This window comes from Jiella endophytica (genome assembly GCF_004519335.1).
Classification (GTDB): domain Bacteria; phylum Pseudomonadota; class Alphaproteobacteria; order Rhizobiales; family Rhizobiaceae; genus Jiella; species Jiella endophytica.
The window spans coordinates 56264-113613 of sequence record NZ_SOZD01000006.1 but is presented as its reverse complement, the minus strand read 5'-3'; the positions used below and the strand labels follow the sequence as shown (position 1 = coordinate 113613).

At 67.4% G+C, this 57350-nt stretch carries 49 protein-coding genes and 1 other RNA gene (1 of these 50 cut by a window edge); 38 read left to right on the top strand and 12 right to left on the bottom strand.

All coding sequences use genetic code 11. The features are described 5' to 3' along the window. Positions 1-14: 14 nt before the first annotated feature. A complete protein-coding gene (phaC, locus tag E3C22_RS18855; RefSeq protein ID WP_134763430.1) occupies positions 15-1850 on the bottom strand; it encodes a class I poly(R)-hydroxyalkanoic acid synthase in 1836 nt (611 codons plus the stop codon). Between the two features lie 357 nt (positions 1851-2207). Here phaC and E3C22_RS18850 point away from each other — a divergent pair, with 357 nt between their 5' ends. The 5 genes from E3C22_RS18850 (at position 2208) to recJ (ending at position 8590) form a co-directional block, all read left to right on the top strand. After that, positions 2208-2648, top strand: coding sequence for a hypothetical protein (locus tag E3C22_RS18850; RefSeq protein WP_134763429.1), 441 nt, complete (start codon positions 2208-2210; stop codon positions 2646-2648). Positions 2649-2684: 36 nt separating this feature from the next. Then, positions 2685-3902, top strand: a complete 1218-nt coding sequence (locus E3C22_RS18845; RefSeq protein ID WP_134763428.1) for an LL-diaminopimelate aminotransferase — start codon at positions 2685-2687, stop codon at positions 3900-3902. A 137-nt stretch (positions 3903-4039) separates the two neighbouring features. Continuing rightward, positions 4040-5341 (top strand): homoserine dehydrogenase, encoded by a 1302-nt coding sequence (locus E3C22_RS18840; RefSeq protein ID WP_134763427.1) that lies wholly within the window; start codon positions 4040-4042, stop codon positions 5339-5341. Positions 5342-5667: 326 nt separating this feature from the next. Continuing rightward, entirely contained in the window at positions 5668-6639 is a 972-nt protein-coding gene (gene glpX, locus E3C22_RS18835; RefSeq protein ID WP_134763426.1) for a class II fructose-bisphosphatase, read from the top strand. Between the two features lie 148 nt (positions 6640-6787). Beyond that, positions 6788-8590 (top strand): single-stranded-DNA-specific exonuclease RecJ, encoded by a 1803-nt coding sequence (recJ, locus tag E3C22_RS18830; protein WP_134763425.1) that lies wholly within the window; start codon positions 6788-6790, stop codon positions 8588-8590. A gap of 133 nt (positions 8591-8723) precedes the next feature. Here recJ and E3C22_RS18825 read toward each other — a convergent pair whose 3' ends face one another. The 6 genes from E3C22_RS18825 to E3C22_RS18800 all read right to left on the bottom strand — a co-directional run bounded on the left by E3C22_RS18825 (position 8724) and on the right by E3C22_RS18800 (position 13757). Beyond that, positions 8724-9092, bottom strand: coding sequence for a helix-turn-helix domain-containing protein (locus E3C22_RS18825; RefSeq protein ID WP_134763424.1), 369 nt, complete (start codon positions 9090-9092; stop codon positions 8724-8726). 12 nt (positions 9093-9104) lie between these two features. Then, positions 9105-9416: a hypothetical protein gene (locus tag E3C22_RS18820; RefSeq protein WP_134763423.1), complete on the bottom strand. Its 312-nt coding sequence runs from the start codon at positions 9414-9416 to the stop codon at positions 9105-9107. Positions 9417-9418: 2 nt separating this feature from the next. After that, entirely contained in the window at positions 9419-10156 is a 738-nt protein-coding gene (locus tag E3C22_RS18815) for an acyl-homoserine-lactone synthase (protein ID WP_134763422.1), read from the bottom strand. Positions 10157-10505: 349 nt separating this feature from the next. Continuing rightward, positions 10506-11237 (bottom strand): LuxR family transcriptional regulator, encoded by a 732-nt coding sequence (locus tag E3C22_RS18810; RefSeq protein WP_134763421.1) that lies wholly within the window; start codon positions 11235-11237, stop codon positions 10506-10508. Between the two features lie 454 nt (positions 11238-11691). After that, on the bottom strand, positions 11692-12879 hold the full coding sequence (locus tag E3C22_RS18805) for a lytic murein transglycosylase (RefSeq protein WP_134763420.1): 1188 nt from the start codon (positions 12877-12879) through the stop codon (positions 11692-11694). A gap of 71 nt (positions 12880-12950) precedes the next feature. Beyond that, positions 12951-13757 (bottom strand): glycoside hydrolase family 25 protein, encoded by an 807-nt coding sequence (locus E3C22_RS18800; RefSeq protein WP_134763419.1) that lies wholly within the window; start codon positions 13755-13757, stop codon positions 12951-12953. Between the two features lie 347 nt (positions 13758-14104). Here E3C22_RS18800 and E3C22_RS18795 point away from each other — a divergent pair, with 347 nt between their 5' ends. The 20 genes from E3C22_RS18795 to E3C22_RS18705 all read left to right on the top strand — a co-directional run bounded on the left by E3C22_RS18795 (position 14105) and on the right by E3C22_RS18705 (position 35822). Then, positions 14105-14812 (top strand): J domain-containing protein, encoded by a 708-nt coding sequence (locus tag E3C22_RS18795; protein ID WP_134763418.1) that lies wholly within the window; start codon positions 14105-14107, stop codon positions 14810-14812. Continuing rightward, complete coding sequence (locus E3C22_RS18790; RefSeq protein WP_134763417.1) at positions 14809-15579, top strand: N-acetylmuramoyl-L-alanine amidase; 771 nt, start codon at positions 14809-14811, stop codon at positions 15577-15579. Before E3C22_RS18795 ends, E3C22_RS18790 begins: the two co-directional genes overlap by 4 nt. A 95-nt stretch (positions 15580-15674) precedes the next feature. Next, positions 15675-16117, top strand: an RNA gene (gene rnpB / locus E3C22_RS18785) — RNase P RNA component class A. A gap of 605 nt (positions 16118-16722) precedes the next feature. Then, positions 16723-17193, top strand: a complete 471-nt coding sequence (gene mraZ, locus E3C22_RS18780) for a division/cell wall cluster transcriptional repressor MraZ (protein WP_134763416.1) — start codon at positions 16723-16725, stop codon at positions 17191-17193. Next, positions 17193-18227 (top strand): 16S rRNA (cytosine(1402)-N(4))-methyltransferase RsmH, encoded by a 1035-nt coding sequence (gene rsmH, locus E3C22_RS18775; RefSeq protein WP_134763415.1) that lies wholly within the window; start codon positions 17193-17195, stop codon positions 18225-18227. The genes mraZ and rsmH overlap by 1 nt, the downstream gene beginning before the upstream one ends. A gap of 3 nt (positions 18228-18230) precedes the next feature. Then, positions 18231-18584 carry a cell division protein FtsL gene (gene ftsL, locus E3C22_RS18770; protein ID WP_134763414.1) on the top strand — a complete coding sequence of 118 codons (354 nt, stop codon included), beginning with the start codon at positions 18231-18233 and terminating at the stop codon, positions 18582-18584. Continuing rightward, on the top strand, positions 18581-20326 hold the full coding sequence (locus E3C22_RS18765) for a peptidoglycan D,D-transpeptidase FtsI family protein (RefSeq protein WP_134763413.1): 1746 nt from the start codon (positions 18581-18583) through the stop codon (positions 20324-20326). Before ftsL ends, E3C22_RS18765 begins: the two co-directional genes overlap by 4 nt. 139 nt (positions 20327-20465) lie before the next feature. Next, a complete protein-coding gene (locus tag E3C22_RS18760) occupies positions 20466-21914 on the top strand; it encodes a UDP-N-acetylmuramoyl-L-alanyl-D-glutamate--2,6-diaminopimelate ligase (protein WP_134763412.1) in 1449 nt (482 codons plus the stop codon). After that, complete coding sequence (locus tag E3C22_RS18755) at positions 21911-23404, top strand: UDP-N-acetylmuramoylalanyl-D-glutamyl-2,6-diaminopimelate--D-alanyl-D-alanine ligase (protein WP_134763411.1); 1494 nt, start codon at positions 21911-21913, stop codon at positions 23402-23404. The genes E3C22_RS18760 and E3C22_RS18755 overlap by 4 nt, the downstream gene beginning before the upstream one ends. Further along, the gene (gene mraY / locus E3C22_RS18750) at positions 23401-24483 is read left to right on the top strand and encodes a phospho-N-acetylmuramoyl-pentapeptide-transferase (protein WP_134763410.1); all 1083 of its coding nucleotides are present in this window, start codon (positions 23401-23403) and stop codon (positions 24481-24483) included. The genes E3C22_RS18755 and mraY overlap by 4 nt, the downstream gene beginning before the upstream one ends. A gap of 10 nt (positions 24484-24493) precedes the next feature. Then, positions 24494-25894 carry a UDP-N-acetylmuramoyl-L-alanine--D-glutamate ligase gene (gene murD / locus E3C22_RS18745; protein ID WP_134763409.1) on the top strand — a complete coding sequence of 467 codons (1401 nt, stop codon included), beginning with the start codon at positions 24494-24496 and terminating at the stop codon, positions 25892-25894. Then, positions 25891-27057: a putative lipid II flippase FtsW gene (gene ftsW, locus E3C22_RS18740; protein ID WP_134763408.1), complete on the top strand. Its 1167-nt coding sequence runs from the start codon at positions 25891-25893 to the stop codon at positions 27055-27057. Before murD ends, ftsW begins: the two co-directional genes overlap by 4 nt. Positions 27058-27063: 6 nt before the next feature. Further along, positions 27064-27357: a hypothetical protein gene (locus E3C22_RS18735; protein WP_134763407.1), complete on the top strand. Its 294-nt coding sequence runs from the start codon at positions 27064-27066 to the stop codon at positions 27355-27357. Next, positions 27354-27494, top strand: coding sequence for a hypothetical protein (locus E3C22_RS24550; RefSeq protein WP_167591821.1), 141 nt, complete (start codon positions 27354-27356; stop codon positions 27492-27494). Before E3C22_RS18735 ends, E3C22_RS24550 begins: the two co-directional genes overlap by 4 nt. A gap of 197 nt (positions 27495-27691) precedes the next feature. Then, positions 27692-28792, top strand: coding sequence for an undecaprenyldiphospho-muramoylpentapeptide beta-N-acetylglucosaminyltransferase (gene murG, locus E3C22_RS18730; RefSeq protein ID WP_134763406.1), 1101 nt, complete (start codon positions 27692-27694; stop codon positions 28790-28792). A gap of 28 nt (positions 28793-28820) precedes the next feature. Then, a complete protein-coding gene (murC, locus tag E3C22_RS18725; RefSeq protein WP_134763405.1) occupies positions 28821-30248 on the top strand; it encodes a UDP-N-acetylmuramate--L-alanine ligase in 1428 nt (475 codons plus the stop codon). Then, the gene (gene murB, locus E3C22_RS18720) at positions 30245-31186 is read left to right on the top strand and encodes a UDP-N-acetylmuramate dehydrogenase (protein WP_134763404.1); all 942 of its coding nucleotides are present in this window, start codon (positions 30245-30247) and stop codon (positions 31184-31186) included. Before murC ends, murB begins: the two co-directional genes overlap by 4 nt. A gap of 502 nt (positions 31187-31688) precedes the next feature. Further along, positions 31689-32993 carry an outer membrane protein transport protein gene (locus E3C22_RS18715; RefSeq protein ID WP_134763403.1) on the top strand — a complete coding sequence of 435 codons (1305 nt, stop codon included), beginning with the start codon at positions 31689-31691 and terminating at the stop codon, positions 32991-32993. A gap of 275 nt (positions 32994-33268) precedes the next feature. Then, the gene (ilvD, locus tag E3C22_RS18710) at positions 33269-34993 is read left to right on the top strand and encodes a dihydroxy-acid dehydratase (protein ID WP_134763402.1); all 1725 of its coding nucleotides are present in this window, start codon (positions 33269-33271) and stop codon (positions 34991-34993) included. Beyond that, positions 34980-35822 (top strand): tetratricopeptide repeat protein, encoded by an 843-nt coding sequence (locus E3C22_RS18705; protein ID WP_134763401.1) that lies wholly within the window; start codon positions 34980-34982, stop codon positions 35820-35822. The genes ilvD and E3C22_RS18705 overlap by 14 nt, the downstream gene beginning before the upstream one ends. Positions 35823-35885: 63 nt before the next feature. Here the strand turns inward: E3C22_RS18705 and xth are convergent, their stop codons facing one another. Further along, positions 35886-36668 (bottom strand): exodeoxyribonuclease III, encoded by a 783-nt coding sequence (xth, locus tag E3C22_RS18700; RefSeq protein WP_134763400.1) that lies wholly within the window; start codon positions 36666-36668, stop codon positions 35886-35888. A gap of 8 nt (positions 36669-36676) precedes the next feature. After that, positions 36677-37018, bottom strand: a complete 342-nt coding sequence (erpA, locus tag E3C22_RS18695; protein ID WP_134763399.1) for an iron-sulfur cluster insertion protein ErpA — start codon at positions 37016-37018, stop codon at positions 36677-36679. 143 nt (positions 37019-37161) lie between these two features. Between erpA and E3C22_RS18690 the strand changes: the two genes are divergently transcribed. From E3C22_RS18690 to E3C22_RS18635, 12 genes are all read left to right on the top strand, one after another. Next, positions 37162-38385, top strand: coding sequence for a deoxyguanosinetriphosphate triphosphohydrolase (locus E3C22_RS18690; RefSeq protein WP_134763630.1), 1224 nt, complete (start codon positions 37162-37164; stop codon positions 38383-38385). 105 nt (positions 38386-38490) lie between these two features. Further along, positions 38491-40236: an arginine--tRNA ligase gene (gene argS, locus E3C22_RS18685; RefSeq protein ID WP_134763398.1), complete on the top strand. Its 1746-nt coding sequence runs from the start codon at positions 38491-38493 to the stop codon at positions 40234-40236. A 91-nt stretch (positions 40237-40327) separates the two neighbouring features. Next, positions 40328-42739: an SPOR domain-containing protein gene (locus E3C22_RS18680; RefSeq protein ID WP_134763397.1), complete on the top strand. Its 2412-nt coding sequence runs from the start codon at positions 40328-40330 to the stop codon at positions 42737-42739. A gap of 146 nt (positions 42740-42885) precedes the next feature. Next, on the top strand, positions 42886-43908 hold the full coding sequence (gene nagZ / locus E3C22_RS18675; protein ID WP_245515068.1) for a beta-N-acetylhexosaminidase: 1023 nt from the start codon (positions 42886-42888) through the stop codon (positions 43906-43908). Positions 43909-44058: 150 nt separating this feature from the next. Further along, positions 44059-45183: an ABC transporter ATP-binding protein gene (locus tag E3C22_RS18670; RefSeq protein WP_134763395.1), complete on the top strand. Its 1125-nt coding sequence runs from the start codon at positions 44059-44061 to the stop codon at positions 45181-45183. A 40-nt stretch (positions 45184-45223) separates the two neighbouring features. Beyond that, the gene (locus tag E3C22_RS18665; RefSeq protein ID WP_134763394.1) at positions 45224-45457 is read left to right on the top strand and encodes a twin-arginine translocase TatA/TatE family subunit; all 234 of its coding nucleotides are present in this window, start codon (positions 45224-45226) and stop codon (positions 45455-45457) included. A gap of 95 nt (positions 45458-45552) precedes the next feature. After that, positions 45553-46050 carry a Sec-independent protein translocase protein TatB gene (tatB, locus tag E3C22_RS18660; protein ID WP_245515067.1) on the top strand — a complete coding sequence of 166 codons (498 nt, stop codon included), beginning with the start codon at positions 45553-45555 and terminating at the stop codon, positions 46048-46050. After that, complete coding sequence (tatC, locus tag E3C22_RS18655; RefSeq protein WP_134763393.1) at positions 46047-46862, top strand: twin-arginine translocase subunit TatC; 816 nt, start codon at positions 46047-46049, stop codon at positions 46860-46862. Before tatB ends, tatC begins: the two co-directional genes overlap by 4 nt. 48 nt (positions 46863-46910) lie before the next feature. Then, positions 46911-48191: a serine--tRNA ligase gene (gene serS / locus E3C22_RS18650; RefSeq protein WP_134763392.1), complete on the top strand. Its 1281-nt coding sequence runs from the start codon at positions 46911-46913 to the stop codon at positions 48189-48191. Positions 48192-48194: 3 nt separating this feature from the next. Continuing rightward, the gene (gene surE / locus E3C22_RS18645; RefSeq protein ID WP_134763391.1) at positions 48195-48950 is read left to right on the top strand and encodes a 5'/3'-nucleotidase SurE; all 756 of its coding nucleotides are present in this window, start codon (positions 48195-48197) and stop codon (positions 48948-48950) included. Continuing rightward, positions 48947-49597, top strand: coding sequence for a protein-L-isoaspartate(D-aspartate) O-methyltransferase (locus tag E3C22_RS18640; protein ID WP_134763390.1), 651 nt, complete (start codon positions 48947-48949; stop codon positions 49595-49597). The genes surE and E3C22_RS18640 overlap by 4 nt, the downstream gene beginning before the upstream one ends. A 156-nt stretch (positions 49598-49753) precedes the next feature. Beyond that, positions 49754-51019: a peptidoglycan DD-metalloendopeptidase family protein gene (locus E3C22_RS18635; RefSeq protein WP_134763389.1), complete on the top strand. Its 1266-nt coding sequence runs from the start codon at positions 49754-49756 to the stop codon at positions 51017-51019. 191 nt (positions 51020-51210) lie between these two features. Here E3C22_RS18635 and E3C22_RS18630 read toward each other — a convergent pair whose 3' ends face one another. Next, positions 51211-52998 carry a flagellar biosynthetic protein FliO gene (locus E3C22_RS18630; protein ID WP_134763388.1) on the bottom strand — a complete coding sequence of 596 codons (1788 nt, stop codon included), beginning with the start codon at positions 52996-52998 and terminating at the stop codon, positions 51211-51213. A gap of 439 nt (positions 52999-53437) precedes the next feature. Here E3C22_RS18630 and cckA point away from each other — a divergent pair, with 439 nt between their 5' ends. After that, positions 53438-55969 (top strand): cell cycle histidine kinase CckA, encoded by a 2532-nt coding sequence (gene cckA, locus E3C22_RS18625; RefSeq protein ID WP_134763387.1) that lies wholly within the window; start codon positions 53438-53440, stop codon positions 55967-55969. Positions 55970-56029: 60 nt separating this feature from the next. On the opposite strand, the gene E3C22_RS18620 is transcribed toward cckA, so the two are convergent. Beyond that, positions 56030-56944, bottom strand: coding sequence for a pseudouridine-5'-phosphate glycosidase (locus tag E3C22_RS18620; RefSeq protein ID WP_134763386.1), 915 nt, complete (start codon positions 56942-56944; stop codon positions 56030-56032). Position 56945: 1 nt separating this feature from the next. Continuing rightward, positions 56946-57350, bottom strand: partial view of a carbohydrate kinase family protein gene (locus E3C22_RS18615; protein ID WP_134763385.1) — the 3' end only. 555 nt of this gene lie beyond the right edge of the window; 405 of the gene's 960 nt are visible here — the last part of the coding sequence; its start codon lies off the right edge, out of view; it ends in the stop codon at positions 56946-56948.

The window sequence follows — 57350 nt, the reverse complement described above, 5'->3', positions numbered from 1 at the left end:
ATAGGACGATGGTCTCAGGATTTGATCCGGACGTAGCGGCCCGGCGCGTCCTCGATCGGCTTCAGCCTGCGCCCGCCGGGCTTGCGTGCCTTGACCTGATCACCCGAGAGCGGCTTCAGCCATTCCAGCCAATGACCCCACCACGAGCCCGGCGTCTCCTTGGCCGCCAGGAGCCAGTCCTCGAAGCTGCCGACGTCCTTCGGCGCCGGCCCGGTCCAGAACTGATACTTCTTCTTGGCGGGCGGATTGACGACGCCGGCGATGTGGCCGGAGCCGGTGAGGACGAATTGCGCCTTCGAGCCGAAGGCATGGCAGCCGAGGAAGGCCGAGCGCGCCGGCGCGATGTGGTCCTCCTTGGTGGCGAGATTGTAGATCGGCATCGTCACCTTCGAGAGGTCGAGCCTGACGCCGCCGATCTCCATCCTGCCGCGCGAGAGACGATTCTCGAGATAGCAGTTGCGCAGGTAGAACAGGTGGTTCGCCTTCGGCATGCGGGTGGAATCGGCATTCCAGTAGAGGAGGTCGAAGGGCAGCGGCTCCTTGCCGCGCAGGTAGTTGTTGACGAAATAGGGCCAGATCAGATCGCCGGACCGCAACAGGTTGAAGGCCGTCGCCATCTGCGAGCCTTCCAAATAGCCCTTCTGCTCCATCGCCTTTTCGAGCGTCTTCAACTGAGTCTCGTCGACGAAGACCTTCAGGTCGCCGGCATGGGTGAAATCGATCTGGGTGGTGAGGAAGGTGGTCGACTTGATCCGCTCGTCGCCCTTTGCCTTGAGATAGGCGAGCGAGGCGCCGAGCAGCGTGCCGCCGACGCAGTATCCGACGGCGTTCACTTCCGTCTCGCCGGTGGCCTTTTCCACCGTGTCGAGCCCGAAGCGGATACCTTCCTCGATATAGGACTGCCAGTCCTTCTCGGCGTGGCGCTCGTCGGGATTGACCCAAGAGACGACGAAGACCGTCAGCCCCTGTTCGACCGCCCAGCCGATGAAGGATTTTTCCGGGTTGAGGTCGAGGATGTAGAACTTGTTGATCCAGGGCGGCACGATCATCAGCGGCCGCTTGAACACCGTCTCGGTCTTTGGCGCATATTGGATGATCTGGCAGAGCTCGTTTTCGGCGACGACCTTGCCGGGCGTCACCGCCATGTCCCGGCCGACCTCGTATTTGGTGTAGTCGGACTGGCGAAGCCTGAGATTGCCGTGGCCTGCCGTCATGTCCTCGGCGAACATCCGCATGCCCTTGACGAGATTCTCGCCGTTCGAGGCGACGGTCTCGCGATAGAGTTCCGGATTGGTCATGACGAAGTTCGACGGCGCCAGGGCGTTGGAGATCTGCCGGACGTAGAAGGCCGCCTTCTGCCGGGTATGCGGATCAAGCCCGTCGGCGCGCTCGACCAGATCGTCGGCCCAGCGGGTGGTCAGGAGGTAGGTCTGCCGGATGAAGTCGAAGAACAGATGGTCGTTCCAGCCCTCGCCGGAAAAGCGCTTGTCGCCGCGCGGCGCCTCGATGGGCTGTTCGGGCGTCTCGCCGGCGAGCTTGCGGATCGAATTGTTCCAGACGGTGAGGTAGCCGGCGAAGAGATTGGTCTGCGCCTCCATCGCCCGGGCCGGATCGGTCATCCAGTATTCGGAGACGCGCGACAGGGTCTGGATCACCTCCGACATCTGCAGCGGGCTGCCGTCGACATAGTCGCCCTTCTCGCGCGGGGCCACCCAGGCGGCCGCGGCCTTGCCGATCTGCTCCAGCATGCGGGCCATGTTGCGGCCGAAGGCCTCGGGATCCTTGACCACGAACTCGTCCGTCTTGACGTCGAAAGGTTCGGATTCGGGCTTTCTGGCTTTGGTGGCCATGGTCGTCTTTCCTCCCTCTTGCGATCGGGCAGCGGGGCGACATTCTGAGGGCGCTCTCCTGCTGGCCGAACTCCGCTTCGGTTCCAAGCGCTTTTATTGCAACGGCGACATGAAACGAACGCGCTCTTCTTTGTAATTGCGTTATCTGTAGGATATGACACAGGCGTCACGGATGAGAAGCGTGTCCTGCGACCTCGTTCGGCCGAGGGCGGCAGGTTTCGCACCATCGGCGACGGCTATCGGGGTGGATGGCCGGCGACGAAGATGACGACGCCGGTGCCCGTGCTGGGGAGCATGGACCGGCAGACGGATGCAACCGCCGCTTGGGGAAGGGCAGTTACGATGACCGGAGGGATCATGCCGCGCGCCTTGGCCGCCGTCGTCGCAGCGGGGGTGCTCGCCGGCTGCCAGTCCTACCAGGATGCGGCGATGGCGCCTGAGGCCGTCAGCTACCGGCCGGTGCCGCCGGAGGGTCGCTCCGGCCAGCGGCTCGGCCCGGACGGCTATCCGCTGCTCGGCGCCTATCCGAACGCTGCGGCGCCGCAGGTCGACGATGCGACGGTGGCGGCACAAGAGCGGCGCGCGGCGTCGCTCGCCTATCGCCGACGGGGCGCCGCCTCGTCGCGCGGCTACGAGGCCGAGGTCGCCAGGATGCAGCGGCTGAAGCGCCAGCAGGCGAAGGACGTCGACGAGGCGCTGGCCAGCAGGCCGACGGGCAGTGGCGTGTCCGTCGGCACGAAGCAGACGCCGAGCCGCTCGCCAGACGACGTGCTGCGCCGGATCGAAGCCGGCCAGTAGCCCCTTTTCCCGGCATGGTGCCGGAGGACGAGAACCATGGAAGAATTTCATAAAGTCCGGCGCCTGCCGCCTTACGTCTTCGAGGAAGTCAACCGGCTGAAGGCGGCGGCCCGCGCCGGCGGCGCCGACATCATCGATCTCGGCATGGGCAATCCCGATCTGCCGACGCCGCAGTTCATCGTCGACAAGATGTGCGAGGTCATCCAGGACCAGCGCACCCACCGCTATTCCGCATCGAAGGGCATTGCCGGCCTCAGGCGCGCCCAGGCCGGCTACTACAAGCGCCGCTTCGGCGTCACCCTCGATCCGGCGACCCAGGTGGTCGCGACGCTCGGCTCGAAGGAAGGCTTCGCCAACATGGCCCAGGCGATCACCGCGCCGGGCGACGTTGTGCTGTGCCCGAACCCGACCTATCCGATCCACGCCTTCGGCTTCCTGATGGCCGGCGGCACGATCCGGGCGATCCCGGCACGGCCCGACCGCGACTTCTTCTCGGCGATCGACCGGGCGGTGCGCCACTCGATCCCGAAGCCGATCGCGATCATCCTGAACTATCCGTCAAATCCGACGGCCTATGTCGCCGACCTCGACTTCTATCGCGAGATCGTCGATTTCGCCCGCAAGAACGAGATCATCGTCCTTTCCGACCTCGCCTATGCAGAGATCTATTTCGACGACGTGCCGCCGCCCTCGATCCTCCAGGTCGAGGGAGCGATGGATGTCGCCGTCGAATTCACCTCGATGTCGAAGACCTTCTCGATGCCCGGCTGGCGCATCGGCTTTGCGGTCGGCAACGAGCGGCTGATCGCGGCGCTGGCAAGGGTGAAGTCCTATCTCGACTACGGCGCCTTCACGCCGATCCAGGTCGCGGCGACGGCGGCGCTGAACGGCGGCGATTCGGCCATCGAGGAGGTGCGGACCGTCTATCGCAAGCGCCGCGACGTCCTCGTCGAATCCTTCGGCCGGGCCGGCTGGGACGTGCCGCCGCCGGCCTCGACGATGTTCGCCTGGGCGCCGATCCCGCCGGCCTACCGCCATCTCGGCTCGCTGGAGTTCTCCAAGCTGCTGATCGAGGAGGCGCAGGTCGCCGTCGCGCCGGGCATCGGTTTCGGCGAGCATGGCGACGACCATGTGCGCATCGCCCTCGTCGAGAACGAGCACCGCATCCGCCAGGCCGCCCGCAACATCCGGCGCTTCCTTGCGTCGGGCGCCGAAGACGGGCAGAACGTCGTCTCGCTGCGCGCACGCTCGTAATCGAGCGCCGCGCCGGCGGCTGACGGGCAGGGCGCGTTCGTTCCGGACGCGACCCCTTTCGCCGGATTATTGTGCCGCATGATGTCGCCGGGCGGGCCTTGCGCCTCCCGGCCACCATGCCCTGAGACGGATTTGTCATGAAAACCGAATTGCGGCTGGGCATTGTCGGGCTCGGCACCGTGGGCGCCAATGTGGCGCAGCTGATCGAACGAAAGGCCGAGCTTCTCGCCGAGCGCGTCGGGCGCGGCATCCGGGTGACGGCGATCTCGGCCCGCGACCGGGACCGGCGTCGCGGCTTCGACACGGACGGCATGGCGTGGTTCGACGACGCGGTGGACCTTGCCCAGAACGGCGAGATCGACGCCTTCGTCGAACTGATCGGCGGCTCCGACGGGATTGCTCGGGACGCCGTCGAGGCGGCGCTCGACCGCGGCATTCCGGTGGTCACCGCCAACAAGGCGCTGCTCGCCCATCACGGCGTCGCGCTGGCGAAGCGGGCGGCGCAGAACGGCACCGAGATCCTCTTCGAGGCGGCCGTCGCGGGTGGTATCCCCGCCATCAAGACGATGCGCGAGGCGCTCTCGGCCAATGAGGTGAATCGCGTCTACGGCATCCTCAACGGCACCTGCAATTACATACTGACGCGTATGGAGAAGGAGGGCATCGGCTTCGACGCCTGCCTGAAGGACGCCCAGGCGCTGGGCTATGCCGAAGCCGATCCGACCTTCGACATCGGCGGCTTCGATGCGGCCCACAAGCTGGCGATCCTCACCTCGCTCGCCTTCGGATCGGAGATCTCGCTCGAGAGCATCTTCATCGAGGGCATCTCGAAGATCACCATCGACGACATCGCCGCGGCGACGGAGCTCGGTTACCGCATCAAGCTGCTCGCTGTCGCCCTGAAGACCGACAGCGGCATCGAGCAGCGGGTGCATCCGGCGATGATCCCGGCGCGTTCGGCTCTGGCGCAGGTCGACGGCGTCACCAATGCCGTGGCGGTGGACTCCGACCTGCTCGGCTCGATCCTGCTGGCAGGCCCCGGCGCCGGCGGCGCTGCCACCGCCTCGGCCGTGCTCTCCGACATCATGGACGTTGCCGGCGGCTTCGTGCCCCCCACCCTCGGCCTGCCGCCTTCGCGGCTGCAGCCCTATCTGCGGGCACGGATGCGCGCCCATGAGGGCGGCTACTATATCCGGCTCGCCGTCTACGACCGGGTCGGGGCCTTCGCCTCGATCGCCAACCGCATGGCGGAAAACGGCATTTCGCTGGAATCGATCGTCCAGCGAAAGGCTGACCACAAGGGCGAGGGCACCGCGCCGGTCATCCTCGTCACCCACGAGACCACCGAGGCGGCGATTCGCCTGGCCCTGGAGGCCTTGTCCAAGGACGGCCACCTCAGCGGCGATCCGCAGATGATCCGGATCGAGGACCTCGACTGACACATCTCCGGCTGCGGCGGTGGAAATCATCCGCCGGCGCAACGATGGCGGGCGCTTGCGAGTTCTGTCTGTGGCATGCGGTCGTCGAGATCGCCGGTGATCCGGCGAAATTCGCAGGCCGGGGCAGGGAGGCCCTTCCAGCATGGGCAGTCGCTTGACATCGCCGCGACATGGGACCGGCGCATATCGGCGCGGCCCGGCCGTGGCGGTCGGCGCTCACCTTGGTCTAATGTCGGGCCGGGGCGGAGGATCTTTGGCCTGTTCGACGCGGCGGCATTATGGCCCCGCGTGTGACGGGCGTTTCAGCATGGCGGAAGGCGATTCGGATGGTCGAGCTTGCCGATAACTTGAACCGGGTGCTCTCCCTCGAGCTTGCCCGCGTCACCGAACAGGCGGCGATCGCGGCGGCGCGCGTGCGGGGCCGCGGCGACGAGAAGGCGGCCGACCAGGCGGCGGTCGATGCCATGCGCCAGGCGCTGAACCAGATCGACGTCGAGGGAACGGTGGTGATCGGCGAGGGCGAGCGCGACGAGGCGCCGATGCTCTATATCGGCGAGAAGGTCGGCCGCGGCGGCGTCGCCGTCGACATCGCGCTCGATCCGCTCGAAGGCACGACGGTTTGCGCCAAGAACCTGCCCAACTCGCTCGCCGTCGTCGCCATGGCCGAGCGCGGCAGCCTGCTCAACGCGCCTGACGTCTATATGGAGAAGATCGCCATCGGCCCAGGCTATCCCCAGGGCGTCGTCGATCTCGCCCGGTCGCCGGAGGAAAACCTCGCCGCCCTCGCCGAGGCCAAGGGCGTCCGGGTCACCGACCTCACCGCCTGCATCCTCGACCGGCCGCGCCACGCCCAGCTGATCGCCGCGGTGCGCGAGGCGGGCGCCGCGATCCGCCTGATCGGTGATGGCGACGTCGCCGGGGTGATCCACACCTCCGATCCGGAGGAGACCGGTATCGACATCTATATGGGCATTGGCGGCGCGCCAGAGGGCGTCCTGGCGGCGGCGGCGCTGCGCTGCACCGGCGGCCAGATGCAGGGACGGCTGCAGCTCAACACCATCGAGAAGCGCGTCAGGGCCGAGCGGATGGGCGTCGGCGATCCGGAAAAGATCTACACCGCCGAGGAAATGGCCTCGGGCAACGTGATCTTCGCCGCGACCGGCGTTACCGATGGCAATCTCCTCGACGGCGTGCGCTTCTACCGCGACCGGGTGACCACCCATACGCTTCTGATGCGCTCCTTCTCGCGCACCATCCGCGAAGTGCGCGCCCATCATCACATCAGCGATCTTTCCTGACGCTGCCCGTCGAGCGGGCTGCGGCGAGGATGCCGCGCCGCCGGGCAGGCGAGCGAGAGGGCGCCCGTCGCCGGTTCTCCTGGCGCCGGCGATTTGGCATAGACTGCGGCCGGCAGCTTTCTGCCGAATCTCGATCGCAGAGCCACGCATGAAGACACCAGCCGCCAGCAGCAGCTTCCTCGGCGTCGACAGCTCCGTCACCGGGCGGCGCTGGATCAGCGCCCTCGACCTTCGCAGCGAAGCGCAGGCGCTCGCCATGGCGCAGAAGCTCGGCCTGCCGGACATCGTCGCCAGGGTACTCGCGGCGCGCGGCGTCGAGACCGAGCTCGCCGGCCGCTTCCTCGATCCGAAGCTGCGCAGCGAAATGCCCGATCCTTCCGTCATGACGGATATGGACGCAGCCGCCGAGCGGCTGGCAGACGCGGTTACGCGCGGCGAGAAGGTGGCGATCTTCGGCGATTACGATGTCGACGGAGCGGCCTCCTCGGCGCTGCTGTGGCGGTTCCTCGCCCATTACGGCCTCGATCCGATCGTCCACATTCCCGACCGCATCACCGAGGGCTACGGCCCGAACATCCAGGCGATCGACGAGCTGGCCGTCGCCGGCGCGCGGCTGCTCGTCACCGTCGACTGCGGCACCGGCAGCTTCGAGACCGCCGACCATGCCAGGACGCTCGGCCTCGACGTCGTCGTCCTCGACCACCACCAGACCGGCACCGAGCTCCCCGAAGTCGTGGCACTGGTCAATCCGAACCGCCAGGACGACCTATCCGGCCTCGGCCATCTCGCCGCGGCCGGCGTCGTCTTCATGACGCTGGTGGCGACCCAGCGGCTGCTGCGCCAGCGCGGCGCCATCGCCCGCCTGCCGCTCGACCTCATCGCGCTGCTCGATCTCGTGGCGCTGGCGACGGTGTGCGACGTCGTCCCGCTGAAAGGGCTGAACCGCGCATTCGTCGTCCAGGGGCTGACGGTGATGCGGCGCCAGGACAATGCCGGGCTGAAGGCGCTCTGCCGGGTGGCGCGGCTTTCGGGGCCGGTGCGCTCGGGCCATCTCGGCTTTCTGCTCGGCCCGCGGATCAATGCCGGCGGCCGGATCGGCGATGCCGCGCTCGGCAGCCGGCTGCTCTGCCTCGACGACGGCACCGCCGCCGAGGCGATCGCCGCCCAGCTCGACACGCTGAATGCCGAGCGCCAGGCGATGGAGGCGCGCATGCTGGCCGAGGCCGATGCCGAGGTCGGCGCGGAGATCGGCGCAAGCGAGGGGCCACCGGTGCTCATCGCCGCGTCCGATGACTGGCATCCGGGCATCGTCGGGCTGATCGCCGCGCGGCTGAAGGAGCGCTATCGCCGGCCGGCCTTCGCCATCGCCTTCGACGGAAGCGGCAAAGGTTCGGGCTCGGGGCGCTCGGTGGCAGGCATCGACCTTGGACGCATCGTCCGCGAGGCCGTCGAGCGCCGGGTGATCGAAAAGGGCGGCGGCCATGCGATGGCGGCGGGGCTGACCGTCCGGCGGGAGAAGCTCGGCGAGCTGCGGGCCTTTCTGGAGGCCGCCACGCGGGAGGACTTCGCGCGGGCGCGCGCCGCGGATGCCCTGAAGATCGACGGGGCGATCAGCGCCGCCGGGCTGACGCTGCCGCTCTACGAGCTTCTGGAAAAGGCGGGGCCTTACGGCTCCGGCCACGAGACGCCGATGCTGGCGGTCGCCCGGCACGTCGTCGCCGATGCGCGTGTGGTCGGCAACGGTCACATCGCGGTCAGGCTGAAGGGGGAGGATGGGGCGACGATGCGGGCCATCGCCTTCAAGGCGGCGGGGAGCGATCTGGGCGACCTCTTGCAGTCACGCACGCCGAGCCCGCTGCATGTGGCTGGAAGCGTCTCCGCCGATCATTTCCGCGGCGAGCAGGAGGTGAGCTTCCGGATCACCGATGCGGCGGTGGCGAAATTCGTCTGACGAATTCGCGGCCGCTTGTTCATCCGGGGGAAATGGCGAAGCCCGTCCAGCTTCGCATTGGCAGTCTTTGAGAGATGGGATCATCACCGTTGTCCTCCGGACGAATGTCCGGACGGCAACGGAGATTGGGATGTCACTCGGCGGTTTCGACGTCCGGGTTGAGCGACACGAGCAGGGCGTCGAGCGCCCGGCGGGTCTCGGGCGAGAGCGCCTTGAGGTTCTTCAGCATCCGCAGATCGGCCTTCGACAGGGTCGGATAGGCCTCGAAGGTCGGCATCTCCTCGAAGAACCACGTTACTTCGCGGCCGAGGGTATCGGCGATCTCACGCAGCCGGCCGGCCGAGATTCTGTTCAGGCCCTTTTCGTATTTCTGGACCTGCTGGAACGTGATTCCGAGAGCCTCGGCCAGTTTTTCCTGCGAGATACCCGTTTCGAGGCGTGCAAGCCTGATTCGGGCGGCGATCTGACGATCGATATCGGATGCAGCTTTTGAATTACGCATAGTTCGACTATCTTACTGGTTTTGCCGCTCCGGTTGTTCAACCAGAATACTTACTGCCAGACTAACCGCAGCGGCAGCTTCTGGACGGCCCTGCTCTAGCTCAGGAATTGCATAATTCAAAGCATGTAGTAGCGCATTTCGGTTAATGACAGGGGCCGGCAGCGCGCGCTCCGGTATCATCAACCGATCGTCACACTGATAGATGGCAAATTCAATCGCGCGGGCCGCCTCCTTGGACAGACCCCTTACCGCCGACAAGCTGGAGATGAGGAAGTGGGCGGCTTCTCTTGCGCTCGACAACCCCATCGTGTCCTCCGAAATCATCCTCATTTCCTCCCTGAGTTAATTCGTTTTTCACCGTGCGAAGTCGCGACTTTCGTCCCAACACTGCGCCGATTTGTCGCAACCTCTTCGAAGCTCGGACGGAGCGGATCGTCGCGGTGCAGCGGGTGCGGCAGGTCCCGATCGATCGACAGGACGGGTGAGTCCATGTGGAAGAGCGCGTGGCTGGTGCGCACCGTCTCTTCCGTCGCGACGGCGAAGATCACCGCCAGCGGCTTGCCGTCGTAGAGGCGCGGGACGTTCAGCGGCCGCACCTGCCAGCCTGTCTCGAGCAGCCGCGTCACCAGCTTGGGATGCGTCTGGACGATGATCCCCCGCAGGCCGAGAGCGACGAAGGCCTCGGCGACCCCGGCAAACACCAGATTGTTGACGCTGACGCCGGCGGCGTCCGTCACCCCGGGTTCGGCGACGCAGCGCGTCCATTCGACGATGTCCTCGCCGCGCGGCCAGGGCGCACCGTCCATCAGCTCGGGGTAGACGTCGGACAGGAGATGCGGCCCGTCGGTTCGCAGAAGCCTCGTATAGCCGACGACGCGCCCGTCGAGGACGAGCGGCAGATGAATGGCGTTGTCGTCGTCGAACTGGTCGATCTCGCGCTGGTCGGGCTTGCGAAGCGCATGCCATTCGAACCGGTCGACGAAGTGTCGATGCCGGAACGCCCAGACGTCTTCCATGGTTTTCTCGTGAAGAGCCATGTTCGCCTCGGTAATCATCTGCATCATGGTCGGGACCCTCTCGTTTAAGGCGCTTTTTGCGCTACGGAAGGCAGTTCCCAAATCCGGGGATTTCCCCGTATTGACCACGCTGCTGCAGATGGATAAGTGCAGCAAAATTGTATTGTGGCGTCAATCCGCTGGAAAATATATCTTCTTTGCCGCTCAGGGATTTATTATCCGGGACAGAAATTCATTTTTGGACAAACAGTCATGCATCTTGTCCTGGCATCTGCCGTATTCGCCAAATACAATGTGAGGTAGTGGGAGTTGCAACGAAAGTTCGGCGTGCAGATCGTCTTGCGACGACTGGTGGCAGTCTGAGGGCGATGCGATGAAGACTTGAGGTGATCGCCGGTCAGTTGATGCGGCGCTGGCGGAAGCTTTCGGCGACGAGCTGGGCGCGATTGATCGCGCCGACCTTGGCGCTGGCGTTGCGCAGGTAGGTTTCGACGGTTTTCTCGGCGAGGCCGGTGATGCGGCCGATCTCCCAATTGGTCTTGCCGGCGGCGCACCAGAGCACGCATTCCCGCTCGCGGTGCGAAAACGGTGCGGAATCCTCGAGCTTCTCGCTGCGCTGGCTGATCAGACGCCGGATCTGGCTGTGGGCATAGATGGCGATCAGGTGCAGGGCGCCGCGATCGCGAGCCGAAAGGTCGATCCGCTCGCCGCCGAAGGTGACGACCGCCGATAGTCCGTTCAGCGAGTAGATCGGCACGGTGAGGCCGTCATGCATGCCGAACTCGGTCGCCTCGTCCATGACGGCGCGCGCCTTCGGCCCCAGCTTGCGGCCTTCGCAGGCCTCCTTCCAGGTAAACGGGTCGTCCGTCCTCAGCGTGTTGGCGATGACGGGGTCGTGGTGGACGTAGTCGTTGCCGACATAGCGATCGAACCATTCGGGATGCCAGCCGGACAGAAGGAAGTAGGGTTCGATCGATTCCCCCGGCTGGGGCAGGCCCGAAATCCCGTAACTGGTGAAGCCGAAGGTGCGGACGGTGCGAAACAGCTCGTCGGCAATCGCGTCCTTGTCCTCCAGGTGCTGGATGCAGTCGACGAATCGAAACATGTCGTCGGTCGTGGTCTGGCCCATGGCAGCCTGCTGTGTCCCAAGTCTCCCCTTGAGGAGAACAACGATTTCATTGTTACGTCAACATCTCGTAAAGATTAACCGATCCGAAAGATGCCGGACCGCCAGAGGCCGACAGTATCGTTCGGAACCGATTCCCGTGGAACTTGTCCTGTCGGAGGAGCCAGACGACCGTCTCGTCCGGAAATTTCGGAAAATCCAGGACGGCGGCAGAGAGACCTTGCAGCCGGCGATGCGGCAACGCGTAAGGCGCCCCACCGCGAGGCGGCAGGCCTTGCGGGGCACGCTCGAGGCACTCTGCCTCGATAGCAGAACCTCGCCGGGTGTGAAGTCACCCATTGGTCGTAGGGCGATGCGTCCCGCGGGATGCCGCGCCCGTCGCCGGCGCCGGCCGCCGAAAAGGATGTAGCTCCGCCGGCGCCGAAGGGGGGGCCGGGAGACCCGGAACGCGGTGCCGCTACAGCGCCGAGAGAAGGTCCTGGGTCGGCCAGCCGTCGGCGGGCAGGCCCAGCCGCTGCTGCTCGGTGCGGACCGCCGCCCGGGTATTCTCGCCGATGATGCCGTCGATGCCGCCGACATCGTGGCCGCGCTGGGTCAGCTTCTCCTGCAGCACCTTAGTCTGGTCGACCGACAGGCCCGGCGTCGGATTGCCCATGTCGACGGGCTCGGCGCCGGCGAGCCGCGTCGCGAAATAGGCGGCGGTGAGCGAATAGACCAACGACTTGTTCCAGGCGAGATAGATCTCGAAATTCGGAAAGGCGAGAAACGCCGGGCCGTCCCGCCCCATCGGCAGGATCAGCGCGGAGGAAAGGCCGTCGTTTTCGAGCGGCGACCCGTCGGCCTTGGTGACGCCGAGCGCTGCAAAGCTCGACCGCGGCTCCTTGTTGACGAGAGCGGCGCGGTCCCACGGAAAGTCCGACGGCACCTTGACCGCCTCCAGCCAGGGCTCGCCGCGCCGCCAGCCGAGCGAGGCGATGTATTTGCCGGTGGTCATCAGGACGTCCGGCGTGTCCTTGCGCAGATCGACCCGGCCGTTGCCGTCGGCGTCCGTGCCGAAGGCGATGTATTCCTCCGGCAGAAGCTGGGTCTGGCCGATCTCGCCAGCCCAGGCACCGCGCATTTCCTGCGGCGTGAGATAGCCCTTGTCGACGATCTCGATCGCCGCCATCAGATGCGGCCGGAACAGTTGTGGCCGACGGCAGTCATGGGCGAGCGTCGCCAGCGCCGGCAGCGTCTCGAAGTCGCCGAGAACGGCGCCGAAATCGGTCTCGAGTCCCCAGAAGCTGGTGATGACGGGGGCGGGAACGCCAGTCTCGGCTTCGACGCGGTCGAAGGTGCTGGCATATTTCTGCATGTTCTGCCGGCCGAATTTCAGCCGGTAGCCGCTGACCATGCGGCTGGCGAACTGGCGCCAGTCCTGGGCGAAGACGCCCTGGGCGCGGTCGCGTGCCAGCACCTTGTTGTCGATCCGCATGTCGGCAACGGCGTGCTCGACGGCCGCCGGGGACAGGCCCTTGGCCAGCGCCTCCTGCCTGACGCCCTCCAGGAAGGCGCCGAAATCGCCACCGCATTGCTGGGCGGCGGCGGTGCCGGCCCCGGCGACGAGAAGGGCTGCGGTGACGGCAAGGCGCGGCAGAATTGTCATCGAACTCGCACTCCAGACGAAAAAGGGTAGCGGGGTGACCGGTTACCGCGTCTTGCCCGCCGTTTGAAGGGTCAGGCGGCGAGATTGCCCTTCAGCCACTTCACCCAGTCGTCCTTGTTGCCGGCAAAAGCGTTGCGGTCGACCTCGCCCTCGACCCCCGGCACCGTGCCCGTCGCGGTATATTGCCAGAAGCGGAATTTGCGGTTCTCGTAGACATTCTCCGGATGGTCAGCGACCGCCCGCAGCCAGAATTCGTGGTTCGGAAAGGCGCCGACCAGACGGTCGCGGTGAACGTCGATCGGAACATAGAGGATCGGTCGCTGGCCGTAGTGCTTCTCGAGGATCCGCGACATCTCGCCGACCTCGCGCACAAGCTCGTCGCGCGGCGGCCGGATCGTGCAGGTGGGCGAAAACGGCGTCCACTCGACGTCGATCACCGGCGGCAGCGCGCCCCGCTGCCTGGGGACGTTCTCGATGAACCAGGCGGCCTGCTCGTGCCCCGGCCGGCAGTGATACCAGAAATGATAGGCGCCGCGCGGGATCCGCGCCGTGGCGGCGCCGCGCCAGTTGGTGTCGAACCGGTCGTCGACCCGGTCGCCGCCCTCGGTGGCCTTCAGCCAGGCAAAGGCGACGCCGCCCTGCCGGGCGGCCGACCAGTCGACGTCGCCCTGATATTTCGCAACGTCGATGCCGTGCACGGGATAGTGATGGGCCGCCTCGGCGGCGAAATTGGATAGGCCGAGATCCTCGACGCTCATCGCCGTCGAACGGCAGCCGGCGAGGGCCGCGGATGCGGCGAGGCCAGCGAGAAAGGCCCGCCGCGTGGCCTGCGGCGCTTCGGCATCCTCTTGCCTGCGAATGTGAATGCGGTCAGTCATCGTCGATGATCCTCCCCGATCCGCCGAGCCGACGGAGATTCTCATGGGACGGCGCGCGCGGCGCAATTGCTCAAAAGCCACAAACGCCGGTCGGTTGCTTACCGTGGCGACGGCGTCGATCTGGAGGCGGAACCAAGCACGACCAACTTGACCGGGGCTTGCCGAGAGGCAATAGCGATTCCTCGTTTGCGTCGCGCTGCACCATCGTCGATAGTGCGGCTGCTGCCTTTCATCGCTTCACGAGAGCCTGACGGGCGACGAGTCATCGTTCGGGCGCGGCCCGCCGGCGGGCATTCTCCCTATGGCAGGCGATCGGGCACGGACTCGAATCGAACCGGTGAATGCCGATGGCGATCCTTTCGAACTTCACTGCGCTTCTCCAGGCGATCCCCGGCCGGGCGACGCTCGAAGCCGTGCTCGACGCCATCCGCTCGATGTTCTCCGGCGATCGCGACACGCGCCGCAAGGTCGCCTTTTCGGTGGCGCTGATCGCCCTGTCCGCCAAGATGGCGAAGGCGGACGGCGTCGTCTCGGCCGCCGAGGTCTCGGCCTTCCGGCAGATCCTCGAAATTCCGCCGGAGGAGATGCGCAACGTCTTCCGGCTCTACGACATCGCCAAGCAGGACATCGCCGGCTTCGAGATCTATGCCGGCCGGCTGCGCTCGCTCTGCGAGGACGAGAACGGCAACTGCCAGCTGCTCGGTGACGTGCTCGACGGCCTGTTCCACATCGCCAAGGCCGACGGCGTGGTGCACGAGCGCGAACTCGCCTTCCTCGAGGAGGTTGCAACGATCTTCGGTCTCGACGAGGCGGGTTTCGCGCGGCTGCGCGAGAGGCACGTCGCCGGGCCCGACAATCCTTATGCGGTGCTCGGCCTCGACACCGACGCCACCGCCGCCGAGGCACGCAGCCAGTATCTGACCCTGGTCAAGGAAAACCACCCGGACCGGCTGGCGGCGCGGGGCGTTCCCGACGAGTTCATGTTCATCGCCTCCGAGCGGATGAAGGCGATCAACGACGCCTATTCGAAGATTGCCAAGAGGCACGCGGCTTGAAACCCGACACAGGGCTGGCCTGCGAGATCCGGCCTTCGCCGAACTTCAACGTGCGCCGCATCGCTGGCGGGCCGACCATGCTGCTTCTCCACTATACCGGCATGGGCAGCGCCGAGTCCGCGCTGCGCTGGCTGGAGGATCCGGTGAGCGAGGTCTCCTGTCACTATGTCGTCGACGAGGACGGCCGCATCGTCCAGATGGTCCGCGAGGCCGATCGCGCCTGGCATGCCGGGCAGGGGAGCTGGCATGGCGTCGCCGACGTCAATTCCCATTCGATCGGCATCGAGATCGTCAATCCCGGCCATGCCGGCGGCTGCCCGGATTTCTGCGAACCGCAGATCGCCGCGGTGATCGCGCTGGCCTCTGACATCCTGCACCGGCATCCGATCCCGCCGGAGCGGGTGCTCGGCCACTCGGATATTGCGCCGGCGCGCAAGCAGGATCCGGGCGAGAAGTTCCCCTGGGCGAGGCTCCATGCCGCCGGCATCGGCCATTTCGTGCAACCGGCGGCGATCCGCGAGGGCGTCGCCCTGTCGGAAGGCGAGACGGGTCCGGCCGTCGTCTCCCTGCAGCGAAAGCTCGCCGCCTATGGCTATGCGGTCGAGCCGACGGGCGTTTTCGACGCGGCGACGCGCGATGTTGTCATCGCCTTCCAGCGGCATTTCCGGCCGGCTTTGGTCGACGGGATCGCCGACATCTCGACGGTCGAGACGCTGGACGATCTCCTCGCGGCGCTGAAAGAGCGGGAAGAGCCGGCGACGAGTTGACGTCTTGCCGGCCGGCCCAGACGCCGGCCCGCTTCTCGCCGGAAGCTCGGCCCCGGCGATTGACAAGGCGCTGCCATTGGTCGAGGGAAGCGCCGTCAGCCGGCCGGGCGGCCGCTCCCGTCACATGTCGAAAGACGGCGGGGGAGGAAAGTCCGGGCTCCACGGAGAGACGGTGCCGGATAACGTCCGGCGGGGGCGACCCCAGGGAAAGTGCCACAGAAAGCAGACCGCCCCGCCTATAGTGCGGCTCCATCCACCCGTGAGATGATGGCCGAGCCGCAGTATTGGCGGGGTAAGGGTGAAAGGGTGGGGTAAGAGCCCACCGCGGAACTGGCAACAGGGCCGGCATGGTAAACCCCACCGGGAGCAAGACCGAATAGGGACGACGCGGGGGTGGGATTTCGTCCCACCGCCAGCCATTCTCCGGGCCGGTCGTCCGGGTAGGTTGCTAGAGGCGGTCCGCAAGGGCCGTCCCAGAGGAATGGTCGCCGGGCGGCTCTGCCGCTCACAGAACCCGGCTTACAGGTCGGCTGACACTCGATCATTCCGTTTCCGCTCGCCCATCGCGTCGCAGCGGGTGGAAGCCGAGAACCGATCCTCGGCGCGTCGGCGAAACGGAATTTCTATCAGTCACTTATGAATTTCGGCTGGGGCTCACCTTCGGGCCGCGGGCATTTCGCTCGTCTGCGCCATCCCACCACTTTTCTCGCCGGAAGCGAAGGGAAGATTTTTTCGGGGGCGCCGACGAGGCTTGTCCGAGCCTTGTGCGGGACGGCACAGGCGAGGCGACCGGGAGTCATTACCAAATCGGAAACTCGTCATAATCGGATAGGGATTTCTTAATGTTAGTAAGCCGTTAAGGGCATTGTTTGTAGACTGTCCGAAAGCGCCTCGAAGGGCCCGATCCGGCCTCTTCCCATTGACGCCCACGGACGCCCATGATATCCCAATTGTCACATCGACAGGACCGGTTCCGGTCCGAAATCAAGCAGTGCATGGCGTGCTTCCGGATGACGGAAGGAGCGGTCGTAGCTTCGTCGCAAGCTTCGGCCGGGGTCTGGCTCTGTGCCTACGGTCGGTCGGTCGTGGGGGTGGGTGTGAACGGTGCGAAGGTGCGTAGAGGTGTGGGGCGAGTAGTCGGCGATGAACCGATTTCTTTCGAGCTTCGTCCACAACGTCGACGCCAAGGGGCGCGTCTCGGTCCCGTCCTCGTTCAGGCAGGTGATTGCCAGCCGCGGCATCCAGGAGCTGTTCGCCATGCGCTCGTTATCGCAGCCGGCGATCGACGTCGGCGGCGCGGAGCTGATGGAGCATTTCGAGGCGCAGATGGAGGCGATGGATCCGTTCAGCGACCTCTATCAGGAGATGGCGATCTACGCCTATGGCGACGGGGCCTATCTGAAGTTCGATACGGAGGGGCGCATCCTGATGACCGACTTCATTCGGGCTCATACCGGGATTTCGGATCGCGTCGCCTTCGTCGGTATGAAGAATTCGTTCCAGCTCTGGGAGCCGGAACGCTTCGAGGCTTTCCGCGGGGCGCTGCGGGAGAAGCTGAGGGACAGACTGACACGCGATCGCGGGGCTTCGGCTTCCGTCGAAACACCGGAATAATGGCGGGCGACAAAGGGACCGAGGATCCCGGCGTTGGCGGACCAGTCCGTCATGTTCCGGTGCTGCTGCAAGAGGTGGTCGGCGCCCTGGTGCCGACCACCGGCCAGATCGTCGTCGACGGCACCTTCGGGGCCGGCGGCTACACCAGGGCATTGCTCGCCGGTGGCGCAGAGGTTCTGGCGATCGACCGTGACCCGACGGCGATCGCTGCCGGCCAGCCGCTCATCGCGGCGGCGGCTGGGCGCCTGACCCTCGTCGAGGGCCGTTTTTCCGAACTGGACGCGATCGCTGCTGCCCATCATCCGGCGGGCGTCGACGGCGTCGTCCTCGACATCGGCGTTTCGTCCATGCAGATCGACGCCGCCGAACGCGGTTTTTCATTCCAGAAGGACGGCCCGCTCGACATGCGGATGGGCGGCGCCGGCGCCAGTGCCGCCGATGTCGTCAACAGCCTGAAGCCCGGCGATCTCGCGCGGGTGCTCGGCTTTTACGGCGAGGAGCGCCAGGCCGGGCGCATCGCCCGGGCGATCGTCGCGCGGCGCGAGGAGCGGCCGTTCGAGCGCACCCTCGACCTGGCCGAAGTGATCGGCCGCGTCGTCGGCCGTTCGCCGAAGGACAAGATCGATCCGGCCACCCGCAGCTTCCAGGCGCTGCGCATCTTCGTCAATGACGAGCTCGGCGAACTCGCCCGAGCGCTGGTCGCCGCCGAACGGATCCTCAAGCCCGGCGGGCAGCTCGTCGTCGTCACCTTCCATTCGCTCGAGGACCGGATCGTCAAGCGCTTCCTGAAGGATCGCTCGATGCAGCCCTCCGGCTCGCGGCACCTGCCGGACGCCGCCGTCCGGGCGCTGACCTTCCGCGCCGCCAACAAGGCGGTGGCGGCGAGCGCCGCCGAGGCCGAGGACAACCCGCGGGCCCGCTCGGCCAAGCTGCGGCTCGGCACCCGCACCGATGCGGCGCCGCGCGACGACGCCGACCCGATCGCCTTTGCCGATCTGCCCACCCTTGCCGACCTGCCTGAGACGGGAGCCTGAGCCGTGCTGAAGACCCTCAACATCCTGCTCATCACGGTGATGATCGGCGCGGCCGCCTACACCTACCAAATCAAGCACGAGGCGGAGCTGATCGAGGAGGCGGTCAGCAAGGTCAACCGCAAGATCGCGCTGGAGAAGGAGACGATCTCGCTGCTCCAGGCCGACTGGACGCTGCTCGATCAGCCGGGCCGCCTGCAGCGCCTGGTCGATATCTATGCCGGCGAACTGACCCTGCAGCCGATCCGCCCCGACCAGATCGTCGAGCCGGACGAGCTGCCGGCGCCCCGCGCCGTGCCGCTGCCGACATTCCCCAAGGAAGGGCGCTACGCCTACAATACCGGGACGTCCGAGAAATGAAGCGTTTCACCGAGTTCTTGACGCGCAGGCGCGCCGCGAAGGCGCCGGAGACGGCGCCCGGCGTCTCGCGCTACGACCGCTTCGGCCGCCGCAGGGGCGGCGCCGAGGCGCCGCGCAACACCGGCCGCTTCTCGCTCGCGCTCGGCCTGTTCGCCGCGGTCTATCTGGTCATCGGCGCCAGGCTCGTCGAATGGGGCGTCCAGCCGAACGACACGGCGACCTATTTCCACAACAACCAGATCATGACGGCGCGCCCGCAGATCCTCGACCGCAACGGCCGGGTGCTTGCGACCGACATCACCACCTTCTCGCTGTTTGCCGAGCCGCGGCGGATCATCGATGCCGACGAGGCGAGTGAGCTTCTCCTGACGGTGATGCCGGATCTCGATCCGAAGTGGCTCTACAAGCGCCTCTCTGGCGACCAGGGCTTCGTCTGGCTGCGCCGCGAACTAACGCCGAGCCAGAAGCAGGCGATCCTCGACCTCGGCATCCCCGGCATCGGCTTCCGCTCCGAGAAGAGCCGCTTCTATCCCGGCCGTTCGACGGCCGCCTACATCGTCGGCCACGTCAATGTCGACAATCAGGGCACGGCGGGGATGGAGAAGTGGATCGACGATCAGGGCTTCAAGGCGCTGCAGACGTCGGGCCTTGCCAGCGAGGCCGATCTGAAGCCGGTCAAGCTGTCGATGGACCTGCGCGTCCAGCACATCGTCCAGGACGAGGTGACCCAGGGCATGGAGCGCTATCAGGCGCTCGCCGCCGGCGGCATCGTGCTCGACGTCGAGACCGGCGAGGTGGTCGCCATGACCTCGGTGCCGGACTACGACCCGAACATTCCATCCCAGGCGCTCGACAAGAACCGCCTGAACCGCATGTCGGCCGGCCTCTACGAGATGGGTTCGACCTTCAAGACCTTCACCACGGCGATGGCGCTCGATTCCGGCAAGGTGAAGCTGACCGACTCCTTCGACGCCAGCAAGCCGATCCGCATCGGCGGCTTCTCGATCAGCGACTTCCACGGCAAGCGCCGGGTGCTGTCGGTGCCGGAGATCTTCATCTATTCGTCGAATATCGGCACGGCCCAAGAGGCCGAAAAGGTCGGCATCGAGGGGCACCAGGCCTTCCTCACCAAGATGGGCCTTCTCTCCAAGTGGAAGACCGAGCTTCCCGAGGTCGCGACGCCCACGCAGCCGAAGGTCTGGAAGCTGATCAACTCGATCACGATCTCCTTCGGCCACGGCGTCTCGACGACGCCGATGAACACCGCGGTCGGGGCCGCCGCGCTGATGAACGGCGGCAGGCTGATCCCGCCGACCTTCCTGCCGCGCACCAAGGAAGAGGCCGACAAGCTGGCGGTGCAGGTGGTCGACCCGAAGACCAGCGACGAGATGCGCTATCTCTTCCGGCTGAACGTCGCCGACCAGCGCGGCTCCGGCAACAATGCCGCGGTCTCCGGCTACATGGTCGGCGGCAAGACCGGCACCGCCAACAAGGTGGTCCATGGCCGCTATTCCAACACCAAGAAGTTCAACGCCTTCCTAGCGTCCTTCCCGATGGACCACCCGCGCTACATCGTCCTGACGATCATCGACGAGCCGCATCCGGAAAAGGGCAAGTACTATGCGACGGCCGGCATGAACGCCGCCGTCATGGCCGGCAACATCATCCGCCGCTCCGCCACCTTCCTCGGGGTCCATCCGGAGTTCGGCGAGGAAGGCAAGCAGTTGCTGGTTTCCTACTGAGAGGGGGCGCATCGACGCTGGCCGCGGGAATTGCCCCTGGAGATTGTCCGAGCGCCATTCAAATGTCGGTCGCGCTCCACTAGAAGATCAGTCGGGCGGTCGATCGTTGCGGCCGCCCTCCGGGCAAGGACCAGCATCGATGCAATTCTCCCTTCTGGCACAGGAGCTCGGCTCGCTCGAAGGCGATACCGACCCGCAGATCGCCTCGCTGACCGCCGATTCCCGCAAGGTGACGCCGGGCGCGCTGTTCGCGGCGCTGCCGGGCACCAGGGCCGACGGTTCGGCCTTCGTCGCCGATGCCGAGGCGAAGGGCGCCGCGGCGGTCCTCTGCGGTGAGGACGTTTCGCTTTCCACCAGCCTGCCGGTGCTGCGCAGCGCCGATCCGCGCCACGCCCTTGCCGTGATGGCGGCGCGCTTCTTCGGCGCCCAGCCGGAACATGTCGTCGCGGTGACGGGCACCGCTGGCAAGACCTCGATCGCCACCTTCACCCGCCAGATCTGGGAGCGGACCGGACGCGCCAGCGCCTCGATCGGCACCACCGGCGTCGTCTCGCCGAAGCGCGTCATCGACGGCACGCTGACGACGCCCGATCCGGTGGAGCTCGCCGCGCTGATGGCGGAGCTTGCCGGCGACGGCGTCACCCATGCGGCGATGGAGGCCTCCAGCCACGGCCTCGACCAGCGCCGCCTCGACGGCGTTCGGCTGTCGGCCGCAGGCTTCACCAATCTCGGCCACGACCACCTCGACTATCATCCCGATCCCGACAGCTATTTCACCGCCAAGATGCGGCTCTTCACGGCGCTGCTGCCGAAGGGCGCTCCGGCGGTGATCAATGCCGACGACGCCTGGTCTGGCCGGGCCGTCGAGGTCGCGACCGGCGTCTCGGCCAACGTCATGACGGTCGGTCGCGCCGGCAGCTTCCTGACGCTGAAGCGCCTCGAACACGAGCGCAGCCGGCAGATCGCCGAGATCGAGGCGGAGGGCCGCATCCACCGGATCGTCCTGCCGCTCGCCGGCAGCTTCCAGATGGCCAATGCCCTCGTCGCGGCGGGGCTGGCGATCGCCACCGGCGTGGGCGTGAGCGAGGCGCTCGGCGCGCTGGAGCATCTGAAGGGCGCCAGCGGCCGGCTGGAACTTGCCGGCACCACGCCGTCGGGCGTTCCGGTTTTCGTCGACTATGCCCACAAGCCCGAGGCGCTGGAAAACGTCATCGAATCGGTCCGGCCCTTCACCACCGGCCGCGTCGTCGTCGTCTTCGGCTGCGGCGGCGATCGCGACCGGGCCAAGCGCCCGATGATGGGCGAGATCGCGACCCGCCTCGCCGACATGGTGATCGTCACCGACGACAATCCGCGCACGGAAGAGCCGGCCTCGATCCGCGCCGCGATCATGGCGGCAGCGCCCGGCGCCACCGAGATCGGCGACCGCCATGAGGCGATCCGGACGGCGATTTCCGCCTCCACTGCGGGCGATACGGTCATCGTCGCCGGCAAGGGACACGAAACCGGCCAGAAGATCGGCGAGGTGACGCATCCCTTCAGCGACCACGAGGAAGTGCGGTCGGCGATCGCGGAGCTTCAGAAATGACCGAATGGCTTTGGGAGACCAGCGTCCTTCTCGACGCGATGCAGGCGCGCCCGATGGGCAGCCTGCCGCAGGGCGTGACCGGCATCTCCATCGACACCCGCACGCTCGAGCCGGGCGACGCGTTCTTCGCCATCAAGGGCGAACGCTTCGACGGGCACGAATTCCTTACCACGGCCCAGCGGGCCGGGGCGGGGCTGGTCGTCGTCGCCGAGCACAAGCTGCCGGCGCTCGGCCGCGTCCAGGCGCCGATGCTGGTCGTCGACGACGTGATGAACGCCCTGACGCGGCTTTCCGAGGCGGCGCGCGCCCGCTCGAAGGCGAAGATCGTCGCGGTGACCGGCAGCGTCGGCAAGACCACCACCAAAGAGGCGCTGCGCCACGGGCTGTCCGCCGTCGGCAGCGTCCATGCCAGCGCCGCCTCCTTCAACAACCACTGGGGCGTGCCGCTGTCGCTCGCACGACTCCCCGCCGAAACGGGCTTCGCCGTCTTCGAGATCGGCATGAACCATCCCGGCGAGATCCGGCCGCTGGTCAAGCTCGTCCGCCCGCATGTCGCCATCGTCACGCTGATCGCGCCGGCCCATCTCGGCCACTTCCGCGACCTCGACGAGATCGCCGAGGCGAAGGCGGAGATCTTCGAGGGCTTGGTGCCTGGGGGAACGGCGATCCTCAATGCCGACGACGACAGGTGCGGCCTCCTGGCCGACTATGCCCGCAAGGCCGGGGTCACCAGCATCGCCACCTTCGGCGAGGGCGCCGGCGCCGACTTCCGGCTGATCGCCTTCGAGGCGACCCGCGAGGGCGCCAAGATCGACGCGGAGATCGCCGGCGAGCCGCTGCGCGTGACCCTTGCGACACCCGGGCGCCACATGGCGCAGAACGTTCTTGCCGTGCTCGGCACGGCCGAAAAGGTCGGCGCCGACGTCGGCGCGGTGGCGGCGTCACTGGCCGGCTGGCGTGCGGTGAAGGGCCGGGGCGCCCGCCACAGGCTGGCGCTTGCGGGCGGCGGCGCGGTGACGCTGATCGACGACAGCTACAACGCCAATCCCGCCTCGATGCGCGCGGCGCTCGACGTTCTGGCGCGGGCCGAGCCGGGCGCGGGCGGCCGGCGCATCGCCGTGCTCGGCGACATGCTGGAACTCGGCACGTCGTCCGGCGAACTCCATGCCGGCCTGAAGGAATCGGTGCTTGAAGCCGGCGTCGATATCGTGTTCCTCGCCGGCAACGAGATGAAGGCGCTTGACGACGCTCTGGAGGGTGTCGGGGAATGCCATTGCCGGTGGCACGAGACCAACGACGAGCTCGTCGCCGATCTCGAAAAAACGATGCACGGGGGCGACGTCGTCCTCGTGAAGGCTTCGAAGAGTATTGGATTTTCTCCCTTGGTCGAAACTCTGCTGTCACGCCACGAAGATAGGACGCAGGCACCGTCGCCCGGCGGCGACGCCGGTGCCGCGGCAGCGGATGAGACCTCGGGAGGGGCCAAATGATCGCCTATCTGGCCGAATTCGCCGACACCGTCCCGCTCTTCAACGTCTTTCGCTACATCACCTTCCGCACCGGCGCGGCGATGATCACCGGCTTCATCGTCGTCTTCCTGTTCGGACCGGCGATCATCTCGGCCCTGCGCATCCGCCAGGGGCGGGGACAGCCGATCCGGGCCGACGGGCCGCAGACGCATTTCAAGAAGGCCGGCACGCCCACCATGGGCGGGCTGATGATCCTGTCCGGCGTCATCGTCTCGACGCTGATCTGGGCGGATCTGAAGAACGTCTATGTCTGGACCGTGCTTCTGGTGACCGTCGGCTTCGGCGCCATCGGCTTTTACGACGACTATCTGAAGGTGACGAAGCAGAGCCATCTCGGCTTTTCCGGCCGGGCGCGGCTCGGGCTCGAATTCGTGATCGCGGCGCTGGCCATCGGCGCGATCGTCTATGCCGGGACAGGCAGTTTCGCGACCTCGCTGGCATTCCCCTTCATCAAGGAATTCCTCCTCGATCTAGGCTGGTTCTACATCGTCTTCGCCGCGGTGGTGATCGTCGGCGCGGCGAATGCGGTGAACCTCACCGACGGGCTCGACGGCCTCGCCATCGTGCCGATCATGATCGCTGCCGCCGCCTTCGGGCTGATCGCCTACATCTCCGGCAATGTGAACTTCTCCAACTACCTGCAGATCCACTATGTCGCCGGCACCGGCGAGTTGTCGCCGCTCTGCGGCGCGGTGATCGGGGCCGGGCTCGGCTTTCTCTGGTTCAACGCGCCGCCGGCGGCGATCTTCATGGGCGACACGGGGTCCCTGGCACTCGGCGGCATGACCGGGGCGATCGCCGTCGCCACCAAGCACGAGATCGTCCTGGCGATCATTGGCGGGTTGTTCGTCATCGAGGCGATGTCGGTGATCATCCAGGTCGCCTCCTTCAAGCTGACCGGCAAGCGGGTCTTCCTGATGGCGCCGATCCACCACCATTTCGAAAAACTCGGCTGGACGGAAAGCCAGGTGGTGGTACGCTTCTGGATCATTGCCTTCATGCTGGCCTTCATCGGTCTGTCGACTTTGAAACTCAGATGAGCAGGTCGCGATGATCCCTGTCAGGAGCTTCGCCGGTGCGAGCGTCGCCCTGTTCGGCCTCGGCGGTTCGGGCCTTGCGACCGCGCGGGCGCTGGTCGCCGGCGGCGCGAAGGTCACCGCTTACGACGACAATCCGGCGAGCGTCGACAAGGCCGGCGCCGAGGGGATCGCGACGGCGGATCTTCGATCGGCGGACTGGACGCGCTATGCCGCGCTGGTGCTCTCGCCCGGCGTGCCGCTGACCCATCCGAAACCCCACTGGACGGTGGATCTCGCGCGCCTCCACCAGGTGCCGGTGATCGGCGACATCGAACTTTTCTCGCGCGAGCGCCGCGCCGAGGCCCCCGGCGCGCCGTTCGTCGCGATCACCGGGACCAACGGCAAGTCGACGACGACGGCGCTGATCGCCCACTGCCTGAAGGTTGCCGGCAAGGACACCCAGCTCGGCGGCAATATCGGCGTCGCCGTCCTGACGCTCGATCCGCCGGCGCCAGAGCGCCACTACGTCGTCGAGTGCTCCTCCTACCAGATCGACCTCGCGCCGACGATCGAGCCCACCGTCGGCATCCTCCTCAACCTGTCGCCGGACCATCTCGACCGGCATGGCACCATGGGCAACTACGCCGCCATCAAGGCGCGGCTCGTCGCCAATGCGCAAGCTGCGGTGATCGGCGTCGACACCGCGCCATGCCGCGAGATCGCCAATGGTCTCGAATCGGACGGTGCGGCCGTGACGCGGATCTCGCAGGCCGACATTCTCGATCGCGGCGTCGGCTTCGACGGAAAATCGCTGCAGCGGCGCATGCCCGGCTATGGCGAGGCGAGCTTCGACCTGACGGCGATCGGCTCGCTGCGTGGACGCCACAATGCCCAGAATGCCGCCGCCGCGGTCGCCTCGCTGACGCTTCTCGGGGTCGACGACGCGACGATCGCCCGCGGCCTTGCGACGTTTCCGGGCCTGGCGCATCGGATGGAGGAGGTCGGCCGCGCCGGCCGCGTCCTCTTCGTAAACGATTCCAAGGCGACCAACGCCGATGCCGCAGCGCCGGCGCTCGCCGCCTTCCAGCGCATCTACTGGATCGCCGGCGGTCTGCCGAAGGAGGGCGGCATCGCCTCGCTGCGGCCGTTTTTTCCCCGCCTCGCCAAGGCCTACCTGATCGGCGAGGCGGCTCCGGCCTTTGCTGCGACTCTTGGTGAACGAATTCCTTACGAAATCTCTGGCACACTGGATATCGCCGTCGAACATGCGGCGGCCGATGCGAAAGCGGCCGGAGAGGATGCGGTGGTTCTGCTATCCCCGGCCTGCGCAAGCTTCGACCAGTTTCGTAATTTCGAGGTCCGGGGCGATGCCTTCCGCGCGGCGGTGGCCGCCCTTCCGGACGTCGAGGCAACCCGCGGGGATTCGCGATGACGAGCGCATGGACGAGGCAGGCGACGGCAACGCTGATCGCCGACTGGTGGCGGAGCGTCGACCGCTGGCTGCTCGCGGCCTTCATGATCCTGCTCGTCGCCGGCTTCATGCTCTCCTTCGCGGCGAGCCCGCCGGTCGCCGAACGCATCGGTCTCGAGCCCTTCCACTTCGTCAAGCGCCATGCGCTGTTCCTCATCCCGTCGGTGATGGTGATGCTCGGTGCGTCGCTGCTGACGCCGCGGGGCGTCAGGCGGGCCTCCTTCGTCATCCTGATCGGTGCGATCCTCCTGATGGTCGCGGCGCTGTTCTTCGGCACCGAGATCAAGGGCGCCCGCCGCTGGATCGACTTCGGCCCGCTGAACATCCAGCCGTCGGAATTCATGAAGCCCTGCTTCATCGTCGTCTGCGCCTGGCTGCTCGCCGAGAAGGTCAAGCGCGCCGACGTGCCGGGCAATCTCTACGCGCTGATCCTCCTGTTGATCGTCACCGCGCTGCTCGTCGCCCAGCCCGATCTCGGCCAGACCATGCTGGTCGCCAGCGCCTGGGGCGGCCTCGTCTTCATGGCCGGCCTCTCCTGGCTGTGGATCGTGCTCCTCGGCGGCGTCGGCGTCGTCGGTGCGGCCGGCGCCTATCTGATGTTCGATCACGTGGCGAGTCGCATCAACCGCTTCTGGACCGGCGAGGGCGACACCTTCCAGACCGATCGGGCGCGCGAGGCGATCCTCAATGGCGGCTGGCTCGGCCAGGGACCGGGCGAGGGCACGGTGAAGCGTCTTCTGCCGGACAGCCACACCGACTTCGCCTTCTCGGTGCTCGCCGAAGAATTCGGCATCATCGCCTGCATGGTGCTGGCGACGCTCTTCGCCTTCGTCGTCCTGCGCGGTCTTTCCACCGCACTGAAGCAGCGCGATCCCTTCGTCCGGCTGTCGATCTGCGGTCTCGTCTTCATCTTCGGCCTGCAGTCGATCATCAACATGGCCGTCAATCTCCAGCTGATGCCGGCGAAAGGCATGACGCTGCCGTTCATCTCCTACGGTGGCTCGTCGATGCTGGCGATCGCCATGTCCGCCGGCTTCATCCTCGCGCTCACCCGCAGGCGCGCCGAGAACCGCTCCTATACCGACCAGCTGGTGCAGAGGACGATGGTGCTGCACGGCGCGTGAACCGGCATGGAGGGCGAGGAGAGACCGGCAGAAACAGCGACATCGCCCGTCCCGCCGGCCGCCGGCGCTGCCGGCGGCAACAAGACCGAAGGTGAACGCGAGCAGGTGAAGCTCGAAGCCAACTACATGAACGGCATCGCCATCGGCGTCTTCATCGTCGGTGGCTTCACCATTCCGACGTCGATCGTCCTTAATTCCGGCGACTACGTCTTTGCCGTGATTTTTGCGCCGTTTTGCTTTGTGGCCAGTTTTATCCTACATAAAGCAGCGAAGCGCTCACTTAAGGAGCTGGATCGATGAGCCTGATGGAGACCATTCTGCTCGCATCCCTGATGCCGGTCAGCGCGCTTGTCATTGCCGCTCTCGTCCTGCGGGACGCCCGCCGCATTACCGAGCAGGCGCATGCCCGCGCCCGCCGTCAGGCCGACAGGCCATAACCGCCAGTTTCTGCCGCTTTCGCCGCCGCTCCGCTCGCCCTTCGGGAGGTGTCTCGCACGAGATGCACGCCGGGCGGCATCGAGAAACGACCGCGCTCTCACTCGACTTAGGCAGGCGAAGGCGGTGTCGCTGCTGATCGACTTGCGATATCGACGGCTGACGAAGCCAGTTTCCGGTCCGCTTTCCACGAGTCCTCATGACCACCATCCTTCTTGCTGCCGGGGGTACCGGCGGCCATCTCTTTCCGGCCGAGGCGCTCGCCCATGAGCTGATCGCCAGGGGCTATGGCGTCGAACTCGTCACCGACGAGCGGGCAGGGCGGTTTGCCGACCGCTTTCCCGTCAGGGAGGTGCACCGCGTCCGCTCGGCGACCTTCGCGTCGAAGAACCCGCTGGCCGTGGCAAACTCGCTCTGGACGCTCTGGCGGGGTTTTCGCGAGGCCGGCGCGCTCGTCCGCAGGCTGCGCCCGGCGGTCGTCATCGGCTTCGGCGGTTATCCGACCGTGCCGCCGCTGATGGCCGCGACGCGGGCCGGGCGGCCGACGATCATCCACGAGCAGAACGCCGTCATGGGCAGGGCCAACCGCTTCCTCGCGCGCCGCGTCGACAGGATCGCCGCGGGCATCCCGCAGGACAAGGCCGACGCCTCCATCGCCGGCAAGATCACCGTCACCGGCAATCCGGTGCGGCCCGCGGTGATCGAGGCGGCAAAGATGCCCTATCGCCCGGCCGGCGAGGGCGAGCCGTTCAATCTCGTCGTCTTCGGCGGCAGCCAGGGCGCGGCTTTCTTTTCCGACGCGGTCCCGCAGGCGGTCGAGCTTCTGCCTGAGGGGATCCGCAACCGGCTGAGGGTCACCCAGCAGGCGCGCGCAGAGGACGAGGTGCGTGTACGAGCCTTCTACGAGGAGCGCGGCATCGTCGCGGATGTCTCGCCCTTCTTCACCGACATGGCGGCGCGGATCGGTGCCGCGCATCTCGTCGTCAGCCGCTCCGGCGCCTCGACCGTTTCGGAAATCGCGGTGATCGGCAGGCCGGCGATCCTGGTGCCGTTCCCCTACGCGCTCGACCATGACCAGGCGGCGAATGCCGCGCGGATCGAAGCCGAGGGTGGCGCGGTCGTTGCTCCGCAGGCCGAGCTCTCGCCGCAGCGTCTCGCCGAGCTGATCGGCGGCATCGCCGGCGATCCGGACCGCGCCGCGGCCATGGCGTCGGCGGCCAGGGGAACCGGCGTGCCGAACGCTGCCGCCTTGCTCGCCGATCTCGTTGCCTCTATGCCCGGGGCCGCTATAGATCAATGAAATTTCGCAAGGTCCAAGGGGAATCGCCATGAAGATGCCGCCGAATATCGGACCGGTCCATTTTATCGGGATCGGCGGCATCGGCATGAGCGGCATTGCCGAGGTTCTGGTCAATCTCGGCTATACGGTGCAGGGCTCCGACCAGAGCGAGAACGCCAACGTCCAGCGGCTGCGCGAAAAGGGCGTCACCGTCCATGTCGGCCATTCGGCCGAAAACCTCGGCAAGGCCGAGGTTGTGGTGGTCTCGACGGCGATCCGCCGCAGCAACCCCGAACTCTCCGCCGCCCGCGAGCGGCTGCTGCCGATCGTCCGGCGCGCCGAGATGCTGGCAGAGCTGATGCGCTTTCGCCAGGCGATCGCCATCGGCGGCACCCATGGCAAGACGACGACCACCTCGATGGTCGCGACGCTGCTCGATGCCGGCGGCATGGACCCGACCGTCGTCAATGGCGGCATCATCAACGCCTATGGCACCAACGCCCGGATGGGCGACGGCGACTGGATGGTGGTCGAGGCAGACGAGAGCGACGGCACCTTCCTGAAGCTTCCCGCCGACGTCGCGGTGGTCACCAATATCGATCCCGAGCATCTCGACCACTACGGCACCTTCGATGCGGTGCGCGCCGCCTTCCGGGCCTTCGTCGAGAACGTGCCGTTCTACGGCTTCGCGGTGATGTGCCTCGACCATCCCGAGGTGCAGACGCTGGTCGGCGAGATCGAGGACCGCCGGGTCATCACCTATGGCGAGAACCTCCAGGCGGACGTCCGCTTCGAGAATCTGCGTTTCGAGCCGGGCAAGTCGCTGTTCGACGTGACGATGCGCGACCGTGTCACCGGCGAGACGGAGACGATCCCGAACCTTGCTCTGCCGATGCCCGGCCGCCACAACGTTTCCAACGCCACCGCGGCGATCGCCGTTGCCCACCGCCTCGGCATCCCGGCGGAGGCGATCCGCACCGGGCTCGCCGGCTTCGGCGGCGTCAAGCGCCGCTTCACGCTGACGGGGACCGTCGGCGGCGTCGCCGTCTATGACGACTACGGCCACCATCCAGTGGAGATCCGTGCCGTCCTCGCCGCCGCCCGCTCATCGGCGACCGGCCGGGTGATCGCCGTCGTCCAGCCGCATCGCTACACCCGTCTGCAGTCGCTGTTTTCCGACTTCGCCTCCTGCTTCAACGATGCCGACACGGTGATCATCGCGCCGGTCTACGCGGCGGGCGAGGAGCCGATCGAATTCGTCAGCTCGGAAATGCTGGTGGAGCGGCTGAAACTCGGCGGCCACCGCGACGCCCGGCTGATCGACGGGCCGAAGGAAATCGCGCCGCTGGTCAAGCAGATCGCCAATTCCGGCGACATGGTCATCTGCCTCGGCGCCGGTTCGATCACCCAGTGGGCCTATGCGCTGCCGAAGGAACTGGAGAAGCTCGGCATGGGCGACGCCGGAGCCTCGGCGTGACGCTGCTCGACCGGCTCGGCGAGCGTCTTTCCGGGATCCGCGGGCGGCTGACGCCCGATGCGGCGATGGCCAAGCTCACCTGGTTTCAGGTGGGCGGCCCGGCCGATCTGTTCTTCCAGCCGGCCGACGAAGAGGATCTCGCGCTGTTCCTCGAACGGCTGCCCGAGGAAATCCCGGTCCTGACGGTCGGCGTCGGCTCCAACCTCCTCGTCCGCGACGGCGGCATCGAGGGGGTGGTGATCCGCCTGTCGGCGAAGGGTTTCGGCAGCACCGAGCAGCTGTCCGACAATCGCCTCCGGGCCGGCGCAGCGCTTCCGGACAAGCGGCTGGCGGCAGCGGCCCTCGACGCCGGGATCGGCGGTTTTCATTTCTATCACGGCATTCCGGGAGCGATCGGCGGCGCGCTCAGGATGAATGCCGGGGCGAACGGCACCGAGACCGTCGAGCGGGTGGTGGAGGTCCACGCGCTCGACCGCAAGGGCGGACGCCATGTGCTCTCCAACGCCGAGATGGGCTATTCCTACCGCCACTCCGAGGCGCCTGCCGAGCTGATCTTCACCGGCGCCGTCTTCGAGGGCTATCCGGCCGAGCGCGAGGCGATCCGCGCGAAGATGGGCGAGGTGCAGCACCACCGCGAGACGGTCCAGCCGATCCGCGAGAAGACCGGCGGCTCGACCTTCAAGAACCCGGCCGGAACCTCGGCCTGGAAGGAGATCGACAAGGCCGGTTGCCGCGGTATGACGATCGGCGGCGCGCAGATGTCCGAGATGCACTGCAACTTCATGATCAATACCGGCGATGCGACCGGCTTCGACCTTGAAAGCCTGGGCGAGACGGTGCGCCGCCGCGTCAACGCCTCATCGGGCATTCTCCTCGACTGGGAAATCAAGCGGCTCGGCCGTTTCGCTGCGGGGCGAATCGTCGAGTCCGCCGTGTGACCGGCGCACGGCAGGGTTTCGGGCAGCGGAATGGCGCCGGGGTGGCGAATGGCGAATTGCAACGCGCCCGCTGCCGCTGAGGCGGAAGGATCCCGTTTGTGTGTGGCTTCGGCCTCGGCCCAATTCCTTTTTTGGTAATTCTTCCGCCTGTGGCGGATTCCATTTGCACCGATGCCGGCCAGCGCCATTGACGTTTGCGTAAACGGCAAAACTTGTCACATTTCCGCCACTCGGTGTTCGGAATTCGCACGTTCAACGTGCCTTATGGAGGGGCGCAGCCCCGCGGCGGTGAAGAAGCGATCAATTGCGACTTCAATACAGACTGTGACATTGCTTCGGTCGTTCAGTAATTATCTGATACTTTGGTATCATTACATGCTTCTTTGATGCATGCGGTGAAGCATTGGACGCATACCCAAATCGCCGAGATTGCATTACGCTTCTCCCATTGATGACGTCGTGAAGCCGAAATCGGCCCGGCGTCGGAGAATTGGGGGGAAACATGACATTCAATCGGAAGAGCCTGTCGGTCGCCACCGTCGTCGCGCTCAGCTGCAGCACCGGGGCGCTCGCCGGAGGCTTCCAGCGCGGCACCGCCGACACCGACATCCTGTTCGAGCAGGGCACCGTCAATACGCGCGCCAGCCTGACCTATATCAGCCCGCAGCGCGGCTTCACCTCGATCAACGGCGTCGACGTCGATGGCGGCGACTACACCGGCGACTATGTCGTGCCGAACTATGCTTTGTCGCTCGGCAACGACACCGTCGGCTGCGCGGGAACCGCGACCGAATCGTTTGCCGGTGAGTCCGACTATTCCGATCTTCCGGGCGGAGCGCTGCCGGCGCAGGTCAGCGGCCTTTCCACCGGCCTTCCCGTCGGCACCTCGACCGCCGCGCGGACGGACATCTTCGGTGCGACGACCACCGCGGTCTCGCAGACCCAGCGGCTCGCCTTCGACTCCACCGAACTCGGTCTCACCTGCCGCGTGAGCTACGCTGCCGAATCGGGCCGGTACAGCCTGCTCGGCGGCGTCTTCGTCGAGGACTTCCACTTCGAGGGCACCAGCCTCGGTACCCGCTATGCGGCGCCCGGTGTGCCGATCGCCGCGGTGACCAGCCGCATCGATGTCGAGAGCGACGGCGACTACAAGACCGGTTTCCGCATCGGCGCCGCCTACGAGATCCCGGAATACGCCCTGCGCGTTCAGGCGATGTACCGCTCCGAGGTCAAGCACGACGACATTTCCGGCGACGGCACGGTGACGATCCTCTCCTCGCTGGCGCCGACGCTGCCGGCAGGCACGGTGGTCCCGGTCGATTCCTTCCTTAGCGAGGCGATCAGCCCGCAGTCGGTGGAGATCAAGGCGCAGACCGGCGTCGCGCCCGGCTGGCTGCTGCTCGGCTCGTTCCGCTGGACCGACTGGTCGACCAACGAGGCTTCGGTGCTGACGATTTCCAGCCCGCTGATCGGCACCACCTCCTCCTATGCGCCCTATCACTGGCGCGACGGCTACACCGCGTCGATCGGCGTCGGCCATGCCTTCAACGACGAGATCTCCGGCGCTGTCGCGCTCGGCTACGATCGCGGCGTCTCGACCGGCGCGGAGACCACCTATACCGACATCTACACCCTGTCCGGCGGCGTCTCCTTCAAGCCGAACAAGATGGCCGACCTGCGCTTCGGCGGCCTCGTCGGCTACTGGACCGACGGCAGCCAGTCGATCGCCGAGGACAGCTACTACAATGCGACCGTCGGCGACGATTTCGTCTACGGTCTCAACGCATCGCTCCGGCTCACCTTCTGATCCAGGAGAGGTTGCCCCGCAGCCGCAAGTTTCAGATAAGCTTCATCGACAAAAGGCGCGCCTTTCACGGCGCGCCTTTTTCGTGTGCGGCCAAAAGGTTCCGTCACTTTTCTGCGAAAAATCGGCTGTGCTTGCGGGGCAACACTATTGCATCGTTGCATCGGCTATAGTCGCGGGGACGGATCAGGTGCCCCGTTGCCGCCACAAAACACCGTCACCTCGATCCGTAGTCGAACTCTCGGCGGAGGATTCGGCTCAATGACGAGGGGGAGTGCATGGACGCGAATTCGATCGACAAATCAAAGCTGCCGAGCCGTCATGTGACGGAAGGTCCGGAGCGTGCGCCGCACCGCTCCTACCTTTACGCCATGGGGCTGACCTCGCAGCAGATCCATCAGCCGCTGATCGGCGTCGCGACCGCCTGGAACGAGGCCGCGCCCTGCAACATCTCGCTGCAGCGTCAGGCGCAGGCGGTGAAGAAGGGCGTTGCCGCTAATCACGGCACGCCGCGCGAATTCGCCACCATCACCGTCACCGACGGCATCGCCATGGGCCATGCCGGCATGAAGTCCTCGCTCGCCAGCCGCGACGTGATCGCCGATTCGGTCGAGCTGACGATGCGCGGCCATTCCTACGACGCGATGGTCGTCATGGCCGGCTGCGACAAGAGCCTGCCCGGCATGATGATGTCGATGATCCGGCTCAACGTGCCGTCGATCTTCATCTATGGCGGCTCCATCCTGCCGGGCCGCTACAAGGGCCGCGACATCGTCGTACAGGACCTGTTCGAGGCCGTTGGCCTCCATTCCGTCGGCAAGATGGATGACGTCACCCTCGACGAGATGGAGCGCGTCGCCTGTCCGTCGGCCGGCTCCTGCGGCGGCCAGTACACCGCCAACACCATGGCGATGGTCGCCGAGGCGATCGGCCTCGCGCTGCCATACAGCTGCGGTGCGCCCGCACCCTACGAGATCCGTGACGCCTTCTGCTCGGCGGCCGGCGAGCAGGTGATGGAACTCCTGAAGCAGAATCTCCGTCCCCGCGACATCGTCAGCCGCAAGGCCTTCGAGAACGCCGCGATGACGGTCGCCGCCACCGGCGGCTCGACCAATGCCGCGCTGCATCTGCCGGCGATGGCCCATGAGGCGGGTATCGAGTTCGACCTCTTCGATGTCGGCGAGATCTTCCGCAAGACGCCCTATATCGGCGATCTGAAGCCCGGCGGCCGCTACGTCGCCAAGGATCTCTTCGAGGCGGGCGGCATCCCGCTCGTGATGAAGGCGCTGCTCGACGGCGGCTTCCTCCATGGCGACTGCATGACCGTGACCGGCAAGACCGTCGCGGAGAACCTTGCCAATGTGAAGTGGAACGAGGAGCAGGACGTCGTCCGCGCCACCTCCAACCCGATCTCGCCGACCGGCGGCGTCGTCTCCCTGTCGGGCAACCTCGCGCCGGACGGCGCCATCGTGAAGGTTGCAGGGCTGAAGAACCTGCGCTTCGTCGGCCCGGCCCGCGTCTTCGACGACGAGGAGGCGTGTTTCGCCTGCGTCGACAAGCGGGACTACAAGGAAGGCGAGGTGCTGGTGATCCGCTACGAGGGCCCGAAGGGCGGCCCCGGCATGCGCGAGATGCTCTCCACCACCGCGGCTCTCTACGGCCAGGGCATGGGCGACAAGGTCGCGCTGATCACCGACGGGCGCTTCTCCGGCGCGACCCGCGGCTTCTGCATCGGCCATGTCGGCCCGGAAGCCGCCGTCGGCGGCCCGATCGCGCTGGTCGAGGACGGCGACATGATCACCCTCGACGCGACCACCGGCGAGATCTCCGTCGATGTCAGCGAGGAAGAATTCGCCCGGCGCCGGGCGTCCTGGAAGCCGCGTGAGACCGAATATCCCACCGGCGCGATCTGGAAATATGCGCAGCAGGTCGGCACGGCCCGCAAGGGTGCCGTGACCCATCCGGGCGGCGTTGCGGAAAAGCACTGCTATGCGGACATTTGAGCGCATCCTTTCGGTTTGCGTCGTCGCCTCCGCCGTTGTCCTGGCTGCGGGACAGGGGAGCCTGGCGCTTGATCCCGACGCCCAGGTCAATCCCGACGCCGGGCCGCTGGAGCTGTTTTCCTTCGGCTTCAAGGCCTATCAGCGCGGCGAGAAGCTCGAGGCCTTCGAGGCGCTGCGCTATGCCGCCGACAAGGGCCATCCCGGCGCTCGCTGGAAGCTCGGCAAGATGTATGCCGAGGGCGACGGGGTGCCCGAGAACGACTATGAGGCGTTCAAGATCTTCGAGCAGATCGTCCGCGACCAGGAGGACGAGAACGGCAGCTATTCGAATGCCGCCTATGTCGCGAGCGCCGTCGTGGCGCTTGCCGACTATCTGAGGGTCGGCATTCCGAACAGCCCGGTGACGGTCGATCTGCCGCGGGCGCGGCAGTTCTATTTCCATGCCGCCTCGTTCTTCGGCGACGCCAAGGCGCAGTTCGAACTCGGCCGGATGCTGCTCTATGGCGATGGCGGCCGCGCCAATCCCCGCCAGGCGGCCCGCTGGCTCAATCTCGCGGCGGAAAAGGGCCATGTCGGCGCCAAGGCGCTGCTCGGCTACCTGCTGTTCGACGGCAAGAAGATTTCGCTGCGGCCGGAGCCGGTCCGCGGGCTCGCCATGCTGACTCTGGCGCTGCGCCAGGCGGGTCCGAGCGACCAGCAGTGGATCCGGCCGCTGCAGGAAGAGACCTTTTCGGTCGCCAGCGAGGATACCAGGCGCGAGGCGCTCGCCTATGCCGACCAGCACACCGAAGTGCCGGCCAGCCAGTCGGTGGTGAGCGCCAAGAACTGACCGGCCCCCATCTGGCTGCCGGGCAGGGACGTCAGTTGGCCGGGCAGGGTGCCCGCCGGCTCGTCAGGCGGCGAGCTGGATCAGCACGGGCACGTGGTCCGACGGCTTCTCCCAGCCGCGGACATGCTTGTCGATGCCGACCGAGACCAGCCGGTCCTGGACTTCCGGCGAGACCAGCAGATGGTCGATGCGGATGCCGGCATTCTTCTGCCAGGCACCGGCCTGATAATCCCAGAAGGTATAGGTCTTTGGCTGGTCGGTGGTGGCGCGCAGCGCGTCGGTCAGGCCGAGATTGACCAGCCGCCGCAGCGCGCCGCGGCTTTCCGGCTGGAACAGCGCGTCGCCGAGCCAGGCCTCCGGATTCGCCGCGTCGACCGGCATCGGGATGACGTTGTAGTCGCCAGCGAGGACGAGGTCGTCCTCCGCTTCGAGCAGCGTTGCCGCATGGGCGATCAGCCGCTCCATCCAGGCGAGCTTGTAGGGAAATTTCTCGGTGCCGAGCGGATTGCCGTTGGGCAGATAGATCGAGGCGACCCGAAGCCGCCGGCCGCCGACCTCCCATACCCCCTCGATATAGCGGGCATGCTCGTCGGTATCGTTGCCCGGCAGGCCGCGCATGACCGAGGCGGGCTTCTCCTTGGACAGCAGCGCGACGCCGTTGAAGCCCTTCTGGCCATGCGTCTCGACATGATAACCGAGCGCCTCGATCGCCGCCCGCGGGAAGGTCTCGTCCTGGCTCTTGATCTCCTGCAGGCAGGCGATGTCGGGCGACGCCGCCTCGAGCCAGGCGGTGAGTGCGTCGAGGCGCGCCTTGACGCCGTTGATGTTCCAGGTGGCGATCAGCATCGGTGCGGTCAGACCGAGAAGGACGTGCCGCAGCCGCAGGACGCGACGGCGTTCGGATTGCGGATCTGGAAGGACTGGCCCATGAGGTCGTCGACGAAATCCACCACCGAGCCTTCGAGATAGACCAGCGAGACCGGATCGACGACGACGCGCGCGCCGTCCTTCTCGATGACGAGGTCGTCCTCCTCGCGATCGCTGGTGAGGTCGTATTTGTAGGAAAAGCCCGAGCAGCCGCCGCCCTCGACGGAAATGCGCAGGCTTGGGCTGCCTTCCGACTTCGACAGGATCGAGGAGATGCGCCTGACCGCACTGTCCGAAAGGACCACCGGCTTCGAGAGTGTCTCGCTCATCTGATCGTCGGCACGGCGTCGCCGCCCGTGCCGCTCCTTGTTCGTTTGAAGCCCATTAGTTATGGACGCGGAAGCGACCGGTCAATCACCCACGCTGGCACTCCAGCGGGCCGGAGGAGGGCAGAAGGGCTCGATCCATGGTCATGCCGGAAGACGCATTCGCGCTTGCCGCAGGCCAGTCCGGCCGGGCGGCGTTTGCCGAGGATCCGGCGGCCTCGCGCGGCCGCCTCTTTGCCGAATCGTCGAGCCCGACCCGCACGCCCTTCCAGCGCGACCGCGACCGCATCGTCCATTCCGCCGCCTTCCGCCGGCTGAAGCACAAGACACAGGTCTTCGTGCCCTATGAGGGCGACACCTACCGCACCCGCCTGACCCATACGATCGAGGTCTCGCAGATCGCCCGGGCGCTCGCCAGGGCCTTCAGTCTCGACGAGGACCTGACCGAGGCGGTCGCGCTGGTCCACGACTTCGGCCACACGCCCTTTGGCCATGCCGGCGAGCGGGCGCTCGACCGGCGCATGAGCGCCTATGGCGGCTTCGACCACAATGCCCAGTCGCTGCGGATCGTCACCGCCCTCGAAAGCCGCTACGCCGAGTTCGACGGGCTGAACCTCTCGTTCGAGACGCTGGAGGGGCTGGTCAAGCACAATGGCCCGCTGACCGGCCCGCACGCCGTTGGCGAAGGCGGCGAGGGCCATCCGGTGCCGAGGCCGATCCTCGACTTCGACGCCCAGATGCCGCTCGGGCTCGGCCGCTTCGCCGATCTCGAGGCCCAGGCCGCGGCGATTTCCGACGACATCGCCTACAACACCCACGATCTCGACGACGGCCTGCGCGCCGGGCTGATCGCGCTGTCCGATATCGAGGAGCTCGACCTCGCCGGTTCGATCCTTCGTGAAGTCAGGACGAAATATCCCGGCCTGGACCCGTCCCGGACGATCCACGAGATCATGCGGCGGCACATCACCCGCCTCGTCGAGGACGTCATCAGGGCGACCGCGAAGGGGCTCGCCGAGATCGGCCCGCAAAGTGCCGACGACGTCCGCGATGCCGGCCGGCAGATCATCCGCTTTTCGCCCGACATGGAGGCGGCGGTGACCCAGACCCGGCGGTTCCTGTTCACCCGGCTCTATCGCTGCGACAGCGTGATGCGGGTGATGCTCGAGGCCGAGCGGGTGGTCGAGGCGCTGTTCGACCGGTTCGCCGAGCGGCCGGAACTGATGCCGCGGGACTGGTCGGCCGGGCTGGCGGACCTCTCCGAGGACAGGCTGATGCGGCGCATCGCCGACTACCTCTCCGGCATGACCGACACTTATGCCATCGGCGAATATCAGCGCCTGTTTGACGCCGTGCCGCAATTGCGCTAGCCGCCGGGCCCACCATCTTGCCACGAGAGAGCCCGCAAGGCGCGGCTCGCCGGAACCGTAGGGCGGGCGGCCGCAACGGCCGCGGGCCGCCCAGAGGATTGATCGATGAACGTCTTTGCCGACTTCGAGAATCGGGTGAAGCAAGCGGTGCAACCTCTTGTCCCCGCTGGCGAAGAAATCGATCTCTCCCGCGTCACGGTCGAACCGCCCCGCGATGCGGCCCATGGCGATCTCGCGACCAATGCGGCGATGGTGCTGGCCAAGCCCTTCGGCATGAAACCCCGCGATCTCGCCGAGAAAATCGCCGCGGCGCTTGGCGCCGACCCGGATGTCGCGACGGTCGCCATCGCCGGGCCGGGCTTCATCAACATGACGCTCTCGCCGGCCTTCTGGACGGCGCATCTCGCGACGCTGCTCCATGCCGGCCTCGACTACGGCCGCGGGGCGCCCACCGGCCGCAAGGTCAATGTCGAATATGTCTCGGCCAACCCGACCGGCCCGATGCATGTCGGCCATACCCGCGGCGCCGTCGTCGGCGACGTCATCGCCCGGCTGCTCGCCTTCGCCGGCGACGACGTCACCCGGGAATACTACATCAACGATGCCGGCGAGCAGGTCGGCGTTCTCGCCCGCTCGGTCTTTCTGCGCTATCGCGAGGCCCTCGGCGAGGCGATCGGCGAGATCCCCGCGGGGCTCTATCCCGGCGACTATCTCAAGCCGGTCGGCGAGGCACTGGCGGCGGAATTCGGCGACACGCTGGTCGGCAAGGACGAGGCCGAATGGCTGCCGATCGTCAAGGATCGGGCGATCGACGCGATGATGGCGATGATCCGCTCCGACCTGAAGGCGCTCGGCGTCGAGCACGAGGTGTTCTTTTCCGAACGCACGCTGCATGCCGAAGATGGCGGCAGGATCGCCGAGGCGATCGCCGACCTGCGCGACAAGGGCTTCGTCTATCAGGGCACGCTGCCGCCGCCGAAGGGCCAGCTGCCGGAGGATTGGGAAGACCGCGAGCAGACCCTGCTGAGGTCCACCGAGGTCGGCGACGACCAGGACCGGCCGCTGGTCAAGTCGAATGGCGCCTACACCTATTTTGCCGCCGACGTCGCCTATTTCCGCGACAAGTACGAGCGCGGCTTCTCCGAGATGATCTATGTCCTCGGCGCCGACCATGGCGGCTACGTCAAGCGGCTGGAAGCGGTGGCGCGGGCGATCTCCGGCGGTGCGGCGCGGGCCGACTGCGTGCTCTGCCAGCTGGTCAAGCTCTATCGCGACGGCGAGCCGGTCAAGATGTCGAAGCGCTCCGGCGACTTCGTCACCCTCGCCGAGGTGGTGGAGGAGGTCGGCCGCGATCCGGTGCGCTTCATGATGCTCTACAGAAAGAGCGACGCGCCGCTGGACTTCGACTTCAAGAAGGTGACGGAGCAGTCGAAGGACAACCCGGTCTTCTACGTGCAATACGCCCATGCCCGGTCGGCGGCGATCTTCCGCCAGGCGCGGGAAGCCGGGATCGCCACTCCAGCTTACGGCAAGGTTGACGTCGCGGCGCTTGAGGGACTGGCGGATGTCGGCGAAGTCGGCCTGTTGCGCAAGCTCTCCGAGTTCCCGCGGCTGATCGGCCAGGCGGCAGAGGCCAAGGAACCCCACCGTCTTGCCTTCTATCTCAATGATCTCGCTGCGGCTTTTCATGCCCAATACAACCGCGGCAAGGATCTTCCCGAGTTACGCTTTGTTAACCAAGCTGAGCCAGAACTATCCGTTGCGAGGCTTGGACTCGTCAAAGCGGTCGCGACCGTCCTCCATGTCGGCCTCGATCTGATCGGCGCCGATGCGCCGGATGAAATGCGCTAGGTCATCACGCTTTGGCCAATTTCCTCGCCTAGCCATCGAAACCGTGGAGGATGGGGCCTTCACGAGGGGAAGAGCGGGGATATTCATGTCGATGGGGGACCTCAACGGTTCCGCCCGTGCGGGCGGCCAGGCGTTCGACGCCGAACTCGATGACCCTTTCGAGGAGCTGGCGCGGATTCTCGAGGCGCCGCTGCAGGCGGGCGCCCATCCCGGCAAACCCACCGTCCAGCCCCATGTGGTTGCGCCCGAGGCCGTGGAACCCCTTGCCGACAGCCGGCCGCAGGTGGCCGCCAAGCCCGCTCCCGCCAAGGTCGAGCCGGCTGCGCCCCGCGCGCCGGCCACCGATCCGGCCGAGACTCACCAGGACCTCTCCGAATCGGAGATGATGAGTGCGGCGCTCACGCAGGAACTGTCCGACGCGCTGGATCTCGCCGCTGCCGACTTCGAGGCGGCGCTGGCCGAGGAGACCGCCGATCTCGCATCTGTCGAGGCGCCTGAGGTCAAGCCGCAGGCTGCCGCGCCGCAGCCAGCCGCCGCCGCGCCGGCCCGGCAGGCCCCCGCGCCGAGGCCGCAACAGGCTGCCGTCGCTCAGGCGCCGCAGCCTGCCGCTCCGAAGGATCAGCCCGTAGCGGCCGCGCCGGCTCCTCAAGCGCCCGCACCGAAGCCTCAGCCGGCCGCCGCGGCGCCGGCTCCTCACGCGCCCGCACCAAAGCCCCAGCAGGCCGTTGCTGCGCCGGCTCCGCAGGCACAAGCCCCGCACCGTCCCGCACCGAAGCCGCAGCCCGTAGCGGCCGCGCCGGCTCCTCAGGCACCCGCACCGAGGCCTCAGCAGGCCGCGGCGGTGCCGGCTCCGCAGGCATCGGCACAGAAGCCCCAGCAGGCCGCTGCTGCGCCGGCTCCGCAGGCTGAGGCCCCGAAGCGTCCCGCGCCGAAGGCTCAGCCGGCTGCCGCCACCCCGGCTCCCAAGGCCCCGGCGCCGAAGCAGCCTGCCGCTCATGCCGAGCCGGCCGCCGCTGCGGCGGCGCTTGCGGGTTTCGATCTGGAGTTCGAGCAGGCCCTGCGCGGCCTCTCCGAGCCGGCCAATCCGCGCCAGACGATGTTCCATCACGCCGAGGCCTTCGCGCCGGACCGCCAGCCGGTGGCCGCCGAGGAGGCCGTCGCCTCGCAGGTCTTCGACGATTTCGACGAGCTGATCGCCAGCGAGCTCGCGGCGATCAAGCAGGAAGCGCCGCAGGCTGCCGCGGCCGCCGAGGAAGCCCCGGCGGACAACGGCTACGAGCCGGAATGGCCCGATTCCTTCGGATCCGACGGCGATTTCGGCTCTGCCGGCGTCGAGTATGACGAGATGCCGCGCCCTGCTGCTGCCTATGCCTCGCGCGGCTTTGCACGGCGCAGCGGTTTCGTCGGCGCGGGCCTGGGTGCCCTCGCGCTGATGCTGGCTGCCGGCGGCGCCTATGTCTTCCTCGGTAGCGGGCCGGGAACCGTCAGCGACGGCTCCGTCCTCGTCGTCAGGGCCGATCCCGATCCGGTCAAGGTGAAGCCGGAAAACCCGGGCGGCCGCGAGATCCCGAACCAGAACAAGATGGTCTACAGCCGGGTCAAGAGCGGCGACGCGATGGTGACGCCCGAGCAGAAGGAGCTTGTCAGCGCCCAGGAAGAGCCGATCGACCTGCCGACGGACAATCCGCCGATCTCCGACCTTCCGGGCGTCGAACTCGGCGTCGGCTCCGCCAATGCCGCCGAGCGCCCGACCGAGACCGCCGATGCCGGCAACCGCTCGGCCGACGCCTATAGCGAGGCCTCGCCGATTGCCGTCCTGTCGCCGCGCCGGGCGAAGACCTATTCGGTCCGCTCCGACGGCACCCTGGTCGTCAGCGATGCGGCCACCGGCGAGACGATCGAGGAAAGCCGCCCGCGCGGACCGCTGATCGAAGCGTCCGCACGGCCGGTCGACCTGCAGCAGACCGCCGGCACCATCGGTGCGGTGGCGAGCGGCGATACCGCCGGCGTGGCCGCGGCCGAACCCGCCGCGGCAGCGGCGGAAACCGCCGGTGTGCCGGCGCCGAACATTCCCGTGCCGACGCTCCGCCCGTCGCCTGCCGGGGCGCCGCGCCAGGCCGCCGCGGCCCCTGCCGCGCCAGTGGCGCCGACTCCGGCCGCCGAGCCTGATGCAATCCAGACGGCGGCGCTCGAGCCCCAGCCGGCCCCGAGCCAGGCGACCGACCAGGCGCCGGCCGCGAGCGAGGCGGCACCCGAGCATGACGGCTACTATGTCCAGATCTCGTCGCAGCCCTCGCGCGATGCCGCCGAAGCTTCGTCGCGCAATCTCGGCCAGCGCTATGCCGGCGTCATTGCCGGCCGCAACGTCGTCATCCAGTCGGCCGACATTCCGGGCAAGGGCACCTATTACCGCGTCCGTGTTCCCGTCGATTCGAGGACAGAGGGTGCCCGGCTGTGCGGCGACCTGAAATCCGCCGGCGGCAGCTGCTTCGTCTCGCGCTAGGCCTCGGCTCCGGCCTCGGTGGGGCGGCGCTTGTCGCCCGCCTCGCGATGGACGGTGCACGCGATACTTCCGAACATGCCGGTAAATCAGCGGATGGGAGCGGTCTTCCATCCGCTTCTGCAGATTCTTCAAGGACGAGACAGAGGATGACTGGTTCGAAAGCCTGGATCGCCGCGCCCGCGGGCCTGACCCTTTCCGGCGAGGAGCGCCGCTTCTTCGCGGACGAGCGGCCCTGGGGCTTCATCCTCTTTGCCCGCAACATCGAGACCAGGGCGCAGGTCGCAGATCTCGTCGGCGCGCTGAAGGAGGTCGGCGGGCGCGACACGACGCCGATCTTCATCGACCAAGAGGGTGGCCGGATCAATCGGCTGAAGCCGCCTCTGGCGCCGTCCTATCCGCCGCCGGCGGCAATCGGCAGGCTGTTCGTCCGCGATCCGAAGGCCGGCGAGCGCGCCGCCTGGCTGCAGGGCCGGCTGCTTGCTGAGGATGTCATGGCTTACGGCATCAATGCCGACTGCGTGCCCTGTCTCGACGTGCCTGTGCCCGGCGCCCATTCGGTGATCGGCGACCGGGCCTATGGCCTTACCCCCGACAGCGTCGCGACCCTCGGCCGGGCGGTCGCCGACGGAGCGATGGCCGGCGGCGTGCTGCCGGTGATGAAGCACGTGCCGGGCCATGGCCGCGGCAATGCCGACAGCCATCTCGAGCTGCCGCGGGTTGCCACCCCGCGCACCGAACTCGCCCGGTCGGACTTCGCGCCGTTCAGGGCGCTGCACACCCTGCCGGCGGCGATGACCGCCCATATCCTCTACACCGACATCGATCCGGCCCACCCGGCGACGCTCTCGCCGATCGTCATCGAATCGGTGATCCGCGACGAAATCGGCTTCGACGGCCTGCTGATGACAGACGACATGTCGATGAAGGCGCTGTCCGGCGATCTTTACGACCTCTCGGCGGCGGCGCTGATGGCCGGCTGCGACGTCGCGCTTCACTGCAATGGCGACATGGACGAGATGCGCCGGGTCGCGGCCGCCGCCCAGCCGCTTTCCGGCGATGCGAAGCGGCGGGCGGAAGCCTGCGAAGCGATCATTGCAAGGCGGCCCGAGGCCGGCGCGATCGAGGCGTTCCGCTCCGAATACGAGACGCTGATGGCGAGCGTCGGCTGACGGCCGCTCGCGCTTGCGCCTTTTCGGCCGAGCGGCTAGGCAATCGGGCGAGGCGCGGACGTTCGATCGAGGCGGAGGGCGCCCTGCCGTTTCCGTGGCGAAAGCCGGATCGTCCGCCTCGTCCTTTCGCTTCAGCCATCGGGCGATACGTTGCCAGCCAGTTCCGCCACCCGATCGACGGCCACCGACACCGCCAGGCAGCGCACCAGCGCCGGCGTCAGCTTCGCCGCGAGCCTTGCCTTCGAACATGTCGGGCACAGGGTCGGCTCGACAGAGATCCTGAAGGACATCAGCCTGTCCGCGGAGCCCGGCGAAGTGCTCTGCCTGCTCGGGCCGTCGGGCTCCGGCAAGACGACGATGCTGCGAATCGCCGCCGGCATCGAGCGTCAGACGAGCGGCCGGCTGCTGCTCGGCGGCCGTGAGATCGCCGGCCCGGACACGTTCATGCCGCCCGAACGGCGCGGCGTCGGGCTGATGTTCCAGGACTTCGCGCTCTTCCCGCACATGACCATCCTCGACAATGTCCGCTTCGGCCTGACCGCGCTGAAGAGCGCTGCGGCCAAGAGTGAGGCGATGGCGGCGCTCGCCCGGGTCGGGCTCGAGGATGCCGCATCGAGCTATCCGCACACGCTGTCCGGCGGCGAGCAGCAGCGGGTGGCGCTGGCGCGCGCGCTGACGCCGCGGCCCTCGGTGCTCCTGATGGACGAGCCGTTCTCCGGCCTCGACAGCCGGCTGAAGGATGTCGTGCGCTCGGACACGCTGCAGATCCTGCGCGAGGCCCATGCGACGGCGATCATCGTCACCCATGATGCCGAGGAGGCGATGCGCCTCGGCGACCGCATCGCCCTGATCAAGGACGGCAGCCTCGTCCAGGTGGGCACTGCGGCCGAGCTCTACAGCCGTCCCGCCGATCTCTTTGCCGCGGGTTTCTTTTCCGAACTCAACGTCCTCGAGGGCGAGGTGAGGGGCGGGCGCGTCGTCACCGCGCTTGGCCCGGTCGCGGATTCGCCATCATCGGACGGTAGCCGGGTGACGGTGGCGCTGCGGCTTTCGGGCCTCAGGCTCGCAGAGCGCGACGCCGGCGTCAGCGGCCGGATCGTCGCGCGGCGTTTTCTCGGTGTCGTCGACCTGATGACGGTGGCGATCGAGGGCCTCGATCAGCCGCTCCGCTCGAGGATGCGGGCCGGCGTGGTTCCGGAAAATCAGCGCGACGTCGTCGTTTCCATTGATCCGCAGGACGTTATCGTGTTTGAAAAGGCCCCTGCGGATCGCTAGCTAAAACGCGAGCGATCAACGCGCTCGATGGAGACAAGTTATGGGTAGCTTCAGCATCTGGCACTGGCTCATCGTTCTGGCCGTCGTGCTGCTCCTGTTCGGTCGCGGCAAGATCCCCGAGCTGATGGGTGACGTCGCGAAGGGCATCAAGAGCTTCAAGAAGGGCATGTCGGACGACGAGGCCGAGGCCAAGCCGGCCGAGCGCCGCTCGATCGACAATCGCGAGGGCGAAGTGGTCTCGCGCGACGTCAATACCGAGAAGTCGGTGGGCTGAGCCGAATGGTTCGGCGCCGGTGCGTCATGCGCCGGCGGGTTGTTTCTCGAAGTCGTGATGCCGGCATGGCCGCGACGTCTCTAGGCAGTTGAGTTGTGCTGTTCGATCTCGGCTGGTCCGAACTCCTGGTGATCGCGGTGGTCCTCGTGGTCGTCGTCGGCCCGAAGGACCTGCCTGGAATGCTGCGGACTTTCGGCCGCGTCACCAAGCAGCTGCGAGCGATGGCCGGCGATTTCCGCCGGCAGTTCGATGACGCGCTGAAGGAGGCGGAACTCGACGACGTCCGCAAGGGCATCGACGACGTCCGCTCTCTCGACCCGCGAAAATCGATTCGCGAGGCGATGAACCCGATGAAGGCGATCGGCGACGACATCCGCTCGTCGCTGAACAGCGCGACGGCATCGCCCGAGCCGCGCGTGCCATCGCCTGACGACCGGCCGGTCCCGGAGGGCGAGCCGGCCAAGACCGGTGCCCTCGAGGCCGGTGACGATGCGGCCGATAAGGCTGCCTCTTCGAAAGAAGACGATGCGAAGCGGGAACCCGCGCATGACGCCGGGCGCGAGACCGCCGACAAGGCGAAGGACATAGCGTGACCCGTCGCGAAGACGATATCGAGGCGTCATCCGCTCCGCTGATCGAACACCTGATCGAATTGCGAAAGAGGCTGATCTGGTCGATCGCCGGCTTTTTCGTCGCCTTCCTGATCTGCTTCTATTTCGCCAAGCCGATCTTCAACTTCCTGGTCATTCCGTATCAGGTTGCCACCGGCTGGGCCGGGCTGCACAGCGAGCAGGTGCGGCTGATCTACACGGCGCCGCAGGAGTTCTTCTTCACCCAGGTGAAGATCGCGGCCTTCGGCGGCTTCTTCCTCGCCTTCCCGGTCATCGCCACGCAGATCTACCGCTTCGTCGCGCCCGGCCTTTACCGCAACGAGCGTGGCGCCTTTCTGCCTTACCTGATCGCAACGCCGCTCCTGTTCATTCTCGGCGCGGCGCTGGTCTATTACTTTTTCACCCCGATGGTGATGTGGTTCTTCCTGTCGATGCAGCAGACGGGCGCCCCTGGCGAGGCGAGCATCGAGCTCCTGCCGAGGGTGTCGGAATATTTGTCGCTGATCATGACGCTGATCTTCGCCTTCGGGCTGGTCTTCCAGCTGCCGGTGGTGGCGACGCTGCTGGTGCGGGCCGGCATGACCTCGGCGAAGGGCCTGGCGGGCAAGCGCAAATACGCCATCGTGCTGGCCTTCGTCGCCGCGGCGGTGCTGACGCCGCCCGATCCGATGTCCCAGATCGGCCTTGCCCTGCCGACGATCATTCTCTACGAGATTTCCATCCTGGCGGCGCGGATGATCGAAAAGAAGCAGGCGGAACAGACCGCCGAACGCGAGGCCCAGAGCCAAGCCTGACGACGGCTTGCCGGGCCTTCCTCCCTCGCCGCCGACGACGGGGGAAAGATGCTCGATATCAAGTGGATCAGGGACAATCCGGGCAAGCTGGACGCGGCGCTGGAAAAGCGTGGCGCATCGCCGGCGGCCACGGACATCATCAAGCTCGACGAGCGGCGGCGCGATCACCTGAAGATCCTGCAGGACCTGCAGAATCGCCGCAACGAGGCTTCCAAGGAAATCGGCAAGGCCAAGGGTTCCGGCGACAATGCCCGCGCTGACGCGCTGATCGAGGAAGTCGGCAAGCTGAAGGCCGAGATCCAGGACGGCGAGGAGACCGAGCGGCGCATCGACGCAGACCTCGAAGACGTGCTCGCGCGCATCCCGAACGTGCCGCTCGACGACGTGCCGGTCGGCGCCGACGAGGCGGACAATGTCGAGATCCGCAGGATCGGCGAGCCGCCGCGCTTCGACTTCGAGGCGAGGGAGCATTTCGACATCGGCGAGGCGCTCGGCATGATGGAGTTCGAGCAGGCGGCGAAGATTTCCGGCGCCCGCTTCACCATCCTGAAGGGGCAGCTCGCCCGGCTGGAACGCGCCCTCGGCCAATTCATGCTGGACCTTCACACCGGCGAGCACGGCTACAGCGAGACGGCGGTGCCGCTGCTGGTGCGCGACGAGGCGCTGTTCGGCACCGGCCAGCTGCCGAAATTCGCCGAGGATCTCTTCCACACCTCCGAAGGCCGCTGGCTGATCCCGACTGCCGAGGTCTCGCTGACCAATCTGGTGCGGGAAAAGACCCTCGACGCTGCCGAGCTGCCGATCCGCGTCACCGCGCTGACGCCCTGCTTCCGCTCCGAGGCGGGGGCTGCCGGGCGCGACCAGCGCGGCATGCTGCGCCAGCACCAGTTCTACAAGGTCGAACTCGTCTCGATCACCGACGAGGAGTCCTCGCTCGACGAGCTCGAGCGGATGTCAGCCTCGGCCGAAGAGGTGCTGAAGCGCCTCGGCCTTGCCTACCGGGTGGTGACGCTCTGCACCGGCGACATGGGCTTTGGCGCCCGCAAGACATACGACATCGAGGTCTGGCTGCCGGGACAGGGCACCTATCGCGAGATCTCCAGCTGCTCGGTCTGCGGCGACTTCCAGGCCCGGCGGATGAACGCCCGCTACAAGGTCGCCGGGGAAAAGGCCCAGCGCTTCGTCCATACGCTGAACGGCTCGGGAGTCGCGGTCGGCCGTGCGCTGATCGCGGTGATGGAGAACTACCAGAACGCCGACGGTTCGATCACCGTGCCGGAGGCGCTGCGGCCCTATATGGGCGGTCTCGAAATCATCGCGGCTGGCTGACCGATGCGGATACTCCTGACCAATGACGACGGCATCAATGCCGAGGGACTGGCAGTGCTCGAGCGCGTCGCGCGGCAGATCTCCGACGACGTCTGGATCGTCGCGCCGGAAACCGATCAGAGCGGCCTGTCCCATTCGCTGACGCTGTCCTCGCCGCTGAGGCTGCGCAAGCTCGGCGACAAGCGCTTCGCCGTCCGCGGCACGCCGACCGACTGCATCATCATGGCGGTGCGCAAGGTGATGGACGGAATGCCGGATCTCGTCCTTTCCGGCATCAATGCCGGCCAGAACATCTGCGAGGACGTCACCTATTCGGGCACCGTCGCCGGCGCGATGGAAGGGATGATGCTGGGGATCCGGTCGATCGCCCTCAGCCAGGCCTTTTCGCCGGGCAGCGACCGCGAGGCGCTGTGGAACACCGCCGAAAGCCACGCGCCGGCGGTGATCGAGAAGCTGGCGGGCTTCGATTTGCCGCAGGGCCATCTCCTCAACGTCAACTTCCCCGCCGTCGAGGCGGAGGCCGTCGAAGGGATCGCCGTCACCCGGCAGGGCAAGCTCGACTATGCACTCGGCATCGAGGAGCGGCGCGACGGCCGAGGCTTTCCGTATTTCTGGCTGAAATTCGGCCGCCAGGCCGGTCCCGAGGTCGCCGAATCGGACATTGCGGCGCTCGCCGCCGGGATGATCTCGGTCACCCCGCTGCAGCTCGACCTCACCGCCGAGGCGCTGCGTGGCGGGCTGGCCGAAGCGCTGCGATGACTCCTGGCGATCCCGACCGCGAGAAGCTCGCCGAATTCCTCGTCCGGCTGCGCGGCGCCCCCGGCGTTTCGCCGGCGCTCTTCAAGGCGGTCGAGAGCGTGCCGCGGCGGCTGTTCCTGCCGGGCGGCATCGACGACCCCTATGAGGATCGCACCGCACCGATCCCCTGCGGTGAGACCATGCCGGGCGCGTTGACGGCCTTGCGGCTCGTCGCCGCGCTGGAGCCAGAGGCCGAGCAGCGGGTCCTCGAGGTCGGCACCGGCAGCGGCTACGTTACGGCGCTGATGGCCCGCGTCGTCGGCCACGTCACCACCTTCGAGCGCTATCGCCGGCTGCTCAAGGCGGCGGCGCAAAGATTCCGCGACATCGGCATCAGCAACGTCACGCCGATCTTCGAGGACGGCCGCGACGGTTTTCCGAGCGGCAGCCCCTATCACCGCATCGTCGTCCACGCGGCCTTTCCCGCGCCGCCGAAGCAGTTTCTCGAACAGCTCGGCATGCATGGCTCGCTGGTCTGCGCGATCGGGCCGGGCGACGGCGAGCAGATGCTGGTGCGGCTGCGCAAGGTCGGCAGCCGCTTCGAGCGCGAAGATCTCGGGGTCGTGCGCTACCAGCCGATCGGCTTCGGCAAGGCCGATGTGCTCTGAGAGCCGTTCCGGCACGGCGACATTGGAAAATTCACCTTTCGACGGGAAGACTTAACCGGGCAGTAAGATTAACGCGCTTCAATGTTCCTCGATGAATCCTCGCCTACCGAAGGAACTGTGATGCGCTTCCCTGTGCTCAGTCGTTCGCGCCGACGCATGTTCGGTTCCGTTGCCGCCATCGCCGTGGCAGGTCTTTTTGCCGGCTGCAGCAGCGATGTCGTGCGTTTCGACGACGGCTTCTACACCGGCGCCGTGCCGCAGACCCCGCCGATGCAGCAGACCGCCGTCTCGCAGCCTTATCCCGGAACCGTCGACGGCACGACGACCGGCGCCATCGCGCCGGCCAGCCGCTCCGGCGGCGGCTATCTCGCAAGCCCCGCAAGCTCCGGCTATCCGGCCGGCGGCCAGCAGATGCAGCGCAGCCAGCTGCCGCCGCCGCCCGAGCCGAGCTACCAGAGCCAGACCACGACCATCCGCTCCGAGCCGATGGCCACCAGCGCCCCGCAGCCGGTCCGCGCGGCCCAGGCGAGCATTCCGGCGACCCGCGGTGCGCCGCCCTCCAGCCTCGAATCGCAGGCCCAGCGCCTGGCGACGCCGCAGGCGCGGCCGATCAACGAGACCCGCAGCGCCTCGGCGAGCAACGGCAGTTCCGCGGCCGCCGGCAGCGTCACCGTCGTCTCCGGCGACACGCTTCTCGGCATCGCCCGCAAGACCGGCGTTTCCGCCGATGCGATCCGCCGCGCCAACAATCTCGATTCCGACACCATCCGGCTCGGCCAGACGCTGATGATCCCGGCCGGCGGCAAGATGCCGGCCCGCTCGACCGAGGTTGCCGCGGCGAAGAACGCCCCCGCCGCCAAGCCCGAAGTGCCGGCCCAGAAGGTCGCCGAGGTGCGCACCCAGCGCTCGCCTGTCGAAACGGAGAAGAGCGGCCGCGTCGCCCAGGCATCGGAGCCTGCGGCACCCGCCGTCGACACGACCGCGACCGGCTCGGTGAAGAAGGAAGTCGAACAGGAAGTCGCCGCGGTCGCGCCGAATTCGACCGGCATCGGCCAGTTCCGCTGGCCCGTGCAGGGCAGGGTCGTCAACCGCTATGGCGAGAAGGTCGATGGCCGCCGCAACGACGGCGTCAACATCTCGGTGCCGCGTGGCACGCCGGTGAAGGCGGCCGAGAACGGCGTCGTCATCTATGCCGGCGACGGGCTCAAGGAGTTCGGCAACACCGTTCTCGTCAAGCATGACGACGGCCTCGTCACCGTCTACGGCCATGCCGACACGCTCGCCGTGAAGAAGGGCGAAACCGTCCGGCGCGGCGAGGTCATCGCCCAGTCCGGAATGAGCGGCGACACCGACGTGCCGGTGCTGCACTTCGAGGTCCGCAAGAACTCGACGCCCGTCGATCCGATGAAGTTCCTCCAATAGGGGCCGGGAGAACGGCAGGGGCCGACCGGCCAGTCCGGCCGGTCGCGGCCGGATGGGAGAGCCGACCGAGGGCCCCGATACGTCGCAGCGCCGACCTCCAGGCGTGACAGAGCCCGATCGCGATGGTCATCCACGCGGTCGGGCTGCTCGTTTCACGGATAGGCCGATCCCGCCCGCGACTTGCGCGGCGATCACTGCCGCTGGCGCTGGGTCGGTCGGTCGAAGTCGAGCTCGCCGAGAAGCCGCTTCATCTCCTCCTCGAGATTGATTTCCTCGGACTTTTGCCCGGACTGTGGCCCGTTTTGCGGGGTCTCTGGCCTGGACGCATCGTCCGAGCGCTGTTCGCCAGCCGCCTGATCGGTAGGCGCCGCAGCGCGGGCTGCCGGCCGGGCCGGCTGGGTCGCTGCATCGCTCTTGGCCGACGGAGCGGGCCTGCGCGTCGATGGCTCTGCCTGTGCGGTGGTCTCCGGCTCTGGAGACGCTGCGGGGGCCCGGCGCGGCGCCTGTGGCCTCGGTGCCGGCGTTGAAGCCTCCGCCGGCTCCTCGGGGCTTTCCGGCTGCGACCACTGCGAATGCGGATCGCTCTCCCGTGTCGGCTTTGCATTTGCCACAGGCGGTTCGGTGGCTTCCGTCTCGGCCGCCGGCTCTGTGTCTGCAGCGACTGGCGGCGCCGGCCTCGCTGCCACACGCGGTGCCGGGCTTGCCTCGGCCTGCGCGGGTTTCGCCGCCGGTGCCGGCCTTGCCGGCCTGACCTCCGGGACCGCTGCCGCCCGTTCCGCCGCCGCTTCCTCCTCGATGCCCGAGCTCAATTCGCCGGAAAGGAATTCCTCGAGGCTGCGGTCGAGTGCCGCGGCGTCGTCGCTCTGCCCCGCGGCCGCGGACGCAACCGGGTTAGCCGGCGAAGCTGCGGTGACCGGGCCAGGCGTCAGCGCAGGCTCGCGGCGGGGCTCCTCGACGCGGCTGTAGCGCCGGTTCTGGATTGCGCTGGCAAAGCTCCTGACCGAGAGCGGCCGGCTGGTGTCGATGGGCTCGCGCGCCGCGGCGGGCAGGGTGCCGGCGGTCGGGGCATCTGCCACAGCGGTCTTTGCCGCCGGCGGCGTCGGAGCGGGCGGCGGCGTCGCAGAGGCTGCCGTCCGGGGCGCAGGTGCCTCGGGGGCACGCCGCGCCTGATCGGTCTGCGTCGCCGGCGACAGCCGCGGGTCCATCGCTCTTGCGGCTGGCGGCGGCGTCTCGGCGGCCGGCATCGGCGTGGCGCGGGAAAATGCGTGCTTCGTCGGATTGAGGGCAGGCGGCTCCGTCGGCTTCAGTGCGGCCTGCGGAATGACGGCCGGTGCCGGGTCCTGCCGGCGCTGCACGGCGGGTGCAGGACGCTCGGCGGTCGGCCGCTCGATCGTCGGAGCTGCGCCTGCCTGTGCCGGCAGTTCGGCCTCGGGCGCAGAGCGCGGGGCAGGCGTGACCCGCCGCGGGTCGCTGCGCATCTCCGGTGCCGGCGCGACATGACCCGAAGAGGCGCTGTCCCGTCGCGGGGCCGTTGCCGCCGCTGCCTGCTCCGCCACCATCGCCGCACGCCGTTCGGTGCCGCCGTCCACCACCGGCGCGGCCGGGCGGCGCGGGGGCGGCGGCGTCGCGGCGATGTCGAGGCGCCCGTCGTCGCTCCTCACCGGCGGATGGGCGCTCGCCGCCTGGCGCAGGATCGATCCCTCGACGAGAATGTCTGTCTGGCCGCCGACGAGAACGAGATGCTCGACGTCGTCCCGGCGCAACAGGACGAGCCGGCGTTTCTCGTCGATCCTCGCGACGTCGACGACCTGCAGCCGCGGCGCCCGGACCCGCGGGCCGATGCCCGTGCCGCCTCCGACGAAGCGCTTGGCCAGGACGATGACGACCACCGCGAGGACGCAGACGACCGCCGCCACCAGCGCGACCCAGACGATTTGGCCGAGGCCCGGCCCGAAGAGATCGATGGTCCATTGCGGCATGGTGACTGTGACTCCTCAACAATTCCAGCGGTCGCGACCGCAGGCAAGCGGTGGCCCATAATTGCGGGACGAGCAAGGCCTAACGGCCGTTCCGAGCGGCCAGACGGCCGATTTGCCGGCTTTGAGCGGGACGACCAGGAACGTTTTCGCACAAGCGCTCGCGCGCCAGCATCCATTTTCGAAGCCTGCGTGAACCTTGCAAAAAGACGCCTTCGCCGCTCGCTTCCGCAGCGAAATTGATTCACAATCGGGGCTGACTCGCCGGTGGAGCGAATCTGGCAGTTGAGGCACCCGGTCGTGACCGTTCGGCGCAGCTGCCGCGTTCGAAAATCCATCGTAGAACAGAACCTTACGAGTGATCCTTGAGATCGCGCGAAAGATCATCGGGCGGGGCGGCGATGTCCGCGAAAGATCCCCGCCGAAGAGGGACAGGATTGCGATGAACGGAGCCGCCCAGGGGACGATCGACAAGCCGCTGGTCGACCGGACGGCTGCCGCTTCGGGGGTCAGACGGCTGCTGCTCCTCGGCGGCGCGCTGATTCTCGCCGGCGCGTGCCTGGCTTTTTTCGGCCGCAGCTACGGCGAGCTCGCGCTGTTCGTCATCTTCGGCTTTCTGTCGGTCATCGGCATCGGCACGATCTTCGCCTCGGCGCTCGGCTTCCTGCGCTATTCCGCCCGGGCGAGCGACGGCGGCATCGCCCGCGACTTCCTCGACACTGCCCGTACGGGGCTGCTGATCCTCGATCGCAAGGGTCAGGTGGTCTACGCCAATCGTGCCTATGGCGATCTCACCGGCGCCGCCCGGCCCGGCGAGGTGCGCAGCCTGGAGCGGCTGCTCGCCCGCGAGCCCGAGGCGACCGAGGCAATCTACCATCTCGCCAATCTGGCGCGCGACGGCCGCTCGGGCCAGCGGGAGTTCCGCCTCGCCCGCAGCCTCGCGCCGGTCGAGCGCGGCGACGATTCTCCCTGCTGGTACCGGGTGACGGTGCGCCCGCTCGCCGCCCGCGGCGGCCAGATGCAGGCCTGGCAGATCCTCGACATCACTGCCGACCGCAAGCACGAGGAGAGCTCCTTCCAGGACCTGCAGCATGCGATCGACTATCTCGACAAGGCGCCGGCGGGCTTCTTCGCCGCCGACGGCCAGCATCGCGTCGCCTATATCAACGCGACCCTCGCCGAATGGCTGGGCCTCGACCTCACCGAGGTGAAGCCCTATCAGCGAAGCTTCCTCGAATTTCTCGCGCCGGCCTCGCGCTCGACCTTCGCCGAGCGGGCCGACGCCCTCAGCATCGACGATCTCGACCTCGTGACGGCCGGCGGCGAGACGCTGCCGGTGCGGCTGCTCCGGCGCCCGGTGCTCGACGACAGCTCGGCGCCCGGCATGGTGCGCACCCTCGTCCTCGACCGGCGCAACGACAAGGAGGCGGCGACACCGGCCGAGCTCGCCGAGGCGCGCTTCACCCGCTTCTTCAACTCCTCGCCGATGGCGATCGCGACGCTCAACGCCGCCGGCCGGGTCGTCCGCTCCAACGCCGTCTTCCGCAAGATCTTCGGCAGCGAGGCGGCCGAGGGCGCATCGGGGTTCCAGATGGCGATCCGCGAGGCCGGCCACGAGGCCTTCCGCAAGGCGCTGGCCGAGGCGAGCGCCGGCCGCCCGGGGATCGCTCCGGTCGATGCCGAGGTCGCCGGCGAGGCCTCGCGCACCGTCCGGCTCTATCTCAGCGCCGTGCCGAAGGTTGGCGCCGACGGCGATGAATGCGCCATCCTCTACGGCGTCGACATCACCGAGCAGCGCGCTCTCGAGGAGCAGATCGCCAAGAGCCAGAAGATGCAGGCGATCGGCAATCTCGCCGGCGGCATCGCCCACGACTTCAACAACGTGCTGACGATCATCACCGCGTCGGTCGACTTCCTCCTCCTTAACCACCGCACCGGCGATCCGTCCTTCCAGGATCTTCTGCTGATCAAGCAGAGCGCCAATCGCGCCGCCTCGCTGGTGCGCCAGCTGCTGGCCTATTCGCGCCGCCAGACGATGCGGCCGAAGATGCTGAACCTCACCGACGTCGTCGCCGACATGCATCTCCTGTTGAAGCGCGTCAGCGGCGACCATGCGACGCTGGAGCGCCAGCATGCCCGCGACCTCTGGCCGGTGATGGCGGATATCGGCCAGTTCGAGCAGGTGATCACCAATCTCGTCCAGAACGCCCGCGACGCCATGCCGAACGGCGGCAAGATCACCATCGTCACCCGCAATGTCGCGGCCGGCGAGGCGAGGGGCTTCGGTTATGCCGAGCTGACCGACGGCGATTACGTGCTCGTCGAGGTGTCGGATACCGGCACCGGCATGCCGGCGGACGTCGCCGAGCGGATCTTCGAGCCGTTCTTCACCACCAAGGAGATCGGCAAGGGCACCGGCCTCGGCCTTTCCATGGTCTACGGCATCATCAAGCAGTCGAACGGCTTCATCTTCGTCGATTCCAAAGAGGGCGAGGGCACCAGCTTCCGCATCTTCCTGCCGCGCTTCGTCTCGGCCGAAGCCGCCACCGCGACCAGCCCGGAGACCGGCGCCGCCGTCGCCGGCGCCAAGATGGACCTTTCCGGCACGGCGACGATCCTGCTCGTCGAGGACGAGGACCATGTGCGCGCCGGAAATGTCCGGGCGCTGAAGATGCGCGGCTACGACGTCCACGAGGCGGCGTCAGGCGTTGAGGCGCTGGAGGTGCTGGAGGAACTCGACGGCGAGATCGATCTCGTCGTCTCCGACGTGGTCATGCCGGAAATGGACGGCCCGACGCTGCTGCGCGAGATGCGCAAGACGCGGCCGGATCTGAAGTTCATTTTTGTCTCCGGCTATGCCGAGGAGGCCTTCGCCAAGAACATGCCGGAGGGCGAGAAATTCGGCTTCCTCGCCAAGCCCTTCTCCCTGCGCGAACTCGCCGTCGCCGTGAAGACCATGCTCAACGAGGGCTGACGGGCGGAATTTACCTGATGCATCGCCGCCGCAGGCATCAAAGAGGCGCGGACCGTCGGGTCACGTGAGTGCGACGGCGATCTCTCCGGCGAGCCTGGCATTGGATTTGACGAGGGCGATGTTCGCTTCGAGCGAGCGGCCGTCGCTGAGCTCGACGATGCGGCCGAGAAGAAAGGGCGTCACCGCCTTGCCGGCAATGCCGCGGGCGGCCGCGTCGGCCAGGGCGCGCTCGATCCAGCCCTCCACCGTCTCGCGGGAAACGGCATGCCCCTCGTCGATCGGATTGGCGACCAGCATGCCGCCATCGATGCCGAGCGCCTCGCGGGTCTGCTGGAATCTGGCGATCGCGGCGGCATCGTCGAGCCGCAGCGGCGCCGCGTATCCCGAATCGCGCGTCCAGAAGGCCGGCAGCGCATCGCTGCGATAGGCGACCACCGGGACGCCCTTGGTCTCGAGATATTCGAGCGTGCGGCCGATATCGAGGATCGCCTTGGCCCCCGCCGAGACGACGATCACGCCGGTGCGGGCGAGTTCTTCGAGATCGGCGGAGATGTCGAGGCTCGTCTCGCCGCCGCGATGCACCCCGCCGATGCCACCCGTGGCAAAGACTGAGATGCCGGCGGCCTTCGCCGCGATCATCGTCGCCGCGACCGTCGTCGAGCCGGTGTGGCCTCCTGCCACGGCATAAGCGAGATCGGCCCGCGACAGCTTCATCAAGTCATCGGCGCGTGCAAGGGCGGCGAGTTCCTCCTCGGTAAGGCCGACGCGCAGGACACCGTCGATCACCGCGATCGTCGCCGGCTCGGCGCCGGTTGCGCGCACCAACGCCTCGACGGCGAGGGCCGTCTCGAGATTGGCGGGGTAGGGCATGCCATGGGTGACGATGGTCGATTCGAGCGCCACGATCGGTTTGCCGGCGGCTTTCGCCGCCGCGACGGCGGGTGACGGCGCAACGGGGCTGGTGGCGGTGGTCACGTCAGGTCTCCGTGGTGGCGGGCGCCAGCTGCCCTGCGAGCCGCTCGATGTCTGCCGAGAGATCGTCCGGCGGGAAGACGTCCGAGGCGATCCGCAGCGATGCGGCGGCGATGCCCCGGCGGGCGCTTTCGACGAAACTCCCGCCGCCGAGCAGGGCGTGAAACGTCACCGCCGCCAGCGTGTCGCCGGCGCCGGTGACGTCCCGCGGGCGGACCACCGGCGGGCGCTGATAGAGGCGCTCGTCGCCGTCGAGAATCGCCGCATCAAGGCCGCCGTCGGAAATCACCGCGCGGCGCGCGCCGAGTTCACCGACGATCTCGCAGATCAGCGAGAGCTTGGTCATGACGGTGACCTCGGCAAGGCTCGCCGCCTCGGCCCGCGACAGGAACAGGGCCGCGAGCGAGGG

Excerpts from the sequence above, each read along its gene's own strand:
- phaC (WP_134763430.1), bottom strand. The coding sequence starts at position 1,850 with ATGGCCACCAAAGCCAGAAAGCCCGAATCCGAACCTTTCGACGTCAAG.
- E3C22_RS18850 (WP_134763429.1), top strand. The coding sequence starts at position 2,208 with ATGCCGCGCGCCTTGGCCGCCGTCGTCGCAGCGGGGGTGCTCGCCGGC.
- E3C22_RS18845 (WP_134763428.1), top strand. The coding sequence starts at position 2,685 with ATGGAAGAATTTCATAAAGTCCGGCGCCTGCCGCCTTACGTCTTCGAG.
- E3C22_RS18840 (WP_134763427.1), top strand. The coding sequence starts at position 4,040 with ATGAAAACCGAATTGCGGCTGGGCATTGTCGGGCTCGGCACCGTGGGC.
- glpX (WP_134763426.1), top strand. The coding sequence starts at position 5,668 with ATGGTCGAGCTTGCCGATAACTTGAACCGGGTGCTCTCCCTCGAGCTT.
- recJ (WP_134763425.1), top strand. The coding sequence starts at position 6,788 with ATGAAGACACCAGCCGCCAGCAGCAGCTTCCTCGGCGTCGACAGCTCC.
- E3C22_RS18825 (WP_134763424.1), bottom strand. The coding sequence starts at position 9,092 with ATGCGTAATTCAAAAGCTGCATCCGATATCGATCGTCAGATCGCCGCC.
- E3C22_RS18820 (WP_134763423.1), bottom strand. The coding sequence starts at position 9,416 with ATGATTTCGGAGGACACGATGGGGTTGTCGAGCGCAAGAGAAGCCGCC.
- E3C22_RS18815 (WP_134763422.1), bottom strand. The coding sequence starts at position 10,156 with ATGATGCAGATGATTACCGAGGCGAACATGGCTCTTCACGAGAAAACC.
- E3C22_RS18810 (WP_134763421.1), bottom strand. The coding sequence starts at position 11,237 with ATGGGCCAGACCACGACCGACGACATGTTTCGATTCGTCGACTGCATC.
- E3C22_RS18805 (WP_134763420.1), bottom strand. The coding sequence starts at position 12,879 with ATGACAATTCTGCCGCGCCTTGCCGTCACCGCAGCCCTTCTCGTCGCC.
- E3C22_RS18800 (WP_134763419.1), bottom strand. The coding sequence starts at position 13,757 with ATGACTGACCGCATTCACATTCGCAGGCAAGAGGATGCCGAAGCGCCG.
- E3C22_RS18795 (WP_134763418.1), top strand. The coding sequence starts at position 14,105 with ATGGCGATCCTTTCGAACTTCACTGCGCTTCTCCAGGCGATCCCCGGC.
- mraZ (WP_134763416.1), top strand. The coding sequence starts at position 16,723 with ATGAACCGATTTCTTTCGAGCTTCGTCCACAACGTCGACGCCAAGGGG.
- rsmH (WP_134763415.1), top strand. The coding sequence starts at position 17,193 with ATGGCGGGCGACAAAGGGACCGAGGATCCCGGCGTTGGCGGACCAGTC.
- E3C22_RS18765 (WP_134763413.1), top strand. The coding sequence starts at position 18,581 with ATGAAGCGTTTCACCGAGTTCTTGACGCGCAGGCGCGCCGCGAAGGCG.
- E3C22_RS18760 (WP_134763412.1), top strand. The coding sequence starts at position 20,466 with ATGCAATTCTCCCTTCTGGCACAGGAGCTCGGCTCGCTCGAAGGCGAT.
- E3C22_RS18755 (WP_134763411.1), top strand. The coding sequence starts at position 21,911 with ATGACCGAATGGCTTTGGGAGACCAGCGTCCTTCTCGACGCGATGCAG.
- mraY (WP_134763410.1), top strand. The coding sequence starts at position 23,401 with ATGATCGCCTATCTGGCCGAATTCGCCGACACCGTCCCGCTCTTCAAC.
- murD (WP_134763409.1), top strand. The coding sequence starts at position 24,494 with ATGATCCCTGTCAGGAGCTTCGCCGGTGCGAGCGTCGCCCTGTTCGGC.
- ftsW (WP_134763408.1), top strand. The coding sequence starts at position 25,891 with ATGACGAGCGCATGGACGAGGCAGGCGACGGCAACGCTGATCGCCGAC.
- E3C22_RS18735 (WP_134763407.1), top strand. The coding sequence starts at position 27,064 with ATGGAGGGCGAGGAGAGACCGGCAGAAACAGCGACATCGCCCGTCCCG.
- E3C22_RS24550 (WP_167591821.1), top strand. The coding sequence starts at position 27,354 with ATGAGCCTGATGGAGACCATTCTGCTCGCATCCCTGATGCCGGTCAGC.
- murG (WP_134763406.1), top strand. The coding sequence starts at position 27,692 with ATGACCACCATCCTTCTTGCTGCCGGGGGTACCGGCGGCCATCTCTTT.
- murC (WP_134763405.1), top strand. The coding sequence starts at position 28,821 with ATGAAGATGCCGCCGAATATCGGACCGGTCCATTTTATCGGGATCGGC.
- E3C22_RS18715 (WP_134763403.1), top strand. The coding sequence starts at position 31,689 with ATGACATTCAATCGGAAGAGCCTGTCGGTCGCCACCGTCGTCGCGCTC.
- ilvD (WP_134763402.1), top strand. The coding sequence starts at position 33,269 with ATGGACGCGAATTCGATCGACAAATCAAAGCTGCCGAGCCGTCATGTG.
- E3C22_RS18705 (WP_134763401.1), top strand. The coding sequence starts at position 34,980 with ATGCGGACATTTGAGCGCATCCTTTCGGTTTGCGTCGTCGCCTCCGCC.
- xth (WP_134763400.1), bottom strand. The coding sequence starts at position 36,668 with ATGCTGATCGCCACCTGGAACATCAACGGCGTCAAGGCGCGCCTCGAC.
- erpA (WP_134763399.1), bottom strand. The coding sequence starts at position 37,018 with ATGAGCGAGACACTCTCGAAGCCGGTGGTCCTTTCGGACAGTGCGGTC.
- E3C22_RS18690 (WP_134763630.1), top strand. The coding sequence starts at position 37,162 with ATGCCGGAAGACGCATTCGCGCTTGCCGCAGGCCAGTCCGGCCGGGCG.
- argS (WP_134763398.1), top strand. The coding sequence starts at position 38,491 with ATGAACGTCTTTGCCGACTTCGAGAATCGGGTGAAGCAAGCGGTGCAA.
- E3C22_RS18680 (WP_134763397.1), top strand. The coding sequence starts at position 40,328 with ATGGGGGACCTCAACGGTTCCGCCCGTGCGGGCGGCCAGGCGTTCGAC.
- nagZ (WP_245515068.1), top strand. The coding sequence starts at position 42,886 with ATGACTGGTTCGAAAGCCTGGATCGCCGCGCCCGCGGGCCTGACCCTT.
- E3C22_RS18665 (WP_134763394.1), top strand. The coding sequence starts at position 45,224 with ATGGGTAGCTTCAGCATCTGGCACTGGCTCATCGTTCTGGCCGTCGTG.
- serS (WP_134763392.1), top strand. The coding sequence starts at position 46,911 with ATGCTCGATATCAAGTGGATCAGGGACAATCCGGGCAAGCTGGACGCG.
- surE (WP_134763391.1), top strand. The coding sequence starts at position 48,195 with ATGCGGATACTCCTGACCAATGACGACGGCATCAATGCCGAGGGACTG.
- E3C22_RS18640 (WP_134763390.1), top strand. The coding sequence starts at position 48,947 with ATGACTCCTGGCGATCCCGACCGCGAGAAGCTCGCCGAATTCCTCGTC.
- E3C22_RS18635 (WP_134763389.1), top strand. The coding sequence starts at position 49,754 with ATGTTCGGTTCCGTTGCCGCCATCGCCGTGGCAGGTCTTTTTGCCGGC.
- E3C22_RS18630 (WP_134763388.1), bottom strand. The coding sequence starts at position 52,998 with ATGCCGCAATGGACCATCGATCTCTTCGGGCCGGGCCTCGGCCAAATC.
- cckA (WP_134763387.1), top strand. The coding sequence starts at position 53,438 with ATGAACGGAGCCGCCCAGGGGACGATCGACAAGCCGCTGGTCGACCGG.